Genomic DNA, 48,135 nt, shown 5'->3' on the forward strand with positions numbered 1-48,135 from the left:
TTAGACCGGGCGTAATTGGCCCCCGGCCCGGGGGGGGGGGGGGGGGGGGGCCCCCCCCCCACGCCCCCTTCGTTCCCCTGCACGGCACACACCCCCTCACCCTTATCGCGTCGCTCTGACGATTACACTGGGCGCGTGCCTCCGCTGAACTTCAAGTCGATCTACCAGCACGGCTTCGCGCGGGTCGCCGCGGCCACGGGTCACACCGTCATCGCGGACCCGCACGCCAACGCCGAAGCGGTCCTGCGTCACGCACGCCGGAGCGCCGAGGAGGGCGTCGCGGTCGCCGTCTTCCCGGAAATGGTGCTGAGCGGCTACTCCATCGAGGACCTGCTGCTCCAGGACGCGCTGCTCGACCAGGTCGAGGAGGCGCTCCAGGAGGTGGTGGCGGGATCGGCGGATCTGCTGCCGGTGCTGGTCGTCGGCGCCCCGCTGCGCCGCCGCAACCGGGTCTACAACTGCGCGGTGATCGTGCACCGCGGCCGGATCCTCGGTGTCGTTCCCAAGTCGTACCCGCCGAACTACCGGGAGTTCTACGAGCGCCGGCAGATCGGGGACGGCGCCGACGAGCGCGGCGGTTCGATCCGGCTCGGCGGCGAGACCGTGCCGTTCGGCGTGGATCTGCTGTTCGCGGCCGGGGACGTGCCCGGTCTGGTGCTGCACGCCGAGATCTGCGAGGACATGTGGGTGCCGGTGCCGCCCAGCGCGGAGGCGGCCCTCGCCGGCGCGACCGTCCTGGTCAACCTCTCGGGCAGCCCGATCACGGTCGGCCGGGCCGAGGACCGCAAGCTGCTGTGCCGCTCGGCGTCCTCCCGCTGCCTCGCCGCCTACGTCTACGCGGCGGCCGGTCTCGGCGAGTCGACCACCGACCTGTCCTGGGACGGCCAGGCGATGGTCTACGAGAACGGCGTGCTGCTGGCGGAGACCGAGCGGTTCCCGCTCGGCGACAGCTACGCGGTGGCCGACGTGGACCTCGACCTGCTGCGGCAGGAGCGGCAGCGGATGGGCACGTTCGACGACAACCGCCGTACGCACAAGGCGCGCACCGACGACTTCCGGACGGTCGCCTTCGAACTCGACCCGCCCCTCACCGACCTGGGCCTGCGCCGTCGCCTGGAGCGTTTCCCGTTCGTGCCGGCCGACGCCGACCGCCTCGCCCAGGACTGCTACGAGGCGTACAACATCCAGGTCGAGGGCCTTCAGCAGCGGCTCGCGGCGATCGGCGGCCCGAAGGTGGTCATCGGGGTGTCCGGCGGCCTGGACTCCACGCACGCGCTGATCGTCGCCGCCCGGGCGATGGACCGCGCGGGCCGCCCGCGCAGCGACATCCTGGCCTGGACCCTCCCCGGCTTCGCCACCAGCGACCACACCAAGAGCAACGCCCACAAGCTGATGGAATCGCTCGGTGTCACCGCCGCCGAGCTGGACATCACGCCCACCGCGCGGCTGATGCTGAAGGAGATGGGCCACCCGTTCGCGTCCGGGGAACCGGTGTACGACGTCACCTTCGAGAACGTGCAGGCGGGTCTGCGCACCGACTACCTGTTCCGGCTGGCCAACCAGCGCGGCGGCATCGTGCTCGGCACCGGTGACCTCTCGGAGCTGGCGCTCGGCTGGTCCACGTACGGAGTCGGCGACCAGATGAGCCACTACAACGTCAACGCCGGCGTACCGAAGACGCTGATCCAGCATCTGATCCGTTGGGTCATCAGCAGTGGCCAGTTCGGCGAGGAGACCAGCCGGACGCTCGCCGCGATCCTCGACACCGAGATCAGCCCGGAGCTGGTGCCGGGCGAGGAGATGCAGTCGACGGAGTCGAAGATCGGCCCGTACGCGCTGCACGACTTCACCCTCTTCCACGTGCTGCGCTACGGCTTCCGGCCGTCGAAGATCGCCTTCCTGGCCTGGCACGCCTGGCACGACGCGGGCGCCGGCGACTGGCCGCCGAACTTCCCGCAGGCCAAGCGGGTGGCGTACGACCTGCCGGAGATCCGGCGCTGGCTGGAGGTCTTCTGCCGCCGCTTCTTCGGATTCGCGCAGTTCAAGCGCTCGGCGATGCCGAACGGCCCGAAGGTCTCGGCCGGCGGCTCCCTCTCCCCACGCGGCGACTGGCGCGCCCCGTCCGACGGCAACGCGCGTGCCTGGCTGCGGGACCTGGCCCGGTTCGACATCCCGGAGGCATGAGGACGAACTCCCTGGGCCTCGGCGGCGGCGCCCGATGCGCGGAACGGGCTCCGCCGCTCACCCCTTGAGCGAGGCGACGAAACCGGCCCGGGCGGGATGTTCGGAGACCACAGCTCGATCGACTCGGCATGCTTCTCCGCAGAGCCCCCTCGAAGTAAGCGGCATGCGGCCCCCGCCGTGCCCTCCGCACACCCCCACAGTGCCGCGCGAAGCAACTGCCCTGGGCGCCGGACCGAGGGCTGTCCCGTGATCCGCGGTGAATCAGCGCGCGGCGTCGGATGCGGTGCACCGCAAAGCGGAGGGTTGTCCTGATACCGGGCGTATTCGGGCGATCCGGCAACGCGGCGAGGTGCCGTAGCTGTCGTCGTGCGCCCGCCGGGGATTGCGGGACGGCCCTCAGCTTCCGCTTCCTCGGGCCGGGACGGCGGGCCCGTCGGGTCCGTGCGGACGCTTCCGGCGCCACCGGACCAGGGCCGCGACGAGGAGGAGTACCGCGAGGACGATCGCCGCCGCCACGTAGTGGCCGGGAGTGGCCCAGGAGGGGCCGGGCCAGACCGCCACGGCCACCTGGGCGGTGTCGTTGGCGGACTCGGGGTCGTGACCGGCGTGGCCGGCCGTGACGTCCAAGACGGTGACCCGTCCCCCGTGGTGGGGGCCGTCCCTGTCGATGCGGAGGGTGAAGGGGAAGGTCTTCGTGGCTCCCACCGCCGCGCTACTCGCCGTGCACACGTACCGGCGAGCCCTCGGCTGTTTCGCGGACGGAGCGGCCAGGGGCGTGCCGTCCGCGGCGAGAGCGCGGCACTCCTGGTCGATCAGTTCCTCGTCCCGCTCGAACTCGTAGGGGGCGGCCACGACGGTGGTGCCCGACGGCACCGTGAACTCGACCCGCACCGGGGCGGGCAGCGCGCCGGGGCCGTCGTTGCGCACGCCGACGCGTACCGTGGCACGGCTGCCGACGGGTCCTCTGGCGGTGCCGGCCACGGCGACCAGGTCGCTCTCGTTGCGCACCGACACCTTCAGTTCGGCCGAGCTCTCGCCGGCAGTCCCCGCTCCCCGGTCCTCGGCGGGCACCAGACGGAGCGCGGCTCCGTCGCCCCGGCTGTACTGCGACGCCAGCACGTCGGGAGGTACGTAGTCGGTGCCGAGGGCGGCGGCCTGGAACGAGACAGTGGGGTAGGTGGCGTCACGGCCGGCCCTGAGGACTTCCCGCGCGCCGAGGCGGTAGGACGCGCCAGGGGGGATGACGACATCGGCGGCCGGGAGGCGGCACCACGTCGATGTGGGGTCGCGGTAACGGCAGTTGCTGTGCTTCCCGGCCGGCGCCAGGCCGTCCCGCGTGTTCATGAAGAGCGCGACACCGCGGGCGGGTACGTCACCGGTGTTGCGCAGGGTCAGTGAGACGGCGAGGGTGCCGCCCGGGTCGACGTCGTGCCGGTCGGGGTGTGCCTCGACCACCAGCTTTGGCCTGCCGACGACGATGCGGGAGCTTCCGGTGACGGCGGGCCGGCCGGGTGAGGCCACCCGATAGCGCAGCAGGGCCGAGTCACCCGCCTTGGCGCCCCGCGCGGGACTCAGCCGGAAGGACTGGCGGATCCCCGTCCGGGAGGCGTCGTCCTGTCCCTCGCAGCGGAAGACCGGCGGATGGGCCGGGCAGGCGTCCATCGCCGTCCTGATGACCGCGACGCCCTCCAAGTCCCTGGCGTCGAAGGTGACCGTGACGCGGGCTGCCCCCTTCTCCCCGACCTGCAGCTGGTCGGCGCTGTGGGGGTCGCGCGAGACGTAGAACACCGGTGGCACGACGAGTTCGGGCCCGGAAGAGGGCGCGCAGCCCGCGAGGCCGGCCAGCACCGCGACCAGGACAAGGAGCGGCCCGACGGCCGCCCGGAGCGGCCCTGCCGGGCCGCCGGCCCTGTTCCGTCCCGGCTCGTGGCGGCAGTCGGTTCCCTCTCGTATGTCCACCGGCATCACCCTGCCAAGAGGACATCACGTCCACGCATCGGTACTGTCACGCCGCCGCTTGTGCGCAGGGGCCTGCCCGGGCGGATCCCGCCGGGCACGCCCCTGGCCCCGAGGTGCCGCCGGACCTGAGGCGAGTGCCGGCAGATCCGTACCCGGCAAGGGTTTCCGAGCCGTGCGTGCGGACCCCTGCCGGTCACGAGGCGCGCCGCCCCTCAGCGGCGCAGCGCCCCCGTCTGCTCAGGCACGTGCGCGGCGACCACGCGGCCTTCGTGGACGGCCTCGTAGCGGCGGTCGACCACGTGGGCCGCGCCCGCGACGCCCAGGCCCAGTACCGCCAGCGCCGCGCCCGTGAGCGCGGGGGACGTCGCGCCGAGGCCCGCGGCCAGGGCGAGGCCGCCGATCCAGGCGCCGCCGGCGTTGGCCAGGTTGAAGGCGGCCTGGTTCGCCGAGGACGCGAGGGAGGGTGCTGCCGCGGCCTTCTCCATGACCATCAGCTGCAGCGGGGAGCCGGTGACGAAGGCGGCCGTGCCGAGGAGTGTGACCGCCAGAGCCGCCGTGGCCTCGGTGCGCATCAGGAGCGGGAACAGCGCCAGGACGACGGCGAGGGACGTCAGGCCGCCGAAGAGGGTGCCGCGCAGCGAGTGGTCGGCCAGGCGGCCGCCCAGCAGGTTGCCCGCCGTCGCGCCCACGCCGAACAGGGCCAGCAGCAGCGTCACGCTGGCGTCGGCGTAGCCGGCGGCGTCGGTGAGCATCGGGGTGATGTAGCTGTAGGCGGAGAACAGGGCGCCGAAGCCGGCCACGGTCGTGCCCAGGGCCAGCCAGACGGGCAGGGAGCGCAGGGCGGCCAGTTCGCCGCGCAGGCCGGTGGCGGGGGTGTGCGTGTGGTCCTGGGGGATGAGCAGCGCCAGCGACGCCACCGCCGCTATGCCGATCGCGCTCACGGCGAGGAAGGTGGCCCGCCAGCCCAGGTGCTGGCCGATGAGGGTGGCGACCGGGACGCCCGCGACGTTGGCGACGGTCAGGCCGAGGAACATCAGGGAGACGGACCGGGCCTTGCGTTCGGGCGCCACCATGGTGGTGGCCACCACCGCGCCGACGCCGAAGAAGGCGCCGTGCGGCAGGCCGCTGAGGAAGCGGGCGGCGAGCAGGGACTCGTAGCCGGGGGCGAACGCGGACAGCGCGTTGCCGACGACGAAGAGGGCCATGAGGCCGATCAGCACCGTGCGGCGGGACATGCGGGCGGTGACCGCGGCCAGCAGCGGCGCGCCGATGACGACACCCAACGCGTAGGCGGACACCAGATGGCCGGCGGTGGGGATCGATATGCGCAGGTCGTCCGCGACGTCGGGCAGCAGGCCCATCATGACGAACTCGGTCGTGCCGATGCCGAAGGCACCCACGGCGAGGGCTAGCAGGGCCAGAGGCATGAGGGGTGTTGGCCTTTCGGGAGCGGAGGTCCGTACTTCCTATGTTTCAGTGCGGAACAAATACTCCCAGGCCCAGTATTCCGCCGGGTTACGAGACGGTTGCCGAACCGACCCTGACGCGCGCCGCCACCGGGAGGTGGTCGCTGCCCGTGCGCGGCAGCGACCAGGAACTCTCCGGCTCCACGCCCCTGACCATGATCTGGTCGATCCGCGCCATCGGGAACGAGGCGGGCCAGCTGAAGCCGAAGCCGTCGCCGGCGGCCCCCTGGGTGGAACGCATCTGTGACGTCACGGCGTTGAGCGCACGGTCGTTCATGGTGCCGTTCAGGTCACCCAGCAGGACCACCCGGGGCAGCGCCTCGTCGGCGATCGCCTCGCCCAGCGCGTCGGCGCTCTTGTCGCGCTGGTGGGCGGTGAACCCGGCCTTGACCTTCACGCGCACCGACGGCATGTGGGCGACGTACACCGCGACGGGTCCCTCGGGGGTGGCCGCCGTGGCGCGCATCGCGCGCTTCCAGCCCAGCCTGATGTCGACGGCCCGCACGTCGCTGAGCGGGTACTTGCTCCACAGGCCGACCGTGCCCACCACCGCGTGGTACGGGTACACCGGCTTCAGCGCCTGCTCGTAGACCGGGACGGCGGACGCCTTCAGCTCCTCCAGGGCCAGCACCTCGGCACCGGAGGCGGCCACGTCCCGGGCGGTGCCGGACGGGTCCGGGTTCTCGGCGTTGACGTTGTGCGTGGCCACGGTCAGGTCGCCGCCGGTGCTCGCCTTGTCGGTGAACAGACCGCCGAACAGGTTCAACCAGACGATCGCGGGCAGGGCCGCCGCCAGCAGCGCCGTCGCCGACTTGCGCGCCAGGGCGAGGATCAGGAGGACGGGGACGAGCAGTCCCAGCCACGGCAGGAAGGTCTCCGTCAGGCTGCCGAGGTTGCCGACGAGGTTGGGGATGTGCGAGTGCAGCAGCATCACCAGCGCGAGGACCACCGCCAGCGCCGCGAGGACCAGCCCGCGGCGCCAGACGCGCGGGTCGCCGCGCCAGCCGGTCAGGAGGCGGTCCCACAGGTGCCGAAGCCGGGAGTGCCGGTGCTCGGGACCCGAGCCGCCGTCGTCCGTCTCCGCCATGTACGCCTGCTGCGCCATTCTGTCGCCTCACTGCCTGCCGTGCACACCGTTCGCCCCCGTGGCTACGACCCTAGGGGATGATCGGCTCCGTTCCGCCGTCCCATGACGGCCGTACGATCACTGGGACGAACAAGCCGGCGAGGGCAGTTCCGGCCGGGCGCGCCGAGAGGCCGTCTGTGACGAAACGCGCATGTTCCGCTCAGGAACTGACGGGCCGTAGTCCCTCGAGGACGGTGTCGACGATCTGTTCCGGCAGGCTCTCGGGCAGGTCGGCGTCGGGGCGCATCACGGAGCGGACCAGCATGGGGCCGAAGACGAGGTCGTTCAGCAGTTCGACATCGATGTCGGTCCGCAGTGCGCCGTCCCGCTGCCACCGGCGCAGGACTTCGATCTGCAGCCTGCGCCGGGGCTCGACGACGGTGGTGTGGTACGCGCACCAGATCTTCGGGCTGCTCTTCATCTGCGCGTAGACGTTGTGCAGGATGGCCGAGGAGCGGCTCATCAGGCCGCGCCTGCGCAGCTGTTCGAGCAGGGCGACGAGGTCGTCGCGCACCGAGGTGCCCGGCAGGACGGGTTCCGGCGGTTCGGCGGCGCGCACCACGTCGACGAAGAGTTCCTCCTTGCCGCTCCAGCGGCGGTAGATCGTGGCCTTGCCGACGCCCGCGGTGCGGGCGATGCGCTCGATGGAGAGTTCGGCCAGCGGGACGCCCTCCTCCAGCAGCTTCATCACGCCCTCGACGATGGCACGCTCCACCGCCTCACTGCGGGGGCGTCCCCTGACGGGGGCCTGGGCAGCGGTCCGACTGTCGGGGAGGCTCACGTGTGGTCCGTCCTTTCGTCATCCAGGGAGATTCTGCCTGTCCGGCCCCCCGGTGACACCGCCCCCCGTGAGGGGCTACTCGGCCGTGGTGACCAGTTTCCGCTCCTCCTTGTCACGCCGGGGTGCCGCCCCCCTGCCCGGCAGGAACACGGCCACCACGATCGCACCGAGCACGGCGACCGCGGACCCGCACAACGCGGTGACGTGCATCGCGTGCAGGAAGGCGTCGTCGGCCGGGCCGACGAGAGCCTCGCCGCGCGGGCCCAGCTTCGCGGCGACGCCCAGGGTGGCCTCGATGGACTCGCCCGCCGCGTCCCGCAGGCCGGCCGGCAGCAGGCCGAGCTTGTCCTCGATGCCGCTGCGGTACGACGCAGAGAGGACCGAACCGAGAACGGCGATGCCGAGGGCGCCGCCGACCTGACGGAAGGTGTTGCTGAGCGCGGAGGCCGAACCGGCCTTCTCGCGGGGCAGGGCCTGCATGATGACCACGCTGGTCGGCGTCATGATGTGCGCCATGCCGGTGCCCATGAGGAAGAAGACGACCTCCAGCTGCCAGATCGGTGTGTCGGCCTCGAAGCCGGCGAATGCCGCCAGCGTGGCCGCGAGCAGCACCAGGCCGGCCGTGGTGGTGGCCTTGTTGCCGAAGCGGTCCACGAGCAGCCGGGCGCGCGGCGCGAAGATCATCTGGGCGGCGGCCAGCGGCAGCATCAGCACGCCGGACTCCAGGGGCGAGTAACCCCGCACGCTCTGGGTGTAGAAGACGCCGAAGAAGGTCACGCCCATCAGCGCGAAGAACACCAGCGCGATGGCGCTCATCGCGGCGGAGAAGACCTTGTTCTTGAAGTAGCCGACGTCCAGGGAGGGGTGGTCGCTGCGCTTCTCGAACACCACGAAGGCGGCGAGGACGACCAGGCCTGCGACGATGGTGCCGAGCACAGTGGTGTCCGTGAAGTCGGCCAGCTCACCGCCCTTGATGATGCCGTAGACGAGCAGGACCAGGCCGGCGACGGACAGGACGACGCCGACCGGGTCGACGCGGCCCGGCTTCGGGTCCCGCGAGTCCGGCACCAGCCAGAGCATCAGCGCCAGGGCGAGGACCACGATCGGCACGTTGATCAGGAAGACCGAGCCCCACCAGAAGTGGTCCAGCAGCGCGCCGCCGGTGATCGGGCCTATCGCGATGCCGAGGCCGACGCCGCCGGCCCAGATGCCTATGGCCTTGGGCTGTTCCTCGCGCTCGAAGACGTTCATGAGGACGGCGAGGGTGGCCGGCATGACGAAGGCGGCGCCGAGCGCCATCACGGCCCGGAAGGCGATCAGCTGCGCCGGCGAGCCGGACTCGGCAGCCAGCGCGGAGCCGAGGCCGAAGACGACCAGGCCGGCGAGCAGCACCTTCTTGCGGCCCACCCGGTCACCGATGATGCCGGCGGTGAACAGCAGGCCCGCGAAGACGAGCGTGTAGGAGTTGATCGCCCACTCCAGCTCGCCCTGCGTGGCGCCCAGTCCGGTCGGGGCGGGCGTCGAGATCGTCTTGATGGCGACGTTCAGGATCGAGTTGTCGAGCACCACGATCAGCAGGCTGAGCATCAGGACGCCGAGGATCGCCCACCGGCGGCGGTGCACCGCCTCGGGGATCCGTGAGGCGGGGGCAGCGGGAGTAGTCATGCGTTCGACTCTAGAGGACTTGCGATACGAGACCGTCTCGTATCGCAGAGTTTTACCGAGCTCTTACGGTGCGTGGAGGCGGGCGCAGGCCGTGTACCGCGGGGGGCCGGGCCACACACGGGGGTCCTCTGGTCCTCCGGGGCACGGGATGCCACCATGGAGGGGATCCGGGGACGCCGTCAGGGCGCCTCGAGATGACTGAAGGAGCGTTGCAATGACGCAGCTTTCGGCTGCCCGGAACACGCCCTCCGACGGCAGCAAGGCGCTGTACGGGGGCAAGGGCACGCGCCGCATCACCGTCCGCGACATCGCCGCCGCCAAGGAGCGCGGCGAGAAGTGGCCCATGCTCACCGCGTACGACGCGATGACCGCCTCCGTCTTCGACGAGGCCGGCATCCCGGTGATCCTGGTCGGCGACTCCGCCGGCAACTGCCACCTCGGCTACGAGACCACCGTCCCCGTCACCCTCGACGAGATGGCCGTGCTGTCCGCCGCGGTCGTCCGCGGCACCGGCCGCGCCCTGATCGTCGCCGACCTGCCCTTCGGCTCCTACCAGGAGGGTCCGGTGCAGGCGCTGCGCTCGGCCACCCGGCTGGTGAAGGAGGCGGGTGTCGGCGCCGTCAAGCTGGAGGGCGGAGAGCGCTCGCACGAGCAGATCCGGCTGCTCGTGGAGTCCGGCATCCCGGTCATGGCGCACATCGGCCTGACCCCGCAGTCCGTCAACGCCATGGGCTACCGCGTGCAGGGCCGCGGCGAGGAGGCGGCCGCGCAGCTGCTCCGCGACGCCAAGGCCGTGCAGGACGCGGGCGCCTTCGCCGTCGTGCTGGAGCTGGTTCCCGCCGAGCTGGCCGCCGAGGTGACCCGCGTGCTGCACATCCCCACCGTGGGGATCGGGGCGGGGCCGCAGACCGACGCGCAGGTGCTGGTGTGGACCGACATGCTGGGGCTCACCGCCGGCCGGGTGCCGAAGTTCGTGAAGAAGTACGCGAACCTGCGCGAGGTCATGGGCAACGCGGTGAAGGAGTTCGCCGAGGACGTCGTCGGCGGGACCTTCCCGCTGGAGGAGCACTCCGTCCACTGAGCCCGCGCCGAGCCATCGCCGCACCACGGACAGCCCGCCGATCGTCCCCCGTCGGCGGGCTGTCCCCTTGCCGCTGACGACTTCACCGGGTCGCCGTCCCCGGTGTGACCCCCTCGGAGCCGGACGGGGTGGGAAGACCGCCACCGCCGGGCTCGCAGGCGGGCTGTCGGCGATCTGTCGGCGGACTGTCGGCCGTCTGTCGGCCGCGGCTGGCACCGTCGTGGGCATGACGCGAAACGACGACATCCCCAGCGGCGCGAGGAGCGCCGTGACCGTACGGGGGCTGGTCAAGCACTACGGCGGGACCAGGGCACTGGACGGTGTCGACCTGGACGTGCGCGAGGGCACCGTGATGGGTGTGCTCGGGCCGAACGGCGCCGGCAAGACGACCCTCGTGCGGATCCTGTCCACCCTGCTGAGCCCCGACGCCGGCGAGGCCACCGTCGCGGGCTACGACGTGCTGCGGCAGCCCCGGCAACTGCGCCGGGTGATCGGGCTGACGGGGCAGTACGCCTCCGTCGACGAGAAGCTCCCCGGCTGGGAGAACCTCTACATGATCGGCCGGCTGCTCGACCTGCCCCGCCGGGAGGCTCGCGCCCGAACCGACGAGCTGCTGGAGCGCTTCTCGCTCACCGAGGCCGCACGGCGGCCCGCGGGCACGTACTCCGGCGGTATGCGGCGCCGGCTGGACCTGGCCGCCTCGATGATCGGCCGGCCCGCCGTGCTCTACCTCGACGAGCCGACGACGGGGCTCGACCCCCGCACCCGCAACGAGGTCTGGGACGAGGTCAAGGCCATGGTCGGCGAAGGGGTCACGGTGCTCCTCACCACCCAGTACATGGAGGAGGCCGAGCAGCTCGCCTCCGAGCTGACCGTGATCGACCGCGGCACGGTCATCGCGAACGGCGGCATCGAGGAGCTGAAGGCGAAGGTCGGCGGCCGCACGCTGCGGGTCCGGCCGGCCGATCCGGGAGAGCTGCGCCCGCTCGCCCGGATGCTCGACGAGCTCGGCGTCATCGGGCTCGCCGGTACGACCGTCGACACCGTCCGCGGATCGCTGCTGGTGCCGGTGCTCAGTGACGAGCAGCTGACCGCCGTGGTCGGCGCGGTCACCGCGCGCGGCATCACGATCGCTTCCATCTCCACCGAACTGCCCAGCCTGGACGAGGTCTTCCTGTCCCTCACCGGTCACCGCGCCAGTGCGCCCCAGGACCCCCGGCCGGCCGACGACCGCGAGGAGGTCGCCGTATGAACGCCGTCGCCCTGACCCCGGACGGCCGGTCCGGCGCCCGCATCACCCTGCGCGGCCATCTGCGGCACACCGGCGCCCTCATCCGCCGCAACCTGCTGTGGATCCGCCAGGACCCGGAGTCGATGTTCGACGCCATCCTGTTCCCGGTGATCTTCACCCTGCTGTTCGTATACGTCTTCGGCGGATCCATCGGCAAGGCGATGGGCGGAGGCCAGGACCAGTACGTCCAGTACGTCGTGCCGGGCCTGATGGCCATGATGGGCATGAACATGGCCCAGGGGGTGGGCACCGGGTTCAACCAGGACTTCAACTCCGGTGTCATGGACCGCTTCCGCTCCCTGCCGATCGGACGCGGCTCCGTGCTGGTCGCCAAGATCGTGGTGGAGCTGATGCGGATGCTGGTGGCCACCGCGGTCCTGATGGTCGTCGCCCTCCTGGTCGGATTCGACATCACCGACTGGCCCGGCCTGCTCGCCTCCGTGGGGCTGTCCGCCGTGTTCGGCTCCGCGCTGATGTGGGTGTTCCTCACCCTCGGCGTGGTGATGAAGAACGCCCAGTCGGTGCAGGCGATGGGCTTCCTTGTCCTGATGCCGCTGCAGTTCGGCTCGTCCATCTTCGCGCCGACCGACTCGATGCCCGGCTGGCTGCGGGCCTTCACCGACTACAACCCGCTGTCCTCCCTGGCGGACACCGCCCGTGGGCTCATGATCGGCGGCCCGATCGCGCACGACCTGTGGGTGACGCTCGGCTGGTCGGTGCTGCTCACGGCGGTGATGGCACCGGTCGCCATCCACAAGTTCCGTACGAAGAGCTGACCCGCCCGCCACGTGACCGGGACCCCTCCGCCGGTGCGGGTCAGAGCAGGGCGGCGGCCTCCCCGGCGGAGAGGCCGCCGCCCTGCGCGTACGCGGTCTCGTACGCCTCGTCGCCGAGCACGGCCCGCGTCCGTCCGACGACCAGGTCACGGATGTGACGCTCCAGCACCGACGGGCAGTGGCGGGGCGGCAGCAGCGCGTCGGCCGCCCCGACGCAGCGGGCGGCGTCCCCGGCGCGCGCGCCGCCGTCGGCACCGGCGAGCGCCATGGCGCCGATCGTCAGGTACGCGGAGTGCATGTGCGGGGCGATGGCCCGCGAGAGCGGGTCCTGGGCCCGCTCCAGCGCCCGGCGCGTCTTGTCCAGGGCGTCCTCCCACGCCCCGTCCACCGCGTCCAGCCAGGCCTCCGCGGCGAGGACGAACCCGTCGAAGACGGCGAAGCCGGAGACACTGAACTCCTGACGCAACAGCCTGAGCTGTTCCCGGGCCTCGGCCTCGCGGCCGGTCATGCCGAGCCGGCCGGCGAGGAACAGCCGGGCCGCGGGCATCGCCTCGCTGCCGCCGCCCTCGTTCTCGGCGATCACCTCGCGCAGAACCCTTTCGCCCCGCTCGGCCTGCCCCGCCTCCACGAGCGCGCTGCCGAGCCGGGCCCGCAGGACGGCGGCCTGGGCGCGGGCGCCGATGCGTTCGGCGTGCTCGACCGCCGCCTCGTAGTCGGCCGCCGCCGCGCGGTGTGCGCCGGTGCGCTCGTGCGCCTCCCCGCGCGCGGAGAGCGCCTCGGCGGCGCCCCAGGCGTCCCCGAGGCGTCGGTAGATCTCCAGAGACTCGTCGGCGTCGCGGGCGGCGTCACCGGCCCAGTCGGTGCGGTTGGCCAGCAGGTTGGCGCGCATCTGCAGGGCGCCGGCGAGCTGCCACTCGTAGCCGGGGGCGCCGCGGCAGGTGCGGACGGCGGCGTCGACGACCGTGCGCAGCAGGTCCATGTCGCCGCTGAACATCACCGCGTAGATCCACAGCAGGCCCGGGCTGTAGCAGGTCTGCGGCAGCCCGGGCTCGTACACCTCGGTGATCAGGCGCAGCTTCGCCTTCGCCTGCGGGCTCTCCCAGATCGCCACATCGGGGCCCATGCAGGCCAGGTGGGTCAGGTGCACACCGCGCCGGGCCTCGGCGAGGACCTCGCCGGTCATCGGCGGCGGGGCGTCCGTGCACCTCTGCCACACCGGGGCGGCCCGGCGGACCGGCTCGGTGAACGGGTCGGGGCCGAGCGCGATGACCTCGGCGCACCAGTTGCGCGCCTCGATGCGCAGGTCGCGCATCTGCCAGTACCAGCACAGGGACAGCACCAGGCACAGCGCCTCCTGTTCGTCGCGTTCGGCGACGGCGCGGCGCAGCGCGGTGCGCAGGTTCTCGTACTCGCGCTCGAACCGTTCGATGGCGGCGCCCTGGCCGGGGCCGCGCAGCAACGGGTCGGTGGTGCGGGCGAGTTCGCGGTAGTACGTCAGGTGCGCCCGCTCGGCGTCCTTGCGCCCGCCGGTCTCGTCCAGCCGTTCCCCGGCGTACTCGGAGACGGTCTCCAGGAGGCGGTAGCGCATGTCGCCGTCGGGCGCGGGGGCGGCCACGACGAGGGACTTGTCCACGAGGGAGCCGAGCGCGTCGAAGGCGCCCGGTCCGCACACCGCCTCCGCGGCCGCGAGGTCGCAGCCGCCGGCGAACACCGACAGGCGGCACAGCACGTCCCGTTCGCCGGCGTCGAGCAGCTCCCAGGACCAGTCGACGACGGCTCGCAGGGTCTGCTGCCGGGGCAGGACCGTACGGCTGCCGGAGGTCAGGAGCCGGAAGCGGTCGTCGAGCCGGTCGGCGATCTGGCGAGGCGTCAGCATGCGCAGCCGGGCGGCCGCGAGCTCGATGGCGAGGGGCAGGCCGTCGAGGCGGCGGCAGATCTCCGCGCAGGCGGCCGCGGTGTCCTCGTCGGCGTCGGGGCGGAAACCGGGCCGGGCCGCGGCCCCCCGGTCGGCCAGCAGCCGCAGCGCGACCGGCTCCGGCAGCGGCTCCACCGGCCGCAGCACCTCCCCCGGCACGCCCAGGGGTTCGCGGCTGGTGGCGAGGACGGTGAGCCGCGGGCAGCGCGCGAGCAGTTCCTCGATGAGCCGGGCCGCCGCCCCCACGACGTGCTCGCAGTTGTCGAGGACGATCAGCATGGTGCGCCGGGCGCAGTGCTCGACGAGGCGCTCCACGGGGTCGTCGTGGCGGTCGGCGACCGCGGCCCGCATCTCCTCGGCGCCGGCGCCGTGCAGCACGGTCTCGCGGGCGCCGAGGGCGGTGAGCACGGCCTCCGGCACGGCGTCGGGATCGTCGACCGGGGCGAGCTCGGCCAGCCACACGCCGTCGGGCTGCGCCGGCCGCGCGGCCTCGGCGGCCTCCTGCGACAGCCGGGTCTTCCCGGCGCCGCCGGCTCCGAGGAGCGTGACCAGCCGGGCCCCCGCGAGATCGTGCCGTATCGCCTCGATGTCGGCCTCCCTGCCCACGAACGAGGTGAGCCGGGCGCGCAGGTTGCCGGGGGGCCGGGCGGCGGCGGTCCCGGACGGGGCGGACGCCGTCCCGCCGCCGCGGGGCGCCGGGACGGGCCCGGCCGGCGCCGCGACGGCCCGTCCGGAGGACGGCCCGGCGGGCGCGGCGCCGGGGCCGGCCGTGCCGCTGGGTGCGCCGGGCGCCGCGGGGCTGCCGGGCGCGCCGGGGGCTCCGGGGGCGGACGCCGTCAGCAGCTCTCCGTGCAGGGTCCGCAGTTCCGGGCCCGGGTCCGAGCCCAGGCGGCCGGCCAGGAGACGGCGTACGTCGTCGTAGGCGGCCAGTGCCTGAGCCGTACGGCCCGCGTCGCGCAAGGCGCGCAGACGGAGGGCCTGCAGCGGCTCGTCCAGGGGGTGGGCCTCGCACAGGGCGGTGAGCTCGGGCAGCGCCCGCTCGGCCTGGCCGAGGGCGAGCGCGGCTCTCAGGCGGGCCCGGCGCACGTCCAGCCGGCGGGCCTCGCGGCGGACCGCCTCCGCGCTGCGGCCGGGCAGGTCGGCGAGGACCGGGCCGTGCCACAGGGCGAGGGCGTCGTCGAGCACGGTGGCCGCCTTGGCGTGGTCGCCGTCGGCCAGCGCCGCGATGCCCTCGCCGGCCAGCCGTTCGAAGCGGTGCAGGTCGACGTCGTCCGCCACCGCGTCCAGCCGGTAGCCGCCCTCCGCGGAGGCGACCGCGTCCGCGCCCAGCGCCCGGCGCAGCCGCCCGACCAGCGCCTGCAGCGCGCCCGTGGCGTCGGCGGGTGGATCGCCGTCCCAGACCTCGTCCACCAGCACGCTCACCGGAACGGCCCGGCCGGGGCGCAGGGCGAGAACGGTCAGCAGGGCGCGCAGCCGCGCCCCGCCGACCGGGACGACGGTGCCGTCGGAGCGGAACGCCTGGGTGGTGCCGAGGATGCGGTAGCGCACGCGCCCCATTGTCCCCGGCGACGGCTCCGCTCCGCGCCCGGGTTTCCCGCCTGCCGGGGCCCCGGCCGGGCCGTGGGCCGGAGGACGGCGTTCCGGTCCGTCGGGCCGGGAACCGCCGGGCCCGTGCCGACCGTTGCCCCGCGGCCACCTGTACGGTCGTCCCGCACCGTCCGCCACCACACCGAGGAGCCCTCCCCGATGACCACCGCCACCACCCGCCAGAGCGAGAGACGGGTCTCCCCCGTCTTCGTCGGGATCCTGGCCGTCACCGCGGTCACCGGCTGGGCCACCTGGACCGGCTTCGCCCAGCAGCCGGGCGTGGCGGTGTTCCTGTTCGTGACCGCGGCCTGGATCGTCTCGCTGTGCCTGCACGAGTACGCGCACGCGCGCACCGCGCTGCACGGCGGCGACATCACGGTCGGCGCCAAGGGCTACCTCACGCTGAACCCGCTGAAGTACACGCACGCCCTGCTGAGCATCGTGCTCCCGGTCGTCTTCGTGATCATGGGCGGGATCGGCCTGCCCGGCGGGGCGGTGTTCATCGAGCGGGGCCGCGTCCCGGGCCGCTGGCGGCACAGTTTGATCTCGGCCGCGGGCCCGCTGACGAACGTGCTGTTCCTGGTGGTGTGCACGGCGCCGTTCTGGCTGGGCCTGGACGGGATGCCGCTCGAGTTCCGTTTCGCACTGGCCTTCTGGTCCCTGCTCGAGGTCTCGGCGGCCATCCTCAACTTCCTGCCGGTGCCCGGCCTGGACGGCTACGGCGTCGTCGAACCCTGGCTGCCGTACGCCGTCAGGCGCCAGGTGGAGCCGTTCGCGCCGTTCGGTCTGCTGTTCGTGTTCGCGCTGCTGTGGGTGCCGTCGGTCAACGCCGTGTTCTTCGACGTGGTCGACGCGGTCCTGGGGTGGTTCGGGATCGGTGACCTCAACACCTACTGCGGCCTGGAGCTGTACCGGTTCTGGGACGAGACCGCGGACATCTGCGTCAGCCGGTGACGGACCGGTCCCGTCCCGTCCGGGCCCGGCGCGCGTAGTACCAGGTCATGTTGGACGACAGGCCGGCCAGCAGGATCCACACGATCCCCAGCCAGCTGCCCCGGACGAAGGAGACCGCGGCCGCGGCCACGGCGAGCACGCAGACGATCAGGGCGTAGAGGGCGAGTCGCCGGGCCGGGCTGGGCGGGGGCAGGGGGGACATGACGGTGGGGCTCCTGTCGGGGGACACTGCTTCGGCCACCAGTGTCCCCCATGGAGTCATACGTCCGTGATCCGGAGTCCCGCGTGCGCCTTGTAGCGGCGGTTGATGGAGATCAGGTTCGCGACCAGCGCCTCCACCTGGTGGGCGTTGCGCAGCCGGCCGGCGTAGACCCCGCGCATGCCGGGGATGCGGCAGGCCAGCGCCTGCACGGCCTCCACGTCGACGCGCTCCTCGCCGAGCACCATGACGTCCGTGTCGATCTGCTCGACCTCCGGGTCCTGCAGCAGGACGGCGGACAGATGGTGGAAGGCGGCGGTCACCCGTGAGTCCGGCAGCAACGCGGCGGCCTGCTCGGCGGCGCTGCCCTCCTCGGGCGTGAGGGCGTAGGCGCCCTTCTTGTCGAAGCCGAGGGGGTTGACGCAGTCCACGACCAGCTTGCCCGCGAGTTCCTCGCGCAGGGAGGTCAGGGTGTCGCCGTGGCCCTCCCAGGGCACGGCGACGATCACGATGTCGCTGCGGCGCGCGGCCTCGGCGTTGTTCGCGCCCTCCACACCGTGCCCGATCTCCTCGGCCGTCGTCCGCGCGCGCTCGGCGGCCCGCGAGCCGACGATCACCTTCTGGCCGGCCCGGGCGAGCCGGTAGGCGAGGCCCTTGCCCTGCGGGCCGGTCCCGCCGAGCACCCCGACGACGAGCCCGGAGACGTCGGGGAGGTCCCAGGGGTCCTTGGCGGGGGCCTTCTGTGCACTGTCGCTAGAGGTCATGGGCCCGACTCTACGTCGCCCGCCGCCCCACCGGGCCGGCCGGCGGCCGCGCGTCCGGCAGCCGGTGCGACACGGCTGTCCGGACGGCCGAAGTGGCGAGGCGCACTGGGGAGTCCGGCGGTGCCCGCGCCGGATCGGGCCGGGTTGCGGAGGGGGCGTGCAGGAGGCTGGAACCGGGTGCACGGACGGGGGCCGGTGCGGAGCGGACCGGCGGGCGGGCAGGGAGTCCGGCCGGCGGGCGGAGGGCCTGGCCGACTGGCGGGCGGGGGCCTGACCGGCGACGTGGGTGCGGACGGGGTCGTCGGCGTTCCCCGAAGCGGGGGAATTCGCGGCGAACCCCGGGCCGCGGATCGCCGCCTGGGGCAGGATGCGCTCATATGGACGCCGTTCGTGTCGCCTTGCTCCGCGAAGTGCTGGCCGGAACCGAGTGGCTGGGAGCCACCAGACGGTTCGCGGGCGCGCTGCGCGGATCGGTGGTGTCCCACGGGGGCGGTCTGCTGCTGGTGGGAACGCCGCACTACGAGCCCTGGCACCTGGCGGCGCACCTGGTGGACGAGGCCGCCTGGTCGGGCACCCCGGAACTGGCCCCCACGCTCGTACGGCACGCGGCGCGGCCCTCGGACCCGGCGCACCTGGCCGTCGGGCTCGGGCGGCTGCAGGCGGCGCGGCAGGGCGAGACGCTGCTCGTGGTGGCCCCGGACACGGCGGGCGAAGCCCTGCTGGAGCGGGTGCACGACGCCCGGCGGGCGGGGGCCACGGTGCTGGCGCTCGGCTCCGGCGAGGCGGACCTGACGGCGCTGGCGCACGAGTCGCTGGCCGTGCCGGACGGCTCCGAGCTGGACCTGGACACCGTGCAGCACCTGGTGAGCGCGGCCGCCGGGGAGAACGCGGTGCCGTCCCCGCGGGGGCGCAGACGGCTGCGGGACCGCCTGTCACGGCTGGCGGACTCCCTGACGGCACCGCCACCGCCCCGCTGGTAGCGCTCGGCCGTCCACCAACCGCCGGCAGGCGGCCACGGGCGCCCGCGGCCCGTCGGCGCGCGGACAGCACGGCCCACCGGCAGGCGGCAAGCCGCCCGGCCGTCGGCGAGCCGGCGCACGGTTGTCCGGGCTTCGCACGGCGCCCGGCCGCCCACGAACCACCGGCGGGCTCCCGCCGGAACCACCGGCACGCAGGCCCCCGCGAGCCACCGGCAGGGGGACGGTCAGTCGTCGTCCCCGGTCCGTGCCGAGGCGTCGTGCCAGCGGGGGTCGTTCTCCCACTCGAGGTTGCGCTCACGGGCGGTCTGCATCGCGTGCTCGGCCTCCTGCCGGGAGGTGTACGGACCGAACCGGTCCTTGGCCGGGCAGTCCGGGCCCTCCTCGACCCTCTTGTGCTCCAGGCAGTAGAACCACTCGCCCGGCTTCCCGGCGGTCCGCTTCTTGAACAGGGCCATGACCAGCTCCTCTCGCCACCGACATGTTCCCCCATCCGCGCTGGATAGACTCGTTGGTATGTCTGGCCAGTCGCTGCTCGTACCAGGGGAGCTGTCTCCCGCCCGTTCCGTGCCCGGAAACATCCGACGCCCCGAGTACGTGGGCAGGCCCGCGCCGAAGCCGTACACCGGGCCTGAGGTGCAGACGCCGGAGACAGTCGAGGCGATGCGTGTCGCCGGGCGGATCGCCGCGCAGGCGATGGAGGAGGCGGCCCGGCACATCACGCCGGGCGTCACCACGGACGAGCTGGACCGGGTGGCGCACGAGTACATGTGCGACCACGGCGCCTACCCCTCGACGCTCGGCTACCGCGGCTTCCCCAAGTCGCTGTGCGCCTCGGTCAACGAGGTGATCTGCCACGGCATCCCCGACTCGACGGTGCTGCGCGACGGCGACATCGTCAACCTGGACGTGACGGCGTACATCGGCGGGGTGCACGGCGACAACAACGCGACCTACCTCGTCGGCGACGTCGACGAGGAGAGCCGGCTGCTCGTCGAGCGCACCCGCGAGGCGCTGAACCGGGCGATCAAGGCGGTGCGGCCGGGCCGGCAGGTCAACGTGATCGGCCGGGTCATCGAGTCCTACGCCAAGCGCTTCGGCTACGGGGTGGTGCGGGACTTCACCGGACACGGCATCAACGCGTCGTTCCACTCCGGTCTGATCATCCCGCACTACGACAGCCCGCACGCGACGACGGTCATGCAGCCCGGGATGACCTTCACGATCGAGCCGATGCTGACGCTCGGCACGCACGAGTACGACGTCTGGGACGACGGCTGGACGGTCGTGACCAGGGACCGGAAGCGGACGGCACAGTTCGAGCACACGCTGGTGGTCACGGAGACGGGAGCGGACGTCCTCACCCTGCCGTGACGCGAGACCCTGCCGTGACGCGAGCGCCGACGCGGCGCGCGGCCAGGAGCTCCGGGCGGAAACCCGGCGCCCGGCCCGCGTGGGCCGGTCAGCGTTCCAGGTGGACCCGCCCGCCGATCTCCACCCAGCCGGCCGGCTGCGGTGCCGTGAGGATCTGGGAGCCCACGCCCTGGGTGATGTTGAGGGCCCGGCCCAGCCGGTCGGTGAGCAGCAGGGCCGCCGTGCCGGTCGCCTCCTCCTCGACGGCGCCGGCGCTCGCCCCCGCTCCGCCGGAGCCGCCGTCGCCGTGCGCGTCGGCGGCGGCTGCGAAGGCCCGGGCGCGGACACGGCCGGCTCGTGCGTCCTCCCAGGCCCAGGCATAGCAGCTCCCCCACGGTCCGGACGGTGCCGGTGCGGCACCGGTCTCCGGCGGCGCGACGGGCAGGGCGTCGACCTCGGCGGCGGTCGCGTACTGGCGCAGCGCGTGCGGCGGCGCCCACTCGGCGCGGGCCTCGATCCAGCTGAACTCCCCGTCCAGGCGGGCTCCGACCGCTCCGGCGGGCGTGAGCAGTTCGGGGACGTCCAGCAGCCAGGCCGCCCCGACGCAGGGGCGGCCGCCGAAGGACAGGCGCGCGGCCGGGGTGTAGATGTCGATGACGCCGCGCTCGGGGTCGTCGACGAACACGGTCTCGCTGAAACCGAGCTTCGCCGCGAACGTCTGCCGGTCGCTCCGCCCGGGCATCACCGAGCCGTCGCGGACGACGCCGAGTTCGGTCCCGTAGCCGCCGCCCGGCCCGCAGAAGACGCGCAGCACGTCGTAGTCAGTCACCCGGGCATTGAAGCACTCACGGCGGGACTTCCCCGAGAGCTGATCAGTTGGCTGACGCCTTGCCCGACCACGGGGTTCTCTTCGCGTCTCCGTGATCGAGCTCGCCCTGCGGACCTTCCGTGGGAGCCGTATCACAGGACCCGCGGGAGACGGGTGAGGTAAGCCTCAGGTAACTTAGGCAAGCCTCAGTACTTCGTCCGCCCCTGGGAGCTCTGCATGCGAGTCGTCCGACTCTCCGTCGTCACCGCCGTCGCCGCCGCGGCGGCTCTGACCTCCCTGACGGCCTGCACGCAGAAAAGCAGCGCCGAGGACGGCGACCACGTGATCGACGTGACGGCGACGGACGACCGGTGCGAGGTGTCGAAGAAGGAGTTCCCGGCGGGGCACGTCGAGCTCGCGATCGAGAACAAGGGCTCGAAGGTCACCGAGGTCTACGTCCTCTTCCCGGACGACCGGGTCGTCGCCGAGCGCGAGAACATCGGTCCGGGCACCCGGCAGAAGGTCACCGCCGAGGTGAAGGCCGGCGACTACCGGATCGCGTGCAAGCCCGGCATGAAGGGCAAGGGCATCCGCCAGGACGTGAAGGCGACCGGCGGCAAGGCCGTCCGGCACGACCCGCGCCTGGACCGGGCCGTCGCCGATTACCGCGCCTACGTCCAGCAGCAGGCCGACGCGACGCTGCCCGCCGTCACCGCCTTCGTGAAGGCGGTCCAGGACGGCGACCTGACGGCCGCGCAGAAGGCGTACGCGCCCTCGCGCGTGGGCTGGGAGCGCACCGAGCCGGTCGCCGAGTCCTTCGGCGACATCGATCCCAAGGTCGACGTCCGCGAGGACGGGCTGGAGCCCGGCCAGAAGTGGACCGGCTGGCACCGCCTGGAGAAGGCGCTGTGGCACGACAAGAAGATCGGCGCCGAGGACAAGGTCCTCGCCGGACAGCTCGTGACCGACCTGAAGGACTGGCAGCAGCGCGTCGGCCAGGCCGACATCACCCCGACCTCCATGGCCAACGGAGCCAAGGAACTGCTCGACGAGGTCGCCACCGGCAAGGTCACCGGCGAGGAGGAACGCTACTCGCACACCGACCTCGTGGACTTCAAGGGCAACGTCGAGGGCGCGGAGAAGGCGTACGGCCTGCTCAAGCCGGTGGCGCAGAAGAACGACCCGGCGCTGGCCGAGGAACTCGACCGGCAGTTCGCCGCGCTCGACACCCTCCTCGACAAGTACCGCACGGACAAGTCGTCCTACGCGTTCGTCTCCTACGACAAGGTCGGGGACGAGGACCGCAAGGAGCTGTCGGACGCGGTGAACGCGCTCGCCGAGCCGCTGTCCAAGCTCGCCGCCGCCGTCGTCAAGTAAGGGACCACCGTGACGGAAACCCAGGAATCCACCGCCGGGACCGCCCCGGCGAAGGCGCCCAGCCGGCGCGCGCTGATCGGCTGGGGCGGTGCGGGGCTCGCGCTCGGCGCCGCCGCGGCCGGCGGGACCGTGGCCATGACCCGTACCGGCAACGACGTCGACCCGGCGGGGGCCGAGGCCGGCGGGGCGGTGCAGTTCCACGGCGCGCACCAGGCCGGCATCGCCACCCCGGTCCAGGACCGTCTGCACTTCGCCGCGTTCGACGTGAAGACCGACGACCGCGCCGCGTTCGTGCAGCTGATGAAGGACTGGACGGCGGCCGCCCGGCGGATGACCGCCGGCGACACGGTCGGTGAGGGCGCGTACGGCGGACTCGCCGAGGCTCCCCCGGACGACACCGGCGAGGCGCTGGGTCTCAAGCCGTCCCGGCTGACCCTGACCATCGGCTTCGGCCCGTCGCTTTTCGACAAGTTCGGGCTGCGGGACCAGCGGCCCGCGGCGCTCGTCGACCTGCCGAAGTTCCCCGGCGACAACCTCGACAAGTCCCGCACCGGCGGCGACCTGTGCGTGCAGGCCTGCGCGGACGACCCGCAGGTCGCCGTGCACGCGATCCGCAACCTGGCCCGCATCGGCTTCGGCAAGGTCGCCGTCCGCTGGTCCCAGCTCGGCTTCGGCAAGACCTCCTCGACGACCCCCGGCGCCCAGACGCCGCGCAACCTCTTCGGGTTCAAGGACGGCACCCGCAACATCGCGGGGACGGAGTCCGACCGGCTGAAGAAGTTCGTCTGGGTCGGCGACGGGGACGGACCGGACTGGATGGCCGGCGGTTCGTACCTGGTCGCCCGGCGCATCCGCATGAACATCGAGACCTGGGACCGCACCTCGCTGCAGGAGCAGGAGGACGTCTTCGGCCGGGACAAGCGCGAGGGGGCGGCGGTCGGCAAGGCCAACGAGCGCGACGAGCCGTTCCTGAAGGCGATGAAGCCCGACGCGCACGTGCGGCTCGCGCACCCCGACTCCAACGGGGGCATCACGATCCTGCGCCGCGGCTACTCCTTCACCGACGGCACCGACGGTCTGGGCCGCCTGGACGCCGGCCTGTTCTTCCTGGCCTACCAGCGCGACCCGCGCAAGGGTTTCATCCCGCTCCAGCGCAGGCTGGCGGCGCACGACGCGCTCAACGAGTACATCCAGCACGTGGGTTCGGCGGTGTTCGCGATCCCGCCCGGCGTCCGGGACCCGGGCGACTGGTGGGGCCGGACTCTGCTGTCCGAGGAGGCGTAGTCAGTGTTCTCCAACTACCTGATCGGTCTGCGCGAGGGGCTGGAGGCCAGCCTCGTCGTCTGCATCCTGATCGCCTATCTGGTCAAGACCGGCCGCCGGGACGCCCTGAAGCCCATCTGGGCGGGCATCGCCATCGCGGTCGCCATCGCCCTGGGCTTCGGCTGCGTCCTCGAATTCGGCTCCCAGGAGCTGACGTTCCAGGCGCAGGAGGCGCTCGGCGGCACCCTGTCCATCGCCGCGGTCGGCCTGGTGACGTGGATGGTGTTCTGGATGCGGCGCACCGCACGGCACCTGAAGTCCGAACTGCACGGCAAGCTCGACGCGGCCCTCGCGATGGGTACCGGCGCCCTGGTGGCCACCGCGTTCCTGGCCGTCGGCCGGGAGGGACTGGAGACCGCCCTGTTCGTGTGGGCGTCGGTGCACGCGGCCTCCGACGGCAGCCCGCGCCCGCTGGTCGGCGTGGCCCTCGGCCTGGCCACCGCCGTCCTGCTGGGCTGGCTGTTCTACCGCGGCGCCGTGCGGATCAACCTCGCGAAGTTCTTCACCTGGACCGGCGGCATGCTGGTGGTCGTCGCCGCGGGCGTGCTCGCGTACGGCGTCCACGACCTGCAGGAGGCCGACTGGATCCCGGGCCTGAACAGCCTGGCGTTCGACATCAGCGGCACCGTCCCGCCGGACAGTTGGTACGGCACCCTGCTGAAGGGCGTGTTCAACTTCCAGCCCGACCCGACGGTCCTCCAGGTCACGGTGTGGCTGCTGTACCTGGTCCCGGCGCTCGCGCTGTTCCTCGCCCCGGTAGGGTTCGCCTCCGGGAAGGGGAAGGTGAAGGTACCTGATGACCAGGGATCGCGGACCTCTGAGGCTTCGCAGGCTTGACCGGATCGCGCTGGCCACGGCCGCGGTGACCGCGCTGTCGGCCACGGCGAGCGGATGCGTGGTCGTGCACGGGGAGCGGGAGGTGCTCCCGACGGCCACCCGCGCCGAGGCCGAGAAGGCGCTCCGGCAGTTCACGGCCGCCTACAACAAGGCCGACGCGGCCTACGACCCTTCCCTGGACGCGGCCTACGTCACCGGCGCCCTCGGGGCGATCGACGGGGCCCGTCTGAAGGCCGGTCACGCCAACCACCCCGGCGGCAACCCGGAGCACAAGCCGCTGCGGCTGACGGACGCGAAGTTCACCATCCCCAAGAAGGCGGGCTGGCCGCGCTGGTTCCTCGCCGACGCCCAGGCCAACAAGGCGGGCAACTTCCGCTGGCTGCTGGTCTTCACGCGCGACGGCCTCGGCGAGCGGTGGCAGGTGGCGTACCTGACACTCGTCGCGCCGGGCACCGTGCCGGAGTTCCGCAAGGACCGGGCCGGCTGGGCGGAGGCCGTGCCGGCGAACTCGACCGGGCCGGCCGTCGCGCCGGGCGACCTGAGCCGGAGCTACACGAACTATCTGAAGAACGGCGGTACGGACTTCGCCGCGGGCCCGCACACCTCCGAGTGGCGTGCGCTGCGCGCCAGGAACTCCAGCCGGCCGGGCCTTGCCACGCAGTACATCGACGAGCCGCTGACGAACGGCGACTACGCCCCGCTGGCGCTGCGCACCGCGGACGGCGGCGCGCTGGTCTTCTTCACCACGCACCACTACCAGAAGCAGACGGCCGCGGCGGGCGCCTCCGTGCCCACCCCGAACCGGGATGTGCAGGCGCTGACCACCGGTGAGATCAAGCAGTCCCTGACGATGGAGTTCGTCTCCAACGCGGTGGCCCTCGACCCGGAGCGGGGCGCGGGAGGGCAGCGGGTGACGGTACTGGGCCGCGTGCAGGGCCTGACGTCCGCGCAGGGCGGGTAACGGGGCCGACGGCCCCGCGGCTCCGTGCCCTGCCCGGTCGCCGGGCTCCCGCGCGGGGCGGGGCCGTCAGCGGCGCAGGGGCCAGGCCGTGTCCGGGTGGGCGGCCTCGTCGCCCACGTGGCGCGCGCAGGCGTCGGTGAGGGCCTCGAGCAGGGTCAGGGGGTCGGGCAGGGCGTGCTCCGGGCCGCGTACCCAGCGCACCGTCCGGTCGTCGCCGGGCAGCCGGGCGGGCGGTACGAGGACGTACGAGCCGCGGCAGTGCCAGCGCAGCCCCGGGTGCTCGTCCATCGTCTCCGGGTGGCAGTCCAGCTCGCACGGCCACCACTCGTCCTCGTCCTCGGGGGTGCCGCGGGTGAGGGTGAAGAACAGCAGGCGGCCGTCGTCGCTCTCGGCGACCGGGCCGACCTCGACGCCGGTGGCGAGCAGCCGCTCCAGGGCCTCGCGCCCGGCCTCCAGGGGCACGTCGAGGACGTCGTGGACCATGCCCGTCGCGGTGATGAAGTTGGCCTGCGGCTGGTGCCGGGCCCAGCGCTCGATCTGGGCGCGGTCCGTCGTGGACTGCGTCTGCCACGCGAACGACACCGGGTGCCGGGCGGGCGTGGGACAGCCGACGCGGTCGCAGGAGCAGCGGTAGCCCGGTGCCGGGTACGCGGCGGGCGCGAGGGGCAGGCCCGCGGCGGCGGCGGCGAGCAGCAGGGCCTCCCGGCCGCCGTCACCGGCGGTCTTCTCGGGGCGGCGTCCGCGCAGCCACTGGGAGAGTTTGCCCTGTCGGCCGGTGCGGCCGCCGAACTCCGCGCTCATCTATCCCCTCGCCTCGCTGGTGTCGTCAGCATGTCCCATGGTCCCACCATCCTGCGCCCCGGGGGGCCGGACCCCGCATCCGGGCAGGCGGGAGGAGACGTACCGCACATCCGGAATCATCCCCGATGGGACCGTTCGTGGCATTCGCCTGCGGTGTGGAGGCCTGCGCTCAGCGGGGCGCGATGCCGTGCAGCGCGTAGTCGACGAGGGTGTCGGTGTAGGCGTGGGAGATCGGGCCCGTGCGCTGCAGCCAGCGCTGGGCGAGCGGGGAGACGAAGAGTTCCAGGGCGACGCGCGGATCGACGTCGGCCCGCACGGCGCCGGCCGCCTGTGCGGCGCGCAGCCGGCGCACGTACAGCTCCAGCGCCGGCTCCAGCAGCCTGGCCACGAACTCCCGGCCGAGCCGCTCGTTCACCACGCCCTCGGCGGCGAGGGCGCGGTACGGCGCCTCGAACCGGGGGTCGAGCAGTTCGTCGACGGTGGCCCGCAGCACGGCCTTGAGGTCGGCGACCAGGTCGCCGGTGTCGGGAATCTCGTACGGCTCCTGCCCCGTCTGCCGGGCCGCCTGCTCCCCGAGGTCGAGGAAGGCCTCCAGCAGCACCTCCGCCTTGGACGACCACCAGCGGTAGATCGTCTGCTTCCCCACGCCGGCCCGGGCGGCGATGCCCTCGACGGTCGTGCTGCGGTACCCGGCCTCCACCACGAGGGCGAGGGCGGCGTCGTAGATCGCGCGACGGGACTTCTCACTGCGGCGGGCGGCGTCGGGGGCGGGCTTGTCGGCCATGGCCCGACCGTAGCAGGGAGGTGAGACGGGCCGTCTCGCCACGGCCCGGCCGACGGGTGCCCGTCCGTGAGCGCCGGGCCGCGGCAGGGAACGGGGCTTCCGGCCTCGCAGCGGGGGCGCTAGGAGGCGGCGCCCTCCGGCGGCCAGGCGTCCCCCCAGTCGGCGTCGCGCGCCGCCTTGTACAGGTCGCCGTGGCGCTTGGTGACCGTCCGCCGGCGCAGCTGCTCGTCGCTCTCGCACAGGTCGAGCAGCACCTGCCCCTTGCGGATCTGCGGGCGCCGGACCACGCGGGAGGGGGCGGGTGTCACGGGGAACCGGGTGGCGGCGACGTAGCTGAACTTCTCGTCCTCGTAGGCGAGGGACCCGCCCTTGACCTGCCGGTGCAGGGAGGACCGGCTGACACGCGCCGAGAAGTGGCACCAGTCCGTGCCGGGCGCGATGGGACAGGAGGCGCTGTGCGGGCACGGCGCGGCGACGTGGAACCCGGCCGCGACGAGCCGGTCGCGGGCGGCGAGGACGCGGGCGTAGCCGTCGGGCGTGCCCGGCTCGACGACCACGACGGCCTGCGCGGCCGCCGCGGCGGCGTCGACGACGGCGGCACGGTCGGACGCGGTCAGCTCGCCGAGGACGTAGGACACGGTGACGAGGTCGGTGTCGTCGAGGCCGATCGCCGCGCCGATCCGGGCCCGCTCCCAGCGGGCGTCCGTCAGCGCGGGGTTCGCGGCGGCGATCTCCCGGCCGAGCGCCAGGGCCGGCTCGGCCCAGTCGAGCACGGTCACCGGCCGTCTGCCGTCCCAGGTGGCGCTGACGGCCCAGGTGGCCGCCCCGGTGCCGCCGCCGATGTCGATGTGGCCGGCGGGGGCCCAGCCGGGGGCGGCGTCCGCGAACGCCTCCAGCGCGGAGCGCACGGCCTCGAACGTCGCCGGCATCCGGTAGGCGGCGTACGCGACCACGTCGGCGCGGTCGCGCAGGATCGGGGCGTCGGTCGGGGTGCTCCCCCGGTAGCTGGCGATGAGCCGTTCGACCGCGCCCGCGGCCTGCCGGGGCGGCAGCCCGTCGAGCAGACCGGCGAGGGCGGCGCGGAGGGTCTCGGCCGGGGACAGAAGGTCGTTCACCCTGTGATTTTCTCAGGTCCACCGGGCGAGGCGGACCATCGTGGCGTGCGCGGGCTGCTGCGATGTGGGTCGGGGCCGCGCCGTGGGGTGTCCGTCCTCGGACCGGCGCGGACTGGGTCTCTCATCGAGGAACCCGGCGCAGACGCGCCGGCCGCTGCGGGCGCACACCCCCCGACACGTCCCCTTCCGTCCGCGGGCGACTGCGGCCGCGTGGTCCGTCCTGTCCCCTTGCCCGAACCGGCTGACGCCCTTGCCGTCCCAGTCGGGAGCGCTTCCCCACCTTGCTGTTACGGCGGGAGGCGCGGCCCGTCCAGGACTTCCGCCAGTTTCGAAGCCGAGGGGATCGGCGACACGGTGACGCGCGTACCACTACGCACCCGCGGCCGTCCGCGGACGGGAGGGGACGGGACGGGGGTGCCCGCCCGCAGCGGCCGGCGCGTCGACGCCGAGTGCGCTCCTCGGGACACCGCACTCGCGCCGGTCCGAGGACGGGGACCCCCGTCCCGGCCCCGTCCCACCCACGACCCCGCACGCACGGCACGGAAGCACCGGTGCCGCAGTCCGCTCAGGTCACAGGTCAGGTGCCGCGGACCGCCCGCGCCAGCCGCGTCGCCGCCGCGGCCCGCGGCCCGCTGTCCGGGGCACGCCGACGCGGATGCACCGTGGTGGCCAGCAGCACCAGGAAGGTGTCCGTGGCCGGATCCACCACCAGGGACGTGCCGGTGAACCCCGTGTGTCCCGCCGCGCCCCGCCCCGCCAGTTCCCCCATGAACCACGCCTGGTCCACGGCGAAGCCCAGCCCGGGCGGCGCCAGCAGCAGCTCCACGAAGTCGGACCCGAGGATGCGGGCCGGTCCGTAGGCGCCGCCGGCGAGCAGGGCGCGGCAGAAGACGGCGAGGTCCCGCCCCGTCGAGAACAGTCCCGCGTGCCCGGCGACACCGCCCAGCGCCCAGGCGTTCTCGTCGTGGACCTGACCGCGCAGCATCCCCCGGTCCGCCTTGGCCCACGGCCGCCGCTGGTCCTCCGTCGCCGCGGCGCCCGGGCACGGGCCGAACCGGGTCGCGGTCATGCCCAGCGGCCGGGTGATGCCGTCGCGCACGAGCGCGTCGAGGCGGCGGCCCGTCACGCGCTCCAGGACGTGCTGCAGCAGCAGGAAGTCCAGGTCGGAGTAGGTGTACGTACCGGGCACGCCCACCGGCGGCTCGGCCCGCAGCAGCGCCAGCCGCGCCGCGTCGTCGGGGCAGTCGTACAGCGGCAGCCCGGGGCGCAGCCCGGAGGTGTGGGTGAGCAGTTGCCGCACGGTCACGCCGTGCTCGGCAGCCGCACGGAACTCCGGCAGGTAGGCGCCGACGCGCGCGTCGATGCCGAGCGTGCCCCGCTCGATCTGCTGCACGGCGGCGACCGCGGTGAACAGCTTGGTCAGCGAGGCCAGGTCGAACGGCGTGCCCACGGTCATCGGCACACGCTCCGCCGACGGCAGTTCGACGTCGCGGCCGGTCTCCGGGTCGTGGCCCGCGTACCGCACGGCCCAGCCCGCCGCCTCGCTCACGGCGATCACCGAACCCCGCCCGGCGACCACGACGGCGCCCGCCGCCCAGGGCCGCTCCCCCTCGACGAGCTCGTGCACCGCGCGGACGAGCAGCCGCAGCTCGCCGGCGTCGAGCCCGGCCCGCTCGGGGGTGTCCCCGCGGAGTCTCGGTGTGCTCAGTTGTCCGCTCCCAGGCTCTCGGCGTCGCCCGGCGAGCGCGTGCCCCCGCCCGCCGCGCTCCGGCGTGTGGTCCAGGGTCGGCACATTGCCACGAAGCAGGTCAGCGCCACCAGTGCGGCGGTCAGTTGGACGACGGCCATCGGGACGGCGGTGTGCTCGCCGGCGATGCCGACGAGTGGGGAGACGACCGCGCCGATCAGGAACTGGGTCGTGCCGAGCAGGGCGGACGCCGAGCCGGCGACGTGCCGGGTGCGCATGAGGGCGAGGGCCTGGGTGTTCGGCAGGGTGACGCCCATCGCGGACATCAGCACGAACAGCGCGGCGGCGACGGGTGTGAGACCGACGGCGCCCAGGACGCCGGTGGCCATCAGCAGGAGGGCCCCGGCGGCGAGGACGACCACGAGGAGACCGGCGGTCAGCACCAGGTCGAGGCGGACCCGGCCGACCAGCACCTTGCCGTTGATCTGGCCGACGACGACCAGCCCGACCGAGTTGAGCCCGAACAGCAGGCTGAACGTCTGCGGGGAGGCGCCGTAGATCTCCTGGACGACGAACGGCGAGGCGGAGATGTAGGCGAACAGCGCGGCGAAGGCGAAACCGCCCGCGAGCAGGTAGCCGGTGAAGGCGCGGTCGGCGAGCAGCCGGCGCATCGAGCCCAGGGCGTCCGCCACGCCGCCGCTGTGGCGCTCGGTGGCGGGAAGCGTCTCCGGGAGCCTGGCCCAGACGATGCCGCCGAGCGGCACACCGACGGCGGTGAGGACCAGGAAGACGCCCCGCCAGTCCGTCACCCGCAGGATCTGCCCGCCGATCAGCGGCGCCACGATCGGTGCGACGCCGGAGACCAGCATGAGGGTCGAGAAGAAGCGGGCCATGGCCACGCCGTCGTAGAGGTCACGGACGACGGCCCGCGCGATGACGATGCCGGCGGCGCCCGCGAGCCCCTGCGCCAGCCGGAAGGCGACGAGGAGGTGGACGGTGGGCGCGAGGGCGCACAGGGCGGTGGCGACGACGTAGACGGCGAGCCCGGTGAGCAGCGGCCGCCGGCGGCCCCAGCGGTCGCTCAGCGGCCCGATGACCAGTTGCCCCAGGGCCAAGCCGGCCAGGCACGCGGTGAGGGTGAGCTGGACGGTCGCGGCGGGCGCGTGCAGGGACCGGGTGACCTCCGGGAGCGAGGGGAGGTACATGTCCATGGCCAGCGGCGGTGTGGCGGTCAGCCCGCCGAGGATCAGGGTGACCAGGAGTCCCACGCGCCGCGCCGCCGCCCCCGGCGGCCCGGGGGCCCTCGTCTGCGGCACGGTCCTCTGCGGCGGTACGGCCGCCTCCGACGCGCGCGGCGCCGGTGCCCCACCCTCGGACATGTGTCCCTCCCTCTCCGAGCAGTCCGCACCTATGCTCTCAGCTCGTACGGAGTGCCGACGATCACGCGAGCGAGGGCGGGGCCGGGATGACGGAGCAGAAGGTGCGCTGGGGGATTCTTGCGACCGGTGGGATCGCGGCGGCCTTCACGGCGGACCTGGTGGACCTGCCGGACGCGGACGTCGTGGCGGTGGCCTCGCGCCGGCAGGAGTCGGCGACGGCGTTCGCGGAGCGGTTCGGGATACCCCGCGCGTACGGCACCTGGGAGCAGCTCGCGCGGGACGCCGACGTCGACGTCGTGTACGTCGCCACCCCGCACTCGGCCCACCGGGTCGCCGCGGGCCTGTGCCTGGAAGCCGGGCGGCACGTGCTGTGCGAGAAGCCGTTCACGCTGAACCTGCGGGAGGCGGAGGAGCTGGCCGGGCTGGCGCGGCGGCACGGGCGCTTCCTGATGGAGGCCATGTGGATGTACTGCAACCCGCTGGTGCGGCGGCTGAAGGCGCTGGTGGACGACGGGGCGATCGGCGAGGTGCGCACCGTCCGGGCCGACTTCGGGCTCGAGGGGCCGTTCCCGTCGGCGCACCGGCTGCGGAACCCGGCGCTGGGCGGCGGGGCGCTGCTCGACCTCGGCGTGTACCCGGTGTCGTTCGCGCAATTGCTGCTCGGTGAGCCGTCGGACGTGACCGGGCGGGCGGTGCTGTCCCCGGAGGGGGTCGACCTGCAGACGGGCGTCCTGCTCTCCTGGGACAGCGGCGCTCTGGCGTCGGTGCACTGCTCCATCACGGGCGGTACGGGCACGACGGCGTCGGTGACGGGTTCCAGGGGCCGCATCGACGTGCCGGCCGGCTTCTTCCACCCGGAGCGCTTCGTGCTGCACCGTGACGGCCGGGACCCGGAGGAGTTCGCCGCCGACCCGGCCGACGGACCGCGCACCAGCCTGCGGCACGAGGCGCTGGAGGTGATGCGGGCCCTGCGCGCGGGTGAGACGGAGTCTCCGCTCGTGCCGCTGGACGGCACCCTCGCGGTGATGCGGACGCTGGACGCGGTACGGCAGCGGATCGGGGTGCGGTATCCGGGAGAAACCGCGGAGACGGCGGGGGTGGCGGCCGCCGCCGTCCCGGGGCGGGGCGCCGGGGGGACGCCGGAGCCGGCGCTGTCCTGAGCGTCGGCGTGGCCGTCGCCCGCCCGTCACGGGCCGCTCGCGTCCTGGTGACCGCCGGGATCGCACCGCGCCCGGGGCCCAGCCACCCGGACGGCCGTCGCGGGCGGGCCGCCGTGTGTGACCGGTGCGACGGTGGAAACGCGGAGGGGACATTGTTCCTGCTGTCTGCCTGGGAGTCACCGTGACCTGTTACGACCGACGCGACATCGGCCTGCTGCTGCTCCGCCTGGGCACCGGAGGCGTGCTGGCGGCGCACGGCGCCCAGAAGCTGTTCGGCTGGTTCGGCGGGGGCGGCATCGAGGGGACCGGCCAGTTCATGGAGTCCGTCGGCTACCGGCCGGGGAAGGCCAGCGCGATGGCGGCGGGCCTGGCGGAGACGGGCGGCGGCCTGCTGCTCGCGCTGGGCCTGGCGACCCCGGCGGCGGGTGCTGCGGCGGCCGGCGCGATGGCGGGCGCGGCGGCGGTGCACGCGCCCAATGGCTTCTTCGCCCAGGGCGGGGGCTACGAGTACGCGGCCTCCCTGGGTCTGACGTCGGCCGGTCTCGCCATCACGGGCCCGGGCCGGCTCTCCCTGGACCACGCTCTCGGGCATGCCGTCGACCGGGGCTGGATGGTCCCGGCGGCGTTCGCGGCGGTGGCCGCGGGGACGGCCCTCGTCGTGGGCAGGCGGATCCGTCACCTGCGGCGGACCGCGCAGGGCGAGCAGGAGGCGCTGTTCGAGGAGTAGGGGCCCGCAGGACTGTCCGAGGAGAAAGAGCGCTGTCGCAGGGGAACGGGACTGGCACGCTGGGGTCATGAGCGATCAGGACCTGCCCCAAGCGGCACCCGCGGACGTGTGGACCTCCGTCGACGCCCTGTGGGCGTGGCTGGAGACCGACCAGCCGCACGGCGGCCGGGAGGGCCTGCTGCTGCGCATGCTGAAGCTGTCGGAGGAGGTCGGCGAAGCCGCCCAGGCGGTGATCGGCGCCACCGGCCAGAACCCGCGCAAGGGCACCAGTCACACCTGGGAGGACGTGCAGGCGGAGCTGTGCGACGTGGTGATCACGGCCCTGGTGGCGCTGCGGACCCTGACCCCGGACGCCCGCGCGGTCTTCGCCCGGCACCTGGCCCGCGTCACCAGCCGTTGTGGTGCAGCCGGACGGTGACGACGGCGATCGACATGCCGGCGCGAATCTCTTGCGGCCGGTGCCGAAAGCGCCGGTCACCGCCCGTCGTCTTCGTCGTCCTCTTCCTCGATGAAGGGGCGCACCGCGTCCAGCAGGGTCCTCAACGCACCGGTGAGCGCCCCGACCTCGGCGACGCGCTGGGCGGACGGGTCCTGCGGGTACTGCCGCTCGGCCTGCTCGGCGGCGGTCGCCAGGGTCCGCTCGGCGGCCTGAGCCGCGGCGCGCAGGGTGGCACGTTCGATCTTGCCGGGCATGTGATCTCCCCTGGAATCGGCCGCCCAGGATTCAGCATTCCCCGGGACGCTTCGGCGTCGCCATCAGCCGGTTCTGCCGGGGACGCCACGGGTGGAGCGGGCCGGTACGGAAGTGCCGCGGGACGACAACGGAGGAGGAAGCACGTCTTCCACAACCCTACGGGACGTGCTGGACGTTCGCCTCCGCCTGGCCTTCGCAGCACGGAGACGTGTAGGCCATTCCGCACCGGGTACGGCCGATACATCCGGGAATGTCGACGTAACTCGCTGAGGTGAGTTCTGAGGCCGCTGCCCACACGCCGACAGCGAGGAGGGGCCCCGGCTGAGCCCGGGGTCACGGCGTGGACACGCAACCGCTCGCCGAGTTTGACGTCCGTTCAACCGGATGGGACGCAACGGCTCGCATGGGGCGCCGTCAGGAAAATGTCGGCCCTCACGGTACGCACCGCGGCGGGAACCGGACATGTGCCCGGCGGGCGCGATCGCAGGTTCCGGGCATATAGTCACAATATGTCCGTCTTTATCAAGCTCGCAGAAGTCGGCGATCCCAACGGCTACACCAACCGCACCATCTGGGACGTCGCCTACGAGGATGTGGCCGACGAAATCAGCTACGCCTACGACCTGCACCCCAGCGGAGCTCTGAAGGTGTTCCGGTTGCCGGTCGGCCTGCCTGCGGCAGTGGAGTCCGTGTTCAGCCCCGGAGTGTGGTTCAGGGTGCAGGGCCTCTGGCACGGGGCGGGCGGCTCCGGTGCCTCGTAAGCACGGCGGCGGCTCTCATACGGCGAACGGGTAGGTCTCGGGGACCTCGCCTCCCTGCCACTCGGCCGTGCGCTCCAGGGGTTCGACCGCCCGGGTCTCATCGATGTGGATGACGCCGTCGAACTGGTCCGACACGCGCGCGCGGAAGTAGTGGCTCTGCCGTTCGGTCTCCGGCCGGTAGATGACGCCGATCGCCCGCTCAAGGCGCGCCTTGCGCAGCGTGTCGGCGGCCAGGGGCGTCCGGTTGAACGGAAGCATGAACTCCTTCTCGCCGACCTGGTGGAACAGGTTCTCGACGCTGTCAGCGAGTGCCGGGCGCACCGCCTTGTGCACGGCCGGTCCTCCCCAGTCGTCCGCGGCTGTCACCGTGCCGGTGTAGGTGGTGAAGCCCAGCAGGCAGCAGTCATCAGGGTGCGCCTGCCGCACCAACTGGCCGACGTTGAGCTCGCCGCGCAGCGCGGCTTCCGTGCCCCGGGCGTCCCCGAGGTGGGAGTTGTGCTCCCACACGACGATCCTGGCGGGGCTGCTCCGCAGGTGGCTCAGATGCTCGGCGAGCGCCTCCAGGGTGTCGGCCATGTGGCGGTCACGAAGATTCCAGGACGACACCTGCTCGCCGAACATCTTCCGGTAGTACTCTGCCGCGTTCTTGACCGTGCGCGCGTTCTGCTCGGCGTAGAACTGCTCGTCCTCGGCGAGCAGTCCGTCCCCGCCTACGTATTGCACCGCGTGCCGCTCCAGCTCGACGAGTTGGTCGACGACCTGCCGCTCGCAGGTCTCACCCGCTCCGAAGGCGGCCTCGAACCCCCAGGCCTGGGCGTCGCCGTCGGTGTTGTAGTGATCGAAGCAGGCGTAGCGCTCGCGGGCCCGCGCCGCCGCCTCCGGATCGACGCGGTCCAGGTAGCTGATGACTTCCTCGATCGAGCGGTACAGGCTGTACAGGTCGAGACCGTAGAAGCCCGCTTTCGCGCGCTCGCCGCCGGAGACCCGGTCGTTGTGTTCCCGCAGCCATCCCACGAAGTCCAGCACCGGGGTGTTCCGCCACATCCAGGTGGGGAACCGCCGAAAGCCGCGCAGTGACTCCTCGCCCGTGACGTCGTCGCTGCGGTCCCGGACGTAGCGGTTGACCCGGTAGGCGTCGGGCCAGTCGGCCTCGGCCGCGACCGCGCAGAAGCCCTTCTCCTCGATCAGCCGCTGCGTCATGCGAGCGCGCGCCTGGTAGAAGTCGTGCGTGCCGTGCGAGGCCTCGCCGATCAGCACGAATCGCGCGTTGCCCACCAGGTCGAACAGTGTCTCGTCGCTGGGCACGCCGTCCTCGACGGGGAACGCCTCAGCGCTGATCAGGGCGACCTCGTTCACCCCCTCCTCGGCGGGCTCCGCGGGCCTGCCCGCTGCCCGGCGCAACAGCTTCCGCACGTCCTCGTCCGTGATCTGCTGGAAGTCCCAGTAGGAAACGCCGACGGCGAAGAACGGCGACGGGGTGGTGGCGCAGACCAAGTCGTCGGCCATGTCGGCCAACTCGCGGCAGGTCGACTCGGCGGCGGCAGGCACCGCGACGACGATCCGCGCCGGCCGGTGGCGGCGCAGGGCCTGGATCACGGCGCGCATGCCGACCCCGGTGGCAAGGCCGTCGTCGACCAGGATCACCGTGCGGCCCTCCAGCTCGGGCGCGGGCCGTCCCTCCCGGTAGGTGTGCTCCTGGTGCAGCAGCTCCCGGGCCTCCCGCTCGACCGCGCTGCGCAGCGTGCCCGGCAGGATGCCCAGGCCGCGGACGACATCCTCGTCGAGCACCACCACTCCGCCGTCCGCGATGGCTCCCATCGCCACGTCCTCCTGACCGGGCACGCCGATCTTGCGGACCGGGAAGACATCGAGTGGCGCACCCACGGCCACGGCGACCTCGTACGCCACCGGAACGCCGCCGGGCGGCAGGCCCAGCACGATCGCATCGGGATCGCCCCGGTAGCGTTCCAGGAGCTTGGCGAGGACCCGGCCGGCATCTACGCGATCACTGAACAGGCGGTTCGACATGGGTACGTCCTCGCGGTGTGCGGTGCGTGATGAGGCCGGGTTCCGGTGCGCGGCTCCCGGGGTCACGGCGAGGGATGCACGGCTTGCGTCGTGATCGTTGTCGAGGTCATACCCGCGTGCCCGGCAGGTCGCACGAACCGGCCTCGATGGGAGAGGTCCAACCTTTTCGCTGCTTCACCGACAGCGGCTCGTGTACGACGGATCTGTGTCCATCGTACGTCCGGCGCCGCAACCCGGGCCGGTCTCGGCGTCGAGGGCTCCCGGCAGCCGCCCTTGGCCTCCGTCCCGGATCAGAGGCCCTTTCCCGGGAAGACGGCAGGTGGCGGCAGACGAGTCGGGCTGTACGCCGGGTTCTGTTCCGCTTAGGTAACGATCACGCTCTGACCTGCGTGTTTATGGGAATCCAGCGACCGTTCCAGCCCCCTGGGACTTCTCAGGGACCTTCCGTCGAGTTCCGTGAGCCACGCCTCGATCGCGGACAGTCCCCGCGCGCCGGCCTGCGGCACGAGGTGAGTGCAGGTCCGGAGTGTGAACGCCGGATCCCGGTGCCCCGGCCACTTCGCGAGTGAGACGAGCGACTCCGTCGGGCAGTGCGCACACGGCCCAGTCGTACCGGTCGTCGAGCCGCCGGCCGAAGCCGCGGCCCACCACGCGCACACCGTCACCGTCGATGCCTGTCCGCTCGACGTGTGCGGAGAGTCTGCGCGTCCGCCGCGGCAGAAGGCAGGATTGCAGTCGCACGAAACCGCCGGAGGCCGGGCGTCCACGCCCCGTTTCCCGGTCAGCCGGGCCGCCGCGCCGGCTCCGGTGCCTCATGGCGTGCGTACGCCGCCCAGTCCACGATCTGCACCGCCGCGCCGGCTGCCTCCTCGCCCCGGCAGTGGGCGTGGTGCCTGCGGGCGATGCCGTCCAGGTCGAGGTGGGAGCCGAAGGCGGGGTGCGCCGTCAGACGCCGTGCGTACGCCCACAGACGGGTGTGGTCGGTGATGCGGTGCACGGCGGCGGCGTCCAGGTGGTGGCGGTGCACAGTGTCCAGCTGGACCAGCGTGACCCACAACTGCACGTCGGCGGCGGTGAGTTCGCCACCCAGCACCGGCTCCCGGGAACCGAGCCGCCACTCCAGCACGTCCAGCGCGCGCAGGAGAGTGGCCAGGGCGATGTCCCGCGCCGCCGGGTCGCCTCCGGACTCGCCGGCACGCTGGGCGGCCCAGGTGATGCCCCGCTCGCAGAGCCGGCCGACGGCCTCGATCGCCTCCTCGGCACCGCGCGGGTGGAGGTCGGGGCCATGGCCACCGAACTGCCGGGCGAGGTCCCGCAGGATGTCGGGGGTGTGGGTGCTGACGATCCTGCCGGTCCAGTCGTCGCTGAGGACCGGCGCCACCGCCGGTCCGGGATGCTGGTGCGAGCTGGCCTCGTACAGCGGGCGCAACGCACGATGCCCACCGTCCGGGGCGTCGGGCACGGCGGGCAGCAGCGTCACCGGGAGAGTGTCGTCGAGGCCGAGCAGGCTGTGCGTGACGGCGATCTGCAGACAGTGCGGACAGGACGGCGAGAGGTGGAGCCGGTAGCGGTGCGGCACAGCGTAGTAACCGCTGCGCGCGTCACAGCCGATCCTGCTCCGGAAGGACGGCACGGCTGTCGGGGATGATGCGGGCATACGTCTCCCTCGAAGTGCTCGGTCACGGGCATACGACGGCGACGGCGCGCGACGGCTTCGCCGCGGCCGGACTGCGGTAGGTGCACGGGGGGGGTCAGGCGGGGGCGGGGCCACCGGCGGGCGGGGAACTTGCCGCACTGCACACCCGTACGAGGTCGATGTGGCGGCGGGATGTCAGCAGGGGCAGCGACCGGACGGCGACACGGACAGCGTCGCCGCCGAGGGCCGGCGCAGCACCATCCATATTTCCCTACCACTTCACTAGGATTCCCGTAGTGGAGTGTCGGACCCCGGCCAAGCCGAGTCAAGGGGCCCGCACAAACAGGTCGGGACGGGAGTAGGCCCTTCCCGCGCGGTGTCGGCCGGAACCCGGCCGATCTTCCCTTCCGTCCACCGTAAGCCCAGGTCAGCGACGCATCCGGCGATGCGTCAGGTGGCGCAACACTTCCGCAACACCACTATCCCTACCGGATCGGTAGGGTTCCGAACATGCCACCCACCGACCGCATCCGAGACCACGCCGGCCAGGGCGCGCCCACCGTCGCCGCCCAGCGCACACGGCGTCGGCTGCGCGCGGACCAGGCACGCCAACTCGCCGACCTCCTGCGTCACCAGCTCCTCACCGGGGGCTTCCCGGCCGGCACCCTCCCGCACGAGTCGACTCTCGCCACCGACTACCGGGCCTCCCGCAACACCGTCCGTCAGGCCCTCGACCTCTTGCGCGCCGAGGGCCTGGTGGAGCGCCTCCCCGGCGTCGGCACGGTGGTCGTCGCCCAGAAGTACGCCCATGGACTCGACCGGCTGATGGGCCTCGGGGAGACCCTGCACGAGCACGGCCGCGTCACCAACGAGGTCCGCACCATGGGCCCAGCCCCGGCCCCCGCCCCGGTCGCCGAGCGCCTCCGCGTCCCACCCGGCACCGACATCCTCTACATCGAACGCCTGCGCCGCCTGAACGGCCTCCCCCTGTCCCTGGACCTCACCTACATCCCCCTGGACATCGGCACGGCCCTGCTCGGCTGCGACCTGGAGAACACCGACGTCTTCCGCCTCCTGGAGTCCCTCACCGGCCAGCGCCTCGGACACGCCGACATCACGCTGGAGGCGGTCAACGCGGACGCCCATTCCGCCGCCGTGCTTCAGGCTCCGCGCGGTGCGGCCGTCCTGATGCTGGAACGCCTCACGCACCTCGCCGACGGGCGCCCTGTGGACCTGGAGTTCATCCGCTTCCGCGGCGACCGCATCACGATGAGCGGCCTGCTGCGCCGCTCCCTCTGACACCACCTCACCGAAGCACCTTTCTGGAGACAGCCATGCCCTTGGTGCCCCAGCGGGCCGACGTGCCCGTGACCATCGACGAGTCGAAGTGCATCGACGGCTGCACGCTCTGCGTGGACATGTGCCCGCTGGACTCCCTCGCCATCGACACCGACAGCGGCAAGGCGTACATGCACGTCGACGAGTGCTGGTACTGCGGTCCGTGCGCGGCCCGCTGTCCCACCGGAGCCGTCACGGTCAACATGCCCTATTTGCTCCGCTGATCCCCTTGACCTGCTCCGGTGAAAGGCCGAACCACGATGAAACGCACGGCAGTCGCAGCATCCGCAGTCGTCCTTCTGCTCCCGCTCAGCGCCTGCGGCGGTGACGCCGAGGCCGGCGACGGCTTCACGGTCACCGTCGGCTACCAGTCCAAGACCATCAACACGGTCACTGCCGGCACCCTGCTCCGCTCCCTCGGTTACTTCGAGAAGCAGCTGACCTCGCTCGGCGACGGCCGCACCTACAAGGTCGTCTGGCAGGACTACGCCACCGGCGCCCCCGTCACCGCCCAGATGACCGCCGGGAAGATCGACATCGGCTCGATGGGCGACTTCCCGCTGCTCATCAACGCCGCCCGCGGCAAGCAACTGAACCGTCCCACCCATCTGGTCTCGGTCACCGGCTACAACCTGCGCGGTGGCCTCAACACCATCGTCACCGCACCCGACTCCAAGCTCACCTCCCTGAAGGGAAAGAAGGTCTCCACGAGCGTCGGCTCCGCCGCCGACGGCACCCTCGTACGGGCCCTGCAACGCGCCGGCATCGACCCGAACGACGGCATCGAGAAACTCAACCAGCAGCCCGCGGTGGGCGCTTCGGCTCTGGCCGCGGGCAGCTCGGACGCGCTGTCGCAGTTCGTCGCCTGGCCCGGCCTGCTCACCTACCAGGGCAAGGCGAAGGCTCTGTACGACGGCGCCCAGCTGAACCTGCCCACGTTCCACGGGGTCACCGCCCGCAAGGACTTCGCCAAGGACCGCCCGGCCGTCCTGGAGGCCTTCCTCAAGGCCCAGGCCGAGGCCACCGACTACCTCAACACCCACCCCGTCGCCGCCGCAGAGAAGGTCGCGAAGGCCACCGGTCTGCCCGCCGAGGTCGTCTACCTCTACAACGGCGCCCACGGCATCTCCACCTTCGACCCGGCCGTCAAACCGCAGCTCGTCTCCGCGCTGAAGCAGGACGTGTCGGTCCTGAAGGCGGCGAAGCTGACCGGCGACGTGGACGTGGACTCGTTCGTCGACGACCAGTACCTGAAGAAGGCGCTCGGAGCGTCGTACGGGAAGCGGCTCGCGGCCACGCCGCCCGCCGCCGCGAGCGAGGTGTGGCCGAAGGGCGCCCAGGAGACCAGGACCTTCAAGTCCCCGGCGGAGCTGCTCGGTTACGTGGCCACGCACTATGACGGCATCCGCGCCGCCTACGTCCCCGACGCCACCACCGGCACCCTCTGGTTCGCCGACAAGGCGGTGTGGGTCGCCGACGGTGAGCAGCTGCTGCCGTTCGTCGCCCCCGCGACCGCGCAGGCCTACGTGGACGGACACGACGGAGCACGGGCCGTCACGTATGCCGACGCCCTGGAGCGTGCCTCGTGAGCGGGTCCGCCCCACGAGCCGCCCGGTACGCACTGCGAGCAGCCGCCCTCGCCGCCGCCCTCGGCCTGTGGCAGCTCCTGACCAGCCTGGACGTCGACCTGTGGCTGCGCTTCTCGCAGTTCCCCACGGTCACCGACCTCGCCCACGCCTTCGCCGACCGCCTCGCCGGGGCCGACTACTGGACGGACCTCACCGACAGCCTGACCCGCATCCTCACCGGCTTCCTGCTGGCGGCGGTGCTGGGGGTGGCAGGGGGCGTGCTCGTGGCACGCTCCCGACTGGCCGAGGACCTGCTGGGCCCACTGCTGGAGGTGGTCCGCCCGATCCCGGCGATCGCCCTGGTCCCCGTCGCGATCCTCCTGTTCCCCTCCAACGAACAGGGCATCGTCTTCATCACCTTCGCCGCCGCCTTCTTTCCGGTCCTGGTCTCCACCCGGCACGCCGTCCGTGCGCTGACGCCCGTGTGGGAGGAGGCCGTGCTGACAATGGGCGGCAGCCGGTGGCGCATCCTCGGCTCGGTCGTCCTGCCGGGCGCCCTGCCCGGCGTCTTCGGCGGCCTGTCGGTCGGCATCGGCGTCTCGTGGATCTGCGTGATCTCCGCCGAGATGATCTCCGGCCAGTACGGCGTCGGCTACCGCACCTGGCAGGAGTACACGATCGTCGACTACCCCGGCGTCTTCGTCGGCATGGTCACGATCGGCGTCCTCGGCTGGCTCACCTCCACGGCCGTCGAGCTCCTGGGCCGCCGCCTGACCCGCTGGCTGCCGCGCACCTCGTACGTCCCCGGCGCGCGCCTCCCGCGGCGGACGCACGAAGCCCCCTCCCCCGCACCGGTCGGGCCCGGCCCCAAGGAGGACGTGTCTCATGACCAGCTCGTCTGACGTCCGTTCACCGTCCCGCACCGGCACCGGCACCCGCCTCGCCCTGCACGACGCCGCTGTCGGACGCCCCGGCGCGCCCGTGCTGGACAAGGTGGACCTTGATGTGGCCCCCGGAGAGATCCTGACCGTCGTCGGCTCCTCCGGCTGTGGCAAGTCGACCCTCCTGCGCACCCTGGCCGGCCTTCTGCCTCTGCTCTCCGGAGAGATCACGCAGGACGGACGCCCCCTGACCGCCCCGTCCGCCGAACGCGCCCTCGTGTTCCAGGAGGACGCCCTGCTCCCCTGGCGCACTCTGCGCGCGAACGTCGAACTTCCCCTCGCCATCAAGGGCTTGCCCCGCGCCGAACGCCGTACCCAGGCCTTGGCATGGCTCACCCGCGTCGGGCTGACGGATCAGTCCCGGCACCTGCCGCACCGCGTCTCCGGTGGCCAGCGTCAGCGCGCCCAACTGGCCCGGGCCCTCGCGGGTGCGCCCCGTGCCGTCCTCATGGACGAACCGTTCGGCGCCCTCGACGCCCAGACCCGCGCCGGCATGCAGGACCTGCTGGTGGAGGTGCTGCGCGGCACGGGCGCCACCGTCGTCTTCGTCACCCACGACGTGGACGAGGCCCTCTTCCTCGGCGACCGCGTGGCCCTGCTGGGCGCGGGCCGCCTCATCGCCGTACGGGACATACCGCGCCCGCGCGAGCGCGCCGCCCACGACGATCCGGCGCGTACCGCCCTGCGGCGCGACATCCTCACCTCCCTCGGTTCTTGAAAGGCACCCTGGTGGACACCCCCCTGCAGATCCCGGCCCTCACCGACGCCGAGGAACTGACCTGCGACGTCCTCGTCATCGGCGGCGGCACCGCCGGCACCATGGCGGCCCTGACCGCCGCCGAGCACGGCGCGGACGTCCTGCTGCTGGAGAAGGCCCACGTCCGCCACTCCGGCGCGCTCGCCATGGGCATGGACGGCGTCAACAACGCGGTCATCCCCGGCCGCGCCGAACCCGACGACTACGTCGCCGAGATCACCCGCGCCAACGACGGCATCGTCGACCAATCCACCGTCCGCCAGACCGCCACCCGCGGCTTCGCCATGGTGCAGCGGCTGGAGTCGTACGGGATGAAGTTCGAGAAGGACGAGCACGGCGAGTACGCGGTCCGCCAGGTCCACCGCTCCGGCTCGTACGTGCTGCCGATGCCGGAGGGCAAGGACGTCAAAAAGGTCCTGTACCGGCAGCTGCGGCGGCGCGAGATGCGCGAGCGGATCCGGATCGAGAACCGGGTGATGCCGGTACGCGTGCTCACGGCGGAAGGGCGGGCCGTGGGGGCGGTGGGCTTCCACACCCGCACGGGCGCCTTCGTCACCGTCCGCGCGGGCGCGGTGATCCTGGCCACCGGCGCCTGCGGCCGCCTCGGCCTGCCTGCCTCCGGGTACCTGTACGGCACCTACGAGAACCCGACGAACGCGGGTGACGGCTACGCGATGGCGTATCACGCGGGCGCGGAGCTGACCGGTATCGAGTGCTTCCAGATCAACCCGCTGATCAAGGACTACAACGGCCCCGCCTGCGCGTATGTCGCCAATCCCTTCGGCGGCTACCAGGTCAACCGGCACGGCGAACGCTTCGTCGACTCCGACTACTGGTCGGGCCGGATGATGGCGGAGTTCGCGGAGGAAGTCGCGAGCGACCGGGGCCCGGTCTACCTGAAGCTGAGCCACCTCCCGGAGGAGTCGATCTCGGCCCTGGAGTCGATCCTTCACTCCACCGAGCGCCCGACCCGAGGCACCTTCCACTCCGGCCGCGGCCACGACTACCGCACCCACGACGTCGAGATGCACATCTCCGAGATCGGTTTGTGCGGCGGCCACTCGGCCTCGGGCGTACGGGTCGACGACCACGCCCGTACGGCTGTCCCTCGCCTGTACGCCGCCGGGGACCTGGCCTGTGTCCCGCACAACTACATGATCGGCGCCTTCGTCTTCGGGGACCTGGCCGGCGCGGACGCGTCCCAGTACACGCCGTACGAACGGGAGTTGCCCCTCGACCAGCTCCAGGAGGCGCACGAGCTGATCTACCGCCCGCTGCGCAACCCCGACGGCCCGCCCCAGCCCCAGGTCGAGTACAAGCTGCGCCGCTTCGTCAACGACTACGTGGCCCCGCCCAAGTCCGGCGCCCGGCTGTCGCTGGCCCTGGAGGCGTTCGAGCGGATGCGCGCCGACATCGCCACGATGGGCGCCCGCACCCCGCACGAGCTGATGCGCTGCACGGAGGTGAGCTTCATCCGCGACTGCGCGGAGATGGCCGCGCGGGCCTCCCTGGCCCGCACGGAGTCCCGCTGGGGCCTCTACCACGACCGTCTCGACCACCCGCATCGTGACGACGCCTCCTGGTTCCACCACCTCGATCTGCGCAAGTCCCCCACCGGTGCGATGGAGTTCACGGCGCGTCCCGTGGCTCCCTATCTCGTCCCGGTCGCCGAGTTCAAGCCGGTCGGCGGACCCTCCCGCCGCCTCGGCGAGGTCCACCCGGAACAGGTGGCGACCGCTGGGGCCCGGGAAACGGCGCCGGTGGCGATGCGGCAGGAGCCCGCCCTGACCGACACGACAGCCCGCTCCGGTTCCGACACGGACACGCCGGCCACACCGCGCCTGCTCGAACTGCTCTCCCTCGCGGAGGACGAGCCCCGGCTCTTCGCCCTCGCCCCTTACCTGACCGACCCCGAGCCCACCGTTCGCCGAACGGCCGTCACCGTGCTGACGGAGACGGTGCCGCCGGGCACCGGACCGGCACTGGCCGCCACGCTCGCCGACCCCGACGCCGGCGTCCGCGCCGCCGCGGCCGCCTCACTGCGCGAACTGGTCGAGACGCTGGACCCTGAACCAGCCCTGCGCGACGGCCTCGTCGCCGCCCTGTCCGAAGCCGACCCCGTCGCGCGTGCCGCCGCACTCGACGTCCTGCGTGCCCTCCGCCTCGGTGACACCGGGCTGTTCGCGGGCTCTCTCTCGGACGCGGACATCGCCGTGCGTATCGCTGCCGTGCGAGCACTCGTGTCGGTCGACGCCGCCGGAGAGCTGGCCCGCGCGGCGACCGCCGACCCGTCCCGCGAGGTCCGCGTCACCATCGCCAAGGCCCTGGCCACCGTGACCGCGGGACAGCTCGACGACACCACGTCGGGCGGCCCCGGACCCGACATGGTCCTCTCGGCCCTCACCGAGCTCATCGACGATCCCGACGCCCTGGTGCGTGCGGCCGCCTACGAAGCACTGGGCACGACCGGCTGCCCGGCGCCCCTGGCCGCACGCGCGGACGCGGCCCTGTCCGATCCGGCCTGGCAGGTGCGGGCCGGCGCGGCCACCGCCCTCTCCCTCGCGGCCCCCGGCCTCGCCGTACCCGCCCTCGCCAAGGCCCTCGCCGACCCCAACGCCGACGTCCGCAAGGCCGCCGTGGCAGCACTGACCCGGCACCGTGCCACCGAGGACGCCCGAGCGGCCCTGGCCAAGGCGACGACGGACCCGGACGCGGACGTCAGGGCCTATGCGACCCGGGCACTGTGAGCGAACCGCTGCGACCGCATCGCCGTCAGGCGGCTGCGCCCGCCCGGCCGGCCGCCCGCCACGGGCAAGCCCGGACTGCTCAGCCGGACATCATCCGAACCGCCCCTCCGAGAGTGATGCGTCCCGTGTCGCGGAGGGGCGGCCTCGCGGGCGGACTCGACAGCCGACTCGGCTGCGAGGGCGACCGCCGCGGCGCGTCGGCGATCACGTGGGTCACCGCCGGCCCCCGGCGTCCGCGAAGGGGGTCTGAGCGACGGGCTGTGCGGCCGTCGCGTCGCGGAACGGATGGCTCCACAGCCCGCGCGCCTCCAGCCGCGGCAGGACGCCCTCGCCGAACCAGTACGCCTCCTCCAGGTGCGGGTAGCCCGAGAGCACGAACTCGTCGATGCCCAGCCGGTGGTACTCGGCGATCCGGTCGGCAACCTCGTCATGGCTGCCGACCAGCGCCGTGCCCGCGCCGCCCCGCACCAGCCCGATGCCGGCCCACAGGTTCGGGTGGATCTCCAACGCGTCGCTGTTGCCGCCGTGCAGGGCGAGCATGCGCTGCTGCCCCTCGGACTCGCTGCGGGCCAGACCCGCCTGGACGGCCTTGACGGCCTCGGGATCGAAGCCGTCCACGAGCCGGTTCGCCTCCGCCCAGCCCTGCTCGGACGTGTCGCGCGTGATGACATGCAGCCGGATGCCGAACCGGACGGTGCGTCCCCGCTCGGCTGCCAGCCTCCGGATCCGCGCGATCTTCTCGGCGACGGCGGCCGGCGGCTCGCCCCAGGTGAGGTAGACGTCCGCATGGCGGGCGGCGATCTCGCCGGCGATCGGTGAGGAACCGCCGAAGTACACCTCCGGGACCGGGTCGGGTACCCGGGCCAACGTGGCGTCCTCCACCTGGAGGTGCTCGCCGACCAGATCGACGGTCTTGCCCTCCCACAACTCCCGGACGATCTGCAGGAATTCGCCGGTGCGACGGTACCGATCGTCCTTGTCGAGGAAGTCGCCATAGGCGCGCTGTTCGTGGCTCTCTCCGCCGGTGACGACGTTGAGCAGCAGCCGTCCGCCGGTCTGGCGCTGGAAGGTGGACGCCATCTGCGCGGCGAGCGTGGGTGAGACGAAGCCGGGCCGGAAGGCGACCAGGAACTTCAGCCGCTCGGTGTTCTGGCTGACCATCGCGGTGGTCAGCCACGCGTCCTCGCACCAGGCACCGGTGGGGGTGAGCGCGCCGACAAAACCGAGGTCCTCGGCGGCGCGGGCGATCTGGCTCAGGTAGGCGACAGACGGCTGCCGGTCGCGGCCGGACTCGGTGGCGGGTGTGCCATGGCCGCCGCCGACGACGTGGCGGCTGTCGCCGTTGGTGGGCAGGAACCAGTGGAAGGTGAGGGACACGTGAGGTCTCCGTTCGACGGGGCGTCGGTCTACAGCAGTCCGTGCCGGGGCGGCCGGGTGCCGTTCAGGAGGTAGCGGCCGATGTGCTGGACCTTCCAGCGGGCCGGATCGTGCAGGGTGTGAGTGCGGGCGTCACGCCAGTGGCGGTGCAGGCCCAGGGAGTCAAGGGCGGCGCGGGTGCCGGCGACCTCGAAGAGAGCGCTGCCGACCTCCACGGCGGCCTCCGCCGCGGTCACCTTGGCCGCGGCGACCGCGATCGACGCCTCGGCGGCGGAGTCGTCGGTCAGGTCGTCCCGGGCGGCGTCGACCGTCCGGGCGGCCTCGCGCAGCAGTGCCTGCGCCGCCCTGACCCGGAGGTCGAGCTCGCCGAACCGCTGGACGAGCAGCGGGTCCTCCGCGGCCGTCTCGAACCCGCTCTCGAACCACGGCCGGCTCTTCGTGCGGACGAAGTCCACGGCCTCGGCGAGCGCGCCGGAGGCGATGCCCGCGTCGATGGCGGCGTGCAGCAACTGGGCGACAGCCCCGTGGAGTTGAGGGCCCTGGAAGGTGAGGTGGTGCGGCACGACCCGGTCGGCGGGGACGGGCACCGACTCCAGGCGGACGGTTCCGCTGGCGGTGGTGCGCTGGCCCATGCCGTCCCAGTCGTCCACGACCGTGAGGCCGGGCGCGTCGCACGGTACGTACGCCACGCGCAGGGTGTCGTCGTCGGCGCGGGCGAGGACGGGGATCCAGTGGGCGAACAGCGCGCCCGTGGAGTAGTGCTTCATGCCGTCGAGGACGTACGACCCGTCCGGGCGTCGCGCGAGCCTGGTACGGATGTCCTGCACGTGCTTGGTGCCCGCCTCGGACTGGGCGTTGCCGAATCGCTTGCCGCGCAGCACCTCTTCGAAGAAGAACTTCTGCTGCTCGTGCGTTCCCTGCCGGCGCAGCACGTTGACGTAGACGAAGTGGCCCTGCGGGATCTGGGCGAGGCTGGCGTCGGCGGCGGCCAGCAGCCGGAAGACCTCGGCGAGCGTCTCCGCGCGGACGTCCGCGCCGCCGAACTCGGCCGGGACACTCACGGCCAGCAGCCCGGAGGCGGAGAGCCGTTCCATCTCCGCGTGCGGCAGCCGGCGTGCCGCGTCCCGCTCCGCCGCCTCCTTGCGGAAGTCCGCGGTGTGTCCCACCGCCAGCCGGCGTCCCGGGTGTCTGCCAATCGCACACGAAACGAGAGCATTCCACTCCCCTCCTCTACGGAGCGGCGGAGCAGGA

The 48,135-nt window shown here is 72.9% G+C and carries 41 protein-coding genes; 21 read left to right on the plus strand and 20 right to left on the minus strand.

Annotation, left to right across the window (positions count from 1 at the left end; genetic code table 11):
* Window positions 1–144: 144 nt before the first annotated feature.
* The gene (locus ACWDNY_RS20520; protein WP_451647245.1) at window positions 145–2,184 is read left to right on the plus strand and encodes an NAD(+) synthase; all 2,040 of its coding nucleotides are present in this window, start codon (window positions 145–147) and stop codon (window positions 2,182–2,184) included.
* A gap of 396 nt (window positions 2,185–2,580) precedes the next feature.
* Here the strand turns inward: ACWDNY_RS20520 and ACWDNY_RS20525 are convergent, their stop codons facing one another.
* From ACWDNY_RS20525 to ACWDNY_RS20545, 5 genes are all read right to left on the minus strand, one after another.
* Window positions 2,581–4,143, minus strand: a complete 1,563-nt coding sequence (locus ACWDNY_RS20525; RefSeq protein ID WP_451647205.1) for a hypothetical protein — start codon at window positions 4,141–4,143, stop codon at window positions 2,581–2,583.
* 212 nt (window positions 4,144–4,355) lie between these two features.
* Window positions 4,356–5,570, minus strand: a complete 1,215-nt coding sequence (locus ACWDNY_RS20530) for an MFS transporter (RefSeq protein WP_451647206.1) — start codon at window positions 5,568–5,570, stop codon at window positions 4,356–4,358.
* Window positions 5,571–5,658: 88 nt separating this feature from the next.
* Window positions 5,659–6,714, minus strand: a complete 1,056-nt coding sequence (locus ACWDNY_RS20535; protein ID WP_451647207.1) for an endonuclease/exonuclease/phosphatase family protein — start codon at window positions 6,712–6,714, stop codon at window positions 5,659–5,661.
* 181 nt (window positions 6,715–6,895) lie between these two features.
* Complete coding sequence (locus ACWDNY_RS20540; protein WP_451647208.1) at window positions 6,896–7,516, minus strand: TetR/AcrR family transcriptional regulator; 621 nt, start codon at window positions 7,514–7,516, stop codon at window positions 6,896–6,898.
* 75 nt (window positions 7,517–7,591) lie between these two features.
* Complete coding sequence (locus ACWDNY_RS20545; protein ID WP_451647209.1) at window positions 7,592–9,181, minus strand: DHA2 family efflux MFS transporter permease subunit; 1,590 nt, start codon at window positions 9,179–9,181, stop codon at window positions 7,592–7,594.
* A 214-nt stretch (window positions 9,182–9,395) separates the two neighbouring features.
* On the opposite strand from ACWDNY_RS20545, the gene panB reads away from it, so the two are divergent.
* The 3 genes from panB (at window position 9,396) to ACWDNY_RS20560 (ending at window position 12,329) form a co-directional block, all read left to right on the plus strand.
* Window positions 9,396–10,262 (plus strand): 3-methyl-2-oxobutanoate hydroxymethyltransferase, encoded by an 867-nt coding sequence (gene panB / locus ACWDNY_RS20550; RefSeq protein ID WP_451647210.1) that lies wholly within the window; start codon window positions 9,396–9,398, stop codon window positions 10,260–10,262.
* A gap of 226 nt (window positions 10,263–10,488) precedes the next feature.
* Window positions 10,489–11,514: an ATP-binding cassette domain-containing protein gene (locus ACWDNY_RS20555; RefSeq protein ID WP_451647211.1), complete on the plus strand. Its 1,026-nt coding sequence runs from the start codon at window positions 10,489–10,491 to the stop codon at window positions 11,512–11,514.
* A complete protein-coding gene (locus ACWDNY_RS20560) occupies window positions 11,511–12,329 on the plus strand; it encodes an ABC transporter permease (RefSeq protein ID WP_451647212.1) in 819 nt (272 codons plus the stop codon). Before ACWDNY_RS20555 ends, ACWDNY_RS20560 begins: the two co-directional genes overlap by 4 nt.
* 40 nt (window positions 12,330–12,369) lie before the next feature.
* Here ACWDNY_RS20560 and ACWDNY_RS20565 read toward each other — a convergent pair whose 3' ends face one another.
* Window positions 12,370–15,801 (minus strand): AfsR/SARP family transcriptional regulator, encoded by a 3,432-nt coding sequence (locus tag ACWDNY_RS20565; RefSeq protein WP_451647213.1) that lies wholly within the window; start codon window positions 15,799–15,801, stop codon window positions 12,370–12,372.
* A 189-nt stretch (window positions 15,802–15,990) separates the two neighbouring features.
* Between ACWDNY_RS20565 and ACWDNY_RS20570 the strand changes: the two genes are divergently transcribed.
* Window positions 15,991–16,785, plus strand: a complete 795-nt coding sequence (locus ACWDNY_RS20570; protein ID WP_451647214.1) for a site-2 protease family protein — start codon at window positions 15,991–15,993, stop codon at window positions 16,783–16,785.
* Here ACWDNY_RS20570 and ACWDNY_RS20575 read toward each other — a convergent pair.
* Window positions 16,775–16,987 carry a hypothetical protein gene (locus tag ACWDNY_RS20575; RefSeq protein WP_451647215.1) on the minus strand — a complete coding sequence of 71 codons (213 nt, stop codon included), beginning with the start codon at window positions 16,985–16,987 and terminating at the stop codon, window positions 16,775–16,777. The genes ACWDNY_RS20570 and ACWDNY_RS20575 overlap by 11 nt on opposite strands.
* Window positions 16,988–17,043: 56 nt before the next feature.
* A complete protein-coding gene (npdG, locus tag ACWDNY_RS20580; RefSeq protein WP_451647216.1) occupies window positions 17,044–17,748 on the minus strand; it encodes an NADPH-dependent F420 reductase in 705 nt (234 codons plus the stop codon).
* A gap of 377 nt (window positions 17,749–18,125) precedes the next feature.
* On the opposite strand from npdG, the gene ACWDNY_RS20585 reads away from it, so the two are divergent.
* A complete protein-coding gene (locus ACWDNY_RS20585) occupies window positions 18,126–18,728 on the plus strand; it encodes a hypothetical protein (protein ID WP_451647217.1) in 603 nt (200 codons plus the stop codon).
* 224 nt (window positions 18,729–18,952) lie between these two features.
* On the opposite strand, the gene ACWDNY_RS20590 is transcribed toward ACWDNY_RS20585, so the two are convergent.
* Window positions 18,953–19,183, minus strand: a complete 231-nt coding sequence (locus ACWDNY_RS20590; RefSeq protein ID WP_451647218.1) for a hypothetical protein — start codon at window positions 19,181–19,183, stop codon at window positions 18,953–18,955.
* Between the two features lie 58 nt (window positions 19,184–19,241).
* Between ACWDNY_RS20590 and map the strand changes: the two genes are divergently transcribed.
* The gene (gene map, locus ACWDNY_RS20595) at window positions 19,242–20,099 is read left to right on the plus strand and encodes a type I methionyl aminopeptidase (RefSeq protein WP_451647219.1); all 858 of its coding nucleotides are present in this window, start codon (window positions 19,242–19,244) and stop codon (window positions 20,097–20,099) included.
* An 88-nt stretch (window positions 20,100–20,187) separates the two neighbouring features.
* Here map and ACWDNY_RS20600 read toward each other — a convergent pair whose 3' ends face one another.
* Window positions 20,188–20,907, minus strand: coding sequence for a PhzF family phenazine biosynthesis protein (locus tag ACWDNY_RS20600; protein WP_451647220.1), 720 nt, complete (start codon window positions 20,905–20,907; stop codon window positions 20,188–20,190).
* Window positions 20,908–21,123: 216 nt separating this feature from the next.
* Here ACWDNY_RS20600 and efeO point away from each other — a divergent pair, with 216 nt between their 5' ends.
* Genes efeO through ACWDNY_RS20620 form a run of 4 tightly spaced genes read left to right on the plus strand, consistent with a single transcriptional unit; the run spans window position 21,124 to window position 25,384 of the window.
* A complete protein-coding gene (gene efeO, locus ACWDNY_RS20605) occupies window positions 21,124–22,263 on the plus strand; it encodes an iron uptake system protein EfeO (RefSeq protein WP_451647221.1) in 1,140 nt (379 codons plus the stop codon).
* A 9-nt stretch (window positions 22,264–22,272) separates the two neighbouring features.
* The gene (gene efeB / locus ACWDNY_RS20610) at window positions 22,273–23,547 is read left to right on the plus strand and encodes an iron uptake transporter deferrochelatase/peroxidase subunit (RefSeq protein ID WP_451647222.1); all 1,275 of its coding nucleotides are present in this window, start codon (window positions 22,273–22,275) and stop codon (window positions 23,545–23,547) included.
* A 3-nt stretch (window positions 23,548–23,550) separates the two neighbouring features.
* On the plus strand, window positions 23,551–24,423 hold the full coding sequence (efeU, locus tag ACWDNY_RS20615; protein WP_451647223.1) for an iron uptake transporter permease EfeU: 873 nt from the start codon (window positions 23,551–23,553) through the stop codon (window positions 24,421–24,423).
* Complete coding sequence (locus ACWDNY_RS20620) at window positions 24,383–25,384, plus strand: hypothetical protein (RefSeq protein ID WP_451647224.1); 1,002 nt, start codon at window positions 24,383–24,385, stop codon at window positions 25,382–25,384. Before efeU ends, ACWDNY_RS20620 begins: the two co-directional genes overlap by 41 nt.
* A 66-nt stretch (window positions 25,385–25,450) precedes the next feature.
* On the opposite strand, the gene ACWDNY_RS20625 is transcribed toward ACWDNY_RS20620, so the two are convergent.
* The 5 genes from ACWDNY_RS20625 to ACWDNY_RS20645 all read right to left on the minus strand — a co-directional run bounded on the left by ACWDNY_RS20625 (window position 25,451) and on the right by ACWDNY_RS20645 (window position 31,150).
* Window positions 25,451–26,185 (minus strand): bifunctional DNA primase/polymerase, encoded by a 735-nt coding sequence (locus ACWDNY_RS20625; protein ID WP_451647225.1) that lies wholly within the window; start codon window positions 26,183–26,185, stop codon window positions 25,451–25,453.
* 169 nt (window positions 26,186–26,354) lie between these two features.
* Complete coding sequence (locus ACWDNY_RS20630; protein WP_451647226.1) at window positions 26,355–26,969, minus strand: TetR/AcrR family transcriptional regulator; 615 nt, start codon at window positions 26,967–26,969, stop codon at window positions 26,355–26,357.
* Window positions 26,970–27,088: 119 nt separating this feature from the next.
* Entirely contained in the window at window positions 27,089–28,084 is a 996-nt protein-coding gene (locus ACWDNY_RS20635) for a small ribosomal subunit Rsm22 family protein (RefSeq protein WP_451647227.1), read from the minus strand.
* A 577-nt stretch (window positions 28,085–28,661) separates the two neighbouring features.
* A complete protein-coding gene (locus tag ACWDNY_RS20640) occupies window positions 28,662–29,876 on the minus strand; it encodes a serine hydrolase domain-containing protein (protein WP_451647228.1) in 1,215 nt (404 codons plus the stop codon).
* Complete coding sequence (locus tag ACWDNY_RS20645; RefSeq protein WP_451647229.1) at window positions 29,789–31,150, minus strand: multidrug effflux MFS transporter; 1,362 nt, start codon at window positions 31,148–31,150, stop codon at window positions 29,789–29,791. The genes ACWDNY_RS20640 and ACWDNY_RS20645 overlap by 88 nt, the downstream gene beginning before the upstream one ends.
* A gap of 86 nt (window positions 31,151–31,236) precedes the next feature.
* On the opposite strand from ACWDNY_RS20645, the gene ACWDNY_RS20650 reads away from it, so the two are divergent.
* The 3 genes from ACWDNY_RS20650 to ACWDNY_RS20660 all read left to right on the plus strand — a co-directional run bounded on the left by ACWDNY_RS20650 (window position 31,237) and on the right by ACWDNY_RS20660 (window position 33,455).
* Window positions 31,237–32,310 (plus strand): Gfo/Idh/MocA family protein, encoded by a 1,074-nt coding sequence (locus tag ACWDNY_RS20650; RefSeq protein ID WP_451647230.1) that lies wholly within the window; start codon window positions 31,237–31,239, stop codon window positions 32,308–32,310.
* 181 nt (window positions 32,311–32,491) lie between these two features.
* Complete coding sequence (locus ACWDNY_RS20655) at window positions 32,492–33,037, plus strand: DoxX family protein (protein WP_451647231.1); 546 nt, start codon at window positions 32,492–32,494, stop codon at window positions 33,035–33,037.
* Between the two features lie 67 nt (window positions 33,038–33,104).
* Entirely contained in the window at window positions 33,105–33,455 is a 351-nt protein-coding gene (locus tag ACWDNY_RS20660; RefSeq protein WP_451647232.1) for a MazG-like family protein, read from the plus strand.
* A 56-nt stretch (window positions 33,456–33,511) separates the two neighbouring features.
* On the opposite strand, the gene ACWDNY_RS20665 is transcribed toward ACWDNY_RS20660, so the two are convergent.
* Complete coding sequence (locus ACWDNY_RS20665; RefSeq protein ID WP_451647233.1) at window positions 33,512–33,730, minus strand: hypothetical protein; 219 nt, start codon at window positions 33,728–33,730, stop codon at window positions 33,512–33,514.
* Between the two features lie 510 nt (window positions 33,731–34,240).
* Between ACWDNY_RS20665 and ACWDNY_RS20670 the strand changes: the two genes are divergently transcribed.
* On the plus strand, window positions 34,241–34,492 hold the full coding sequence (locus ACWDNY_RS20670) for a hypothetical protein (protein WP_451647234.1): 252 nt from the start codon (window positions 34,241–34,243) through the stop codon (window positions 34,490–34,492).
* 15 nt (window positions 34,493–34,507) lie between these two features.
* Here ACWDNY_RS20670 and ACWDNY_RS20675 read toward each other — a convergent pair whose 3' ends face one another.
* The gene (locus ACWDNY_RS20675; protein ID WP_451647235.1) at window positions 34,508–36,520 is read right to left on the minus strand and encodes an erythromycin esterase family protein; all 2,013 of its coding nucleotides are present in this window, start codon (window positions 36,518–36,520) and stop codon (window positions 34,508–34,510) included.
* A gap of 781 nt (window positions 36,521–37,301) precedes the next feature.
* Entirely contained in the window at window positions 37,302–38,177 is an 876-nt protein-coding gene (locus ACWDNY_RS20680) for a glutathione S-transferase C-terminal domain-containing protein (RefSeq protein WP_451647236.1), read from the minus strand.
* A gap of 489 nt (window positions 38,178–38,666) precedes the next feature.
* Between ACWDNY_RS20680 and ACWDNY_RS20685 the strand changes: the two genes are divergently transcribed.
* Genes ACWDNY_RS20685 through ACWDNY_RS20710 form a run of 6 tightly spaced genes read left to right on the plus strand, consistent with a single transcriptional unit; the run spans window position 38,667 to window position 45,507 of the window.
* Window positions 38,667–39,455 carry a GntR family transcriptional regulator gene (locus tag ACWDNY_RS20685; protein WP_451647237.1) on the plus strand — a complete coding sequence of 263 codons (789 nt, stop codon included), beginning with the start codon at window positions 38,667–38,669 and terminating at the stop codon, window positions 39,453–39,455.
* 35 nt (window positions 39,456–39,490) lie between these two features.
* Complete coding sequence (locus ACWDNY_RS20690) at window positions 39,491–39,718, plus strand: 4Fe-4S dicluster domain-containing protein (protein ID WP_067240494.1); 228 nt, start codon at window positions 39,491–39,493, stop codon at window positions 39,716–39,718.
* A gap of 36 nt (window positions 39,719–39,754) precedes the next feature.
* A complete protein-coding gene (locus tag ACWDNY_RS20695) occupies window positions 39,755–41,083 on the plus strand; it encodes an ABC transporter substrate-binding protein (protein WP_451647238.1) in 1,329 nt (442 codons plus the stop codon).
* A complete protein-coding gene (locus ACWDNY_RS20700; protein WP_451647239.1) occupies window positions 41,080–41,964 on the plus strand; it encodes an ABC transporter permease in 885 nt (294 codons plus the stop codon). Before ACWDNY_RS20695 ends, ACWDNY_RS20700 begins: the two co-directional genes overlap by 4 nt.
* Window positions 41,948–42,721: an ABC transporter ATP-binding protein gene (locus tag ACWDNY_RS20705; RefSeq protein WP_451647240.1), complete on the plus strand. Its 774-nt coding sequence runs from the start codon at window positions 41,948–41,950 to the stop codon at window positions 42,719–42,721. The genes ACWDNY_RS20700 and ACWDNY_RS20705 overlap by 17 nt, the downstream gene beginning before the upstream one ends.
* Window positions 42,718–45,507 (plus strand): fumarate reductase/succinate dehydrogenase flavoprotein subunit, encoded by a 2,790-nt coding sequence (locus ACWDNY_RS20710; RefSeq protein WP_451647241.1) that lies wholly within the window; start codon window positions 42,718–42,720, stop codon window positions 45,505–45,507. The genes ACWDNY_RS20705 and ACWDNY_RS20710 overlap by 4 nt, the downstream gene beginning before the upstream one ends.
* A 213-nt stretch (window positions 45,508–45,720) precedes the next feature.
* Here the strand turns inward: ACWDNY_RS20710 and ACWDNY_RS20715 are convergent, their stop codons facing one another.
* Both ACWDNY_RS20715 and ACWDNY_RS20720 read right to left on the minus strand, forming a co-directional pair.
* Window positions 45,721–46,884: an LLM class flavin-dependent oxidoreductase gene (locus ACWDNY_RS20715; protein WP_451647242.1), complete on the minus strand. Its 1,164-nt coding sequence runs from the start codon at window positions 46,882–46,884 to the stop codon at window positions 45,721–45,723.
* 29 nt (window positions 46,885–46,913) lie between these two features.
* Complete coding sequence (locus ACWDNY_RS20720) at window positions 46,914–48,050, minus strand: SfnB family sulfur acquisition oxidoreductase (protein WP_451647244.1); 1,137 nt, start codon at window positions 48,048–48,050, stop codon at window positions 46,914–46,916.
* Between the last annotated feature and the right edge of the window lie 85 nt (window positions 48,051–48,135).

This window comes from Streptomyces sp. NPDC003697, assembly GCF_053587115.1.

Bases quoted from the DNA above. Each gene is read 5' to 3' on its own strand.
- ACWDNY_RS20530 (WP_451647206.1), bottom strand. From the start codon at position 5,570: ATGCCTCTGGCCCTGCTAGCCCTCGCCGTGGGTGCCTTCGGCATCGGC.
- ACWDNY_RS20535 (WP_451647207.1), bottom strand. From the start codon at position 6,714: ATGGCGCAGCAGGCGTACATGGCGGAGACGGACGACGGCGGCTCGGGT.
- ACWDNY_RS20545 (WP_451647209.1), bottom strand. From the start codon at position 9,181: ATGACTACTCCCGCTGCCCCCGCCTCACGGATCCCCGAGGCGGTGCAC.
- panB (WP_451647210.1), top strand. From the start codon at position 9,396: ATGACGCAGCTTTCGGCTGCCCGGAACACGCCCTCCGACGGCAGCAAG.
- ACWDNY_RS20555 (WP_451647211.1), top strand. From the start codon at position 10,489: ATGACGCGAAACGACGACATCCCCAGCGGCGCGAGGAGCGCCGTGACC.
- ACWDNY_RS20560 (WP_451647212.1), top strand. From the start codon at position 11,511: ATGAACGCCGTCGCCCTGACCCCGGACGGCCGGTCCGGCGCCCGCATC.
- ACWDNY_RS20565 (WP_451647213.1), bottom strand. From the start codon at position 15,801: ATGGGGCGCGTGCGCTACCGCATCCTCGGCACCACCCAGGCGTTCCGC.
- ACWDNY_RS20570 (WP_451647214.1), top strand. From the start codon at position 15,991: ATGACCACCGCCACCACCCGCCAGAGCGAGAGACGGGTCTCCCCCGTC.
- ACWDNY_RS20575 (WP_451647215.1), bottom strand. From the start codon at position 16,987: ATGTCCCCCCTGCCCCCGCCCAGCCCGGCCCGGCGACTCGCCCTCTAC.
- npdG (WP_451647216.1), bottom strand. From the start codon at position 17,748: ATGACCTCTAGCGACAGTGCACAGAAGGCCCCCGCCAAGGACCCCTGG.
- ACWDNY_RS20585 (WP_451647217.1), top strand. From the start codon at position 18,126: ATGGACGCCGTTCGTGTCGCCTTGCTCCGCGAAGTGCTGGCCGGAACC.
- ACWDNY_RS20590 (WP_451647218.1), bottom strand. From the start codon at position 19,183: ATGGCCCTGTTCAAGAAGCGGACCGCCGGGAAGCCGGGCGAGTGGTTC.
- map (WP_451647219.1), top strand. From the start codon at position 19,242: ATGTCTGGCCAGTCGCTGCTCGTACCAGGGGAGCTGTCTCCCGCCCGT.
- efeO (WP_451647221.1), top strand. From the start codon at position 21,124: ATGCGAGTCGTCCGACTCTCCGTCGTCACCGCCGTCGCCGCCGCGGCG.
- ACWDNY_RS20620 (WP_451647224.1), top strand. From the start codon at position 24,383: ATGACCAGGGATCGCGGACCTCTGAGGCTTCGCAGGCTTGACCGGATC.
- ACWDNY_RS20625 (WP_451647225.1), bottom strand. From the start codon at position 26,185: ATGAGCGCGGAGTTCGGCGGCCGCACCGGCCGACAGGGCAAACTCTCC.
- ACWDNY_RS20630 (WP_451647226.1), bottom strand. From the start codon at position 26,969: ATGGCCGACAAGCCCGCCCCCGACGCCGCCCGCCGCAGTGAGAAGTCC.
- ACWDNY_RS20645 (WP_451647229.1), bottom strand. From the start codon at position 31,150: ATGTCCGAGGGTGGGGCACCGGCGCCGCGCGCGTCGGAGGCGGCCGTA.
- ACWDNY_RS20650 (WP_451647230.1), top strand. From the start codon at position 31,237: ATGACGGAGCAGAAGGTGCGCTGGGGGATTCTTGCGACCGGTGGGATC.
- ACWDNY_RS20660 (WP_451647232.1), top strand. From the start codon at position 33,105: ATGAGCGATCAGGACCTGCCCCAAGCGGCACCCGCGGACGTGTGGACC.
- ACWDNY_RS20665 (WP_451647233.1), bottom strand. From the start codon at position 33,730: ATGCCCGGCAAGATCGAACGTGCCACCCTGCGCGCCGCGGCTCAGGCC.
- ACWDNY_RS20670 (WP_451647234.1), top strand. From the start codon at position 34,241: ATGTCCGTCTTTATCAAGCTCGCAGAAGTCGGCGATCCCAACGGCTAC.
- ACWDNY_RS20675 (WP_451647235.1), bottom strand. From the start codon at position 36,520: ATGTCGAACCGCCTGTTCAGTGATCGCGTAGATGCCGGCCGGGTCCTC.
- ACWDNY_RS20680 (WP_451647236.1), bottom strand. From the start codon at position 38,177: ATGCCCGCATCATCCCCGACAGCCGTGCCGTCCTTCCGGAGCAGGATC.
- ACWDNY_RS20685 (WP_451647237.1), top strand. From the start codon at position 38,667: ATGCCACCCACCGACCGCATCCGAGACCACGCCGGCCAGGGCGCGCCC.
- ACWDNY_RS20690 (WP_067240494.1), top strand. From the start codon at position 39,491: ATGCCCTTGGTGCCCCAGCGGGCCGACGTGCCCGTGACCATCGACGAG.
- ACWDNY_RS20695 (WP_451647238.1), top strand. From the start codon at position 39,755: ATGAAACGCACGGCAGTCGCAGCATCCGCAGTCGTCCTTCTGCTCCCG.
- ACWDNY_RS20705 (WP_451647240.1), top strand. From the start codon at position 41,948: ATGACCAGCTCGTCTGACGTCCGTTCACCGTCCCGCACCGGCACCGGC.